This window comes from Nioella sp., from assembly GCF_964229645.1.
In the GTDB taxonomy this organism is placed as follows: Bacteria; Pseudomonadota; Alphaproteobacteria; order Rhodobacterales; family Rhodobacteraceae; genus Nioella.
On record NZ_CAXREX010000146.1, the window covers coordinates 1 to 42,216 of the forward strand.

Below are 42,216 nucleotides of genomic sequence, written 5' to 3' on the forward strand. Positions count from 1 at the left end.
TACTGCGGTTTTAGGGGAACGCAATAGGCCGCAGGCGAACGGCTTGGCCGCCAGAATGAAATAAAATAACATTAAAACAATTGGCACACAGGCGCTAGCGAACGTGTCGGGAGTAATGTTATGGGGACTGTCTCTCCGCCATAATTTATTGTATTTCAAGGGCTTGACCTGATACGTGGCGACTGGCCACTAGATGGCCAATCAACTGGCGTGTCTACCACGGAACCTGCGCTCGTCTTTGTTTCTCCACTCGCACGGCTTGCGTGCAATCCAGGTCAGGCTGATTTGGCGCTCATTCGAACATACGCAGCTATCCCCACCCCTCGTTACGCCCCCCTCAGCCTCCCCGAGACCAAGCGGTCTTGTTCATGTTGGGCAGACGCACAAAGCGCGCGTGTACTCAACTTTTTGACAAACCGGTCAAACAGGACTGGCCCGGCGCCGCATCGCGATCTAACAGGAGCGGCCATTCATGCAGACCAAGTCAGTTTGAGCGAACATCGGGTGCCAGTTAGGGACCGGACCCACTCTTTGATGGATTTCCACGCCGATAGGGACTGCGTTAGCATTCACTATTAATCCAGTAGCTCCAAAACCACGCTGCGGAAAGCCGGCGGCAAGGTTGTGGTATGCCAAGCAGCGGAAACGGTCGTGCTCTACCGCCGGTTTATCGCCAAGAAACGACGGACGGGCCCGTAATGCAGAGCGCTGGCATGGCATACTAGGAAATCATCTCCGTGGATCTTGCCGTCTTCTACGCCGACTGTGCATAGGTCGGACGAGCTTGATGCCTCCTGATCGAGCACGGGGCCAAGCCCGAAGCCCCGACGCACCGCTTCGGTAACCGCTTCGCGGGTGGCAACCTCGAAGGCGACACGCGGGGTCAGCCCCTTGGCTTCGAAGGCCTCGATCAGAAGAGCGCGCGTGTAACTGCCCGGTTCGCGCAGCACGATCGGTTCGCGGGCCAGTTCTTCCAGCGAGAGCGAGGGCCGCCCGGCCAGCGGGTGCCCCGCAGGAACCATCGCGACGATGCTCTGGCGTGCGAAAACCTGGCAGTAATATGGCTGCTTCGGCCCCGGCAGGCCGGTCATGATGATATCGAGATCGTAGGAATCGAGCGCGGCGAACAGCTCTGTTGAATTGGCGGCGCGTAGTTCCAGCTGGATGTGAGGATCGGCTTTTCGAAATACTTCGGCGGCGTCGAGAGCGATCTGCGGCGCGGAGAAACCGAAGCGCAGCGGCGCGGCGCGGGATCGGGCAATGTCGCGCACCGCGTTCAGGGTCAGCGACAGTTCGCCGAGCCCTCGGCGCAGTGTACCGGCAATATCTCGGCCCTGGTCGCTGACCGCAAGTCGCCGCCCGCTTCGCCGGAAGAGCGAGACGCCCAGGTCCGTTTCCAGCCGCTTGATCTGGGTCGTCACCGCTGGCTGGCTGACCCCGAGGGCGCGGGCCGCCTCACCCACTCCGCCGCTGTCCACGACAGCCAGAAAGACACGCAGGCGGCGCAGGAGGGCATCATCGTCTGGTCGGGTCGGGGGCGTCATGACCCAATCCATAATTTCAATTTATGAAATCTGAGTAACGATAATGCCAGACACATTTGTTTTGCAGCCCGCCGCTATCCCGGTCTGCGGCGCATCCCGAATCGGCGCCGGATCAAGAGAAGCGAGCCGGACACATGAAATACCTCCTTTCCGTTAGCCTGATCGCCCTCGGCGGCGCAGCCTGGGCTGATTGCCCCGTGGCCACCGTGGCCGACATGATGGGCCTCGAACCTGGGGCCTATCCCCAGCAATATGACCTCAGCGATTTCGAAGCCCTGGCAGGCTGCGAAATGAGCTTCCAGGAAAACCCCGAGATCGCCGCGCTCAACGCGCGCATCCAGGGTAACCCGACTGAACTGCCGGGCGTGGAAGACCGCCTGCCCGCCGAACCGCTGGTGGTTCTGCCCTATGAAACCATCGGCCAGTATGGTGGCACGCTCGACGGCATGTCGAACGCGACCGAGGCGGGCACCTCCGACATGCTGTCGCTGCGCCACGTGAACCTCGTGCGCTTTGCGGATGACCTCGTGACCATCGTGCCCAACGTCGCCCGCGCTTACGAGTGGAACGAGGATTTCACCCAGCTGACCTTCCACCTGCGCCCCGGCCACCGCTGGTCGGACGGTGCGCCCTTCACCGCCCATGACATCGCCTTCTGGTACAACCACATGGTGATGGATCCCAACGTCGTGGAAAGCCCGCGGTCGCTGTGGATGGCCGATGGCGAGCCCTTCGAGGTCGAGGCCATGGACGACACCACCGTCGTCTTCCGCCTGCCGAGCCCGCTGCCCGGCCTTCTGGCCAGCTTCGCAGCCGACTTCGCACAGCCTTTCCAGCCGATGCACTTCCTTGGCCAGTTCCATCCCGCAATCGACGAGAACGCGGATGCCAATGCGCAGGCGCTCGGCTTCGAGAACGGCTATGCCGCGATTGCCCATTACTACGGCGGGTCCGACTGGAAGGACGTGCCCTCGCCGCTTCTGCGCGATCCGTCGACGGTCGAAAGCCTGCCCGCCGCAGTGCTGCCGACGCTGGAGGCCTTCATCACCGTGGAAGACACAACCGAGGGCCGTCACTACGTGGCCAACCCCTTCTTCCACATGGTCGACACCGCCGGCAACCAGCTGCCCTACATCTCGGAAATGGACGAGCGCTATGTCTCGGACAACGAGGTGCGCATCCTGCGCATGGTCAACGGCGAGATCGACTACAAGGCCCAGTCCGTGACCCTGCCCGACGCGCCGACGCTGCTGGACGGGGCAGAAGCCGGCAACTACACCATCGACCTGCGCCCGCAGATCGGCCTGCCCGTGTTCGGCTTCAACGTGACCGCCGAGGATGAGGACCGCCGCGCGATCTTCCTCAACCGCGATTTCCGCCTGGCGATGAGCCACGCGATCAACCGCGAGGAAATCAACTCGGTCGCCTTCTTCGACCTGGGCGAGCCGCGTGCCTACATGCATTTCGACCCGGTGCCGCCCTTCGCGACCGAAGACCAGGCAACCTATGCCACCGCCTTCGACCCCGAGATGGCGGCCGAGATGCTGGACGCCGTGGGTCTGGCCGACAGCGACGGCGATGGCGTGCGCGAGTTGAATGGCGAGCCCTTCACGCTGAACCTGCAGTTCTCGACCCAGGGCCTGTCCACTGCCGTGGCCGAACTGGTGGCACAGCACTGGACCGATGCCGGTATCCCGACGACGATCCGCGAAGTGACTTCGGACGAGTATCGCTCGGCCCAGGCCGCCAACGAGCTTGACGTCATCGTCTGGACCAAGGGCCAGCCGATCCCGATCGTTCTGGGCTCGGCCGAACAGCTGGTCCCGCCGTTCGGCGGCTTCTTCGACGCCCGCGTCGGCATGCTGTGGAGCCGCTACATCGAGACCAACGGCGCCGAAGGCATCGAGCCGCCGGCCTGGACCGGTGAACTGGCCGAGACCGTGGCCGCGTGGCAGCAGCTGCAGCCGGGCAGCGCGGAATCCAACGAACTGGGCCAGCAGATTATCCAGCAGATCCAGGACGGGTTCATGTTCATCGGCACCGTTCAGGCGCCGAACCCGGTCTACCACTCGAACGCGCTGCAGAACTTCATGGCGCCGCAGACCTGGAGCTACGAGTACTACCGCATGTACCCGTATCGCCCGCAGCAGTGGTGGCTGGACGAGTGATCGTCTGACCTGACCTTCGGGTGGTCCCCTGGCGGGGGCCGCCCATCCCCTGCCGGAGCCCCCAGAACATGGCCGCCTTCGCCCGTTTCCTTGCCATACGTTTCGCCGCTGCAATGGCAACGATGCTGCTGGTCAGCCTGATCGTCTTCACGCTGATGGAGCTGGTGCCGGGCAATTGCGCGGAGCGCTACATCGCCTACAAGGCCACGCAGGGCTACGTGGTGACCGATGCCGACATTCGCGCCGAGGAAATCCGCATGGGGCTGGACCGTCCCTACCTTGTGCGTTGGCTCGACTGGATTTCCGGTGTCTTCTTCCGCTTCGAACTTGGTGAAAGTTGCCTGTGGCGTGTCGATGTGGGCCAGTTGATCGGAGACAAGCTGCTGATCTCGCTGGCTTTGGCGGGCGGTGCGCTGATCCTGACCTATGCCGTCTCGATTCCCGTGGGCGTCGCTTCGGCCGCGCTTCGGGGCGGGTGGCTCGACGGGTCGCTCCGCGTTCTTTCCTACCTCGGGCTTGCCCTGCCCAATTTCCTGCTGGCGCTGGCCATCATGCTGGCCTCGACCGTCTGGTTCGGGGACACGATGACCGGGCTCTTTTCCGAGGAGTTCCGCGATGCACCCTGGTCGGTCGCGCGGGCGCTCGATTTTCTGTCCAACGCCTGGCTGCCCATCGTGATCCTGGGCTGGTCGGCGATGGCAATCCAGATCCAGACGGTGCGAGCGCTGATGTCCGATGAACAGGGCAAGCTTTATGTCACCGCCGCCCGCGCCCGGGGCCTGTCGGGCTGGCGCCTGCTGATGCGCTATCCGGCGCGCCATGCCCTGGGGCCGGTGGTCAATTCCGTGGGCTTCGACCTCAACCGCATCTTCAACGACCTGCCGATCGTGGCCGCCGTGCTGATCCTGACCGAGGCGGGATCGATGCTGCTGGAGGCGCTGGCGCGCTCGAACGATCAGCAGCTTGCGGGCGCGATCATCCTAAGCATGACCATTACCATCGTGGTGCTGAATTTCCTGACCGATGTCCTCCTGGCGATCATCGATCCACGGGTGCGAAAGGGGTTCATCAAATGAGCCTTTCCGCCTGCCTTTTCTCCCGTCGCACCGCCGCCGTCCCGTCGAAAGAGGCCTATTTCACCGCCTCGCAGGGACAGCTGATCTGGCAGCGCTTCAAGGCCAACCGCACCGCGCGGTTCGCGCTTTATGTTCTGCTGTTCTTCATCCTGTGCGGGATCTTTGCGCCCTTCCTGTCGCCCTACAACCCGACGGCCGAGGGACGGAACGCCGACTACACCAACGGCGCGCCGCAGATCCCGCAATTCTGCGACGACAACGGCTGCAGCTGGCGGCCCTTCATCCACGGGGTGGAACGCTATCGCGGCGTGGACACGAATTTCCGGTGGGTGACGCGCCAGACAGACGAGAGGAACTATGTCACGTTGCTGCCCGAAGGATCGGACTATCGCCTGCTCGGGCTCATCCCGATGAATCGCCACCTCTTCGGCGTCGAGGAGGGCTTCGTCCACCTCTTCGGCACCGACGCGCAGGGCAAGGACATCTTCAGCCGCACGCTGCATGCGATCGGGGTCAGCCTGGCCGTGGGTTCGGCCGGTGTGCTGATCTCTTTCGTGCTCGCGCTCATCATAGGCGGTGTGGCGGGCTATTTCGGGGGCTGGGTCGACACCGTTCTGCAGGCCCTGATGGACACGGTCAAGACAGTGCCCACCATCCCGCTCTTCATGGCCGTCGCCGCCTTCATCCCCGACAGCTGGACGGCCGAGGAACGCTTCTTCTTCATTTCGCTCGTGCTTGGCTTCCTGGGCTGGGGCACGCTGGCGCGTCGCATCCGCACCCATGTGCTGGCGGAACGCAGCGCCGACTATGTGCTGGCCGCGCAGATGGCGGGTGCGGGCCCCGGCCACGTCATCCGCCGCCACCTGCTGCCCAGTTTCACCAGCTACATCATCGTCGATCTGGTGATTTCCTTTCCCTACATGGTGCTGGCGGAAACCTCGCTCAGCTTCATCGGGCTGGGATTGAACGACCCGGTCAACTCGCTCGGCGTGATGTTGCGCAACGTGACGCGTGTCGACGTTCTGCTGAACTACCACTGGTATTTCATCCCGGTGCCCATCTTCGTCGCCATCGTGCTGGCCTTCGTCCTTGTGGGCGACGGGCTGCGAGACGCGGCCGATCCCTACGCGGAGAAGCGCTGATGTCCGGGCTGCTGAGCGTGCGCGATCTGACGCTGACCTTCACCACCGACGAAGGCCCGGTGACGGCCGTTGACTCGATCAGCTTCGACCTGGCGCCCGGCGAGGTGCTGGGGCTGGTGGGCGAAAGCGGGTCGGGCAAGTCGGTGACGGCCAAGGCGCTAATGCGGCTTAATGCCGGCAACGCACGCTATGGCGAGGGCAGCCGGATGCTGCTGAACGCAGACGGGCAGGAAATCGACATCCTGCGCCTGAAGGGCGCGAAAGAACTGCGCCAGGTACGCGGCGACAAGATCTCGATGATCTTCCAGGAACCGATGGCGAGCTTCGCGCCCGCGATCACCATTGGCCGGCAGATGGCTGAACAATTGATGCTGCACCGGGGACTCTCGCGTGCCGAGGCAAGAATGCTGTCGATCGAGATGCTGGATCGCGTCGGTATTTCAGAACCTGCCCGACGCTTCGACCAGTATGCCTTCGAGTTGTCGGGCGGTATGCGCCAGCGGGCGATGATCGCGATGGCCCTGTCCACCAAGCCCCGGCTTCTGATCGCGGACGAGCCCACCACCGCGCTCGACGTCACGATCCAGGCGCAGGTGATCGAGCTTATGAAGGAACTGGTGGGCGAATTCGGGATGGGCATCATCTTCATCACCCACGACCTCGGCGTGATCGCACAGACCGCCGACCGCGTGGCTGTGATGCATCTGGGCCGCATCGTCGAGGAAGGACCGGTGCGCGACGTCATCCGGCGGCCCGCCCATCCCTACACGCGCGGGCTGATCAACGCCCTGCCCCGGCTCGACGATCTTGACGCGGCCCTGACTCCGGTGCCGGGCGACATCCCCTCGCCGCTCGAACGGCCCGCGGGCTGTGTCTTTCACACCCGCTGCCCCGTGGCCGAGGACCGCTGCCGCGCGGAGGTGCCCCGGATGCGCGCCACGCGACCCGGACACCGCGCCGCCTGTCTCTTGATGGAAGGCGCCCCCGCATGACAGAAACCGCCATCCGCATCCGCGACCTTGAAGTGCACTACCCGCTCGGGCGGAGGATCTTCGGCAAGCCCGATGTGCTCAAGGCCGTGGCCGGGATCACGCTCGACATTCCGCGCGGGTCCTTCTTCGGTCTGGTAGGTGAAAGCGGGTCGGGCAAGACGACGCTCGGACGCGCGACGCTGGCCGCCGCACCGATATCGACCGGGTCGGTCGAGGTGATCGACAGCCAGGGCGAGACCTTCGACATGGCGAGGCTGGACCGCGACGCAGAGCGTCGCTTTCGCCGCCGCGCGCAGCTGATCTTCCAGGACCCCTACGCCGCGCTCAGCCCGCGCATGACGGTGCGCGACATCATCGCCGAGCCCCTGGAGGTCATGAAGCTTTGCAAGTCCCGCGACGAGGTGAACGACCGCGTGCGCGAGATCGCCGCGAAATGCCGCCTGAACGTGGAACACCTGCGCCGCTTCCCGCATGCCTTTTCGGGCGGTCAACGGCAGCGCATCTCGATCGCGCGGGCGCTGGTCACGAACCCCGACTACATCGTCGCCGATGAAAGCGTCGCGGCGCTCGATGTCTCGATCCAGGCCGATATCCTGAACCTTCTCAAGCAGTTGCAGCGTGATCTTGGACTGACCTTCATGTTCATCAGCCATGATCTTTCGGTCGTGGCCCACACCTGCGACCACGTCGCGGTGATGTATCTGGGCCGGATCGTGGAAACCGCCCCGCCGCGTCGGCTCTTCGCTGCCCCCCGCCACCCCTACACGCGGGCGCTGATCTCGGCCATTCCCTCGCTCGACCCTGATGACCGTGGCCGCGCCGAGCGGCTGGAGGGCGAGATTCCCAGCCCTGCCAACCCGCCTTCGGGCTGCACCTTCCACACCCGCTGCCCGATGGCGCGCGACCGCTGCAGGGCCGAGGTGCCGCAGTTACGCCAGATGGCCGACGGCCACCACAGCGCCTGCCATTTCGCAGAGGACCTGGCCGCGCCTGCCACGGTCGTTCCTACCAGCGAAAAGGTGCCCGGGTGATTCTGCGTCCCGCCCTGCCGGAGGAGGCCGAGCCGCTGGCCCGCCTGCTGGCCGCCGCCTTTCTCGAATACGTGCGCGGTCTGGGCCGCGAGGCGTCCGGCCCTTACGACTGGCTGCCGGAACGCATCGCGGCAGGCGAGGTTCATGTCGCGGCCGATCCCGGCGGCAGGGTGCTGGGAATGCTGGCCCTGACCTGGGACGCCGGGGAGCAGAACCTTGTCGTGGACCTTCTGGCCGTCGATCCAGCCTGCCAAGGCCAGGGCACGGGCCGCGCGATGCTGGCCCATGCCGAGACCCTCGCATGCGCCCGCGACGCCCGCGCCCTGCGCCTGCACACGGTCGCGCGGTATGAGCATCTTGTCCGGCTCTATACCGGGGCGGGCTATGCCGTGACCCATCTCGGACCCCGCCCCAAGGGCGAGGACGATGGCCATCCGAGAGCCTTCCTGATGAAACCCCTAAGAACGGAGATTGGCGCTGCATGAGTTTCGATATTGCCATCGTTGGGGCCGGAATCGTCGGCCTTGCCCATGCCCTGGCCGCAGCGCGCCGGGGCAAGCGCGTGGTTGTGATCGACCGCGATGCACAGGCTAACGGCGCCTCCGTCCGCAACTTCGGCTTCGTGACCGTGACCGGCCAGCAAGCCGGGCAATGCTGGTCGCGCGCCATGCGCAGCCGCGAGATCTGGGCCGACATCGCGCCGCGGGCCGGGATCGAGGTGGTGCAGCGTGGCCTGACCGTTCTGGCCGAGCGCCCCGAGGCCGTGGCGGTGCTGGAGGCGTTCCTTGCCACCGACATGGGCCGGGCCTGCCGCATGCTGACCCGCACCGAGGCCGCCGAGGGCCTGCCCCTCACCGACAGCGTGCAGGCCGCGCTATACAGCCCGCACGAGTTGCGCGTGGAAAGCCGCGACGCGATCGGGCAACTGGCCGCGTGGCTCGAGGCGCAGATGGGCGTTGCCTTCCTGTGGTCACGCAGGGTGACGGCCATCGACCTGCCCCGGATCGAGACCTCGCGCGGGGTGATCCATGCCGAGGCCGCCGTGATCTGCCCCGGCGACGATTTCAGCGGGCTTCACGCCGACCGGATCGCGGCAGAAGGTTTCACCCGCTGTCTTCTGCACATGATGCGCGTGGCCCCTGACCGGTCCGCCCCGCTGTCGAGCGCGGTGATGTCGGACCTCGGGCTGCAACGTTACCTTGGCTATGCCGAACTGCCCGAGGCCGGGGCGCTGAAGGCGCGGCTGGCAGATGAGAAGGCCGAGGCGCTGGCCGAGGGCATTCACCTGATCGCGGTGCAATCGGCGGACGGATCGCTGGTGGTGGGGGACAGCCACCGCTATGCCCCAACGCCCGTGCCCTTCGCGGATTCGCGCGTCGACGACCTGATCCTTGCGGAACTGGACGCCGTTCTGCACCTGCCGGGCCGCCGCGTCACCGAGCGCTGGACCGGCACCTATGCATCGGCGTCCGACAGGCTGGCCTGGACCGGTCACCTTTCGGATGCCGAAAAACTCGTTATCGTCACCTCGGGAACAGGCGCCTCGACCGCCTTCGCGATCGCCGAGGAAACCCTCGACAGCCTCTACGGGAGATCCCACACATGACCAGTTTCAAAGCCGTCATCTTCGATTGGGCCGGAACCATGATCGACTATGGTTCTTTCGCGCCGATGGGCGTCTTCGTAGAGGCCTTTCGCAGCTTCGGCATCGAGGCCACCATCGCCGAGGCACGTGCCCCGATGGGTGCTCCGAAGTGGGACCACATCAAGACGATGATCACCGCGCCTCGGCTGGCCGCCGAATGGGAACGCGTGCACGGCGCGGCCCCAAAGGCGGCCGATGTCGACAGGATCTACGAAGTCTTCGTGCCCATGAATGAAAAGGTGGTTGCCGATTACGCCACGCTGGTGCCCGGCGCGAAAGAGATGCTGGATGACCTCGCCGCGCGCGGGATCAAGGTAGGCTCTACCACCGGCTACACCCGCTCGATCATGGAGCGCGTTTTCCCGGTCGCCGCCGCGCAGGGTTACAGCCCGCTCAACTGCGTCTGCGCCGATGACCTGCCCGAAGGCCGCCCCGGCCCGCTTGGCATGTACAAGTGTTTCATCGACCTGCAGGTCTACCCGCCCGAGTCGGTGATCAAGGTCGACGACACCGTGCCCGGCATTGCAGAAGGCGTGGCAGCAGGCTGCGTGACGGTCGGTGTGACCCTGTCGGGCAACATCGCGGGCCGCACACCCGAAGAGATCGCCGCCCTGACCGAGGCCGAGCGCGACGCGATCCGTGCAGAGGCCGGGGCGATCCTGCGCGCGGCGGGGGCCGATCACGTCATCGACACGGTGGCCGACCTGCCCGACCTGCTCGACCGTCTCTCTGCCTGAAAGGCTGCACCATGACCCGCCGCCCGAACATCTTGCTGATCACCGCCGACCAATGGCGTGGCGATTGTCTTGGCGTAGCGGGCCATCCCGCTGTCAGGACGCCCAATCTCGACGCGCTTGCGCGGGAGTCGACGGTTTTTTGCAACCACCACGCTGCCTGTGCGCCCTGTTCGCCTGCGCGGGCCTCGCTCTATACCGGGCTTTACCAGATGAACCACCGGGTGACGCATAACGGCGCGCCGCTCGATACCCGGTTCGACAACATGGCGCTGGCCGCGCGCCGGGCGGGCTACCTGCCCACCCTGTTCGGCTACACGGATACCGCGCTGGACCCGCGCGGGCGCGATCCGCAGGACCCCGCGCTGCGCAGCTACGAGGAGGTTTTGCCCGGCTTCACCTGCCGCCAGCCCCTGCGCGAGGATGACCGGACCTGGATCACATGGCTTGGTCGGCGCGGGCATGACGCAGGGCTGCTGGCCGATCCGCACCGGGTCGAGCCCGCCGATGATGGCGGGGTGTCGCTTGCTCCGCCGGGCTATGGCGCCGATGAAACCCAGACCGCATTCCTGACCGAAGCCTTCCTCGACTGGCACGCAGAGCAGACGGGCGAAGCGTGGTTCGCGCATGTGTCCTTCTTGCGCCCGCATCCGCCCTTCGTGGTGCCTGAGCCTTATGCGTCCATGATTTCGCCCGACGACGTGCCCGCGCCGATACCGCTGGCCGAGCCGCCTCATCCGCTGGTGCAGATCATCCGCCAAATTGCCCCCGCCGCCGATTTCCAGCCTGGGCTGGAGGGCTGTATCGAAAGCCTGTCGGAGACGGATTTCCGCCGGATACGCGCGCTCTACTACGGCATGATCGCCGAGGTGGACGCCCAGATCGGCCACCTTTTCGACACGCTGCGGGCGCGTGGCGACTGGGAAGATACGATGGTGATCTTCACCTCGGACCACGGTGAGATGCTGGGCGATCACGGTCTGCTTGGCAAAGGTGGTTTCTACCGGGAAAGCCAGCACATCCCACTGATGATCCGGTTGCCGGGCGGCGTTGCAAACGAGGTTGCCGCGTACACTTCTGCCGTAGATGTCTTTCCGACGCTACTCGAGCTGTGGGGCTTGGAGGGACGGCATGCGCCGGATGGAGACTCGCTCTTACCCGCACTGACCGGAGCCGCGCCGGTCGGGCGTCCCTGGGCAATCTGGGAGTTCGATTTCCGTCACACGCTTGGCGCGGAGAGGCGCACAAGTCTTGGCCTCGATAGCCGTGCATGCCACCTTCTGGTGCTGCGAAACGAGGGGGCGCAATATGTTCACTCGCCGGCCTTTGGGCCGTTGCTCTTCGATCTGGGGGACGATCCAGCCTGCCTCACCTGCATCGCTCAGGATCATCCGGAGGCCCGGCTTGCACTGGCCGAAGAGCTATTGCATCGGGTCACGCAGTTGCGTGACGAAACCCTGGCGCCCCACGCGCAGACGTAAGTGAAGAAGAAAGCGCAACGAGGTAATGACCTGCTTCCCTTTTGTCTTCAGACTGGCGTGCCCCTAGCAGGTGGTCCGGTGTAATTTTTTTGCATTGTGGGCGCCTGATCCATTGGAACGATGAATTCCGGCGCGGGTGGGAGTTACCCCAACGCGCTGTGCGGCCTGACGGTGTTGTAGTGGATCCGCCATTGCTCGATCAGGATTTGGGCCTCTCTCAAACTGTAGAAGAACTCGTCATTGAACAACTCACCCCGGAACCGGGCATTGAAGCTTTCGCAGTATCCGTTTTCCCAGGGTGAACCTGGCTCGATGGACGCCGTTTTCGCATCAATGGCGGCGATCCAGTCCTGCACCTGGCAACTGTATCTGTCGGGTCGTATGCCCCTTGGTGGTCTTGACGTCCACTTACCGGAATGGAGTATGCCCAAATATCTTGACGGGTTGTGCCGGCATGTGGCCTCTTTTGCCAGGCAGAAGGGTGGATATACATATGGACAAACTGCTGTACATTGCTGAAACCAATGCTCGCGGCGAGGTCGAATGTGTTTGGATCAAGCCTCGCGGTCAGCGTACTGCGCGGAACTTCGAAGCAGGCACAGACCGCTTTGACCCGACGGTTCCTGCGGAGTTTCACGGTGCCAGTCCCTCCGCTATCGGGGCTTGGCTGAAATCTCGTCAATTGGGTCGCACGCACCCCAAAAGGTGATACGCCGTTTGGGGTGCTATGGAGCGGCAGGGTCTCTTGCACCCGTGCCATTGCAGCGCACTGATCGGTAGAACGTTGACGTGGCGCGAAGTCAAACCTGGCCCTTGGCACCGCCACAGACCCTGGCAAGGGCCGATGGCGGTGCCTGATCCTTAGAGGATCCGTGCAGACGTGTCAGTCCTTCGCCTCTGCACCGATAACCCACAGGCGCACACGCTTTGATAGCCAATCTATGAGGAAGATCAGGACAAGCACATTCAATACCACGAAGGCAACCTGATCATATAGGCTCGCGCGGAAACGCTCGATGATGATCATCCCGATACCGCCGGCACCGACGATTCCAAGGATGGTCGCCGATCTCGTGTTCGACTCCAGGAAGTAGAGCGACTGCGAGATGAAGACGGGCAGGACCTGCGGAATGTAGCCGTATCGGATCACGGCCAGAGGCCCCGCCCCGGTGGACTTGATACCTTCGACCTGCTTGCGATCGATGTTCTCAATCGCTTCCGAGTAGAGCTTTGACAATGTCCCTAGGTCGCTCACGAAGATTGCCAGCACCCCGGCCAGAGGCCCAAGCCCGACGGACCGAACGAAGACGAGGCCCCAGACAAGCTGATCCACGCCGCGCATCACATCCAGAATCCTTCGAATAACCTGGCGAACGACCCAGAAGGGCATCACGTTGCGGGCAGCCAGGAAGCCTACGACCAGCGCCCCGAGTGAGCCAAGGAACGTCCCCAGGAACGCCATGGCAAGGGTCTGGGCAATCCCGACATAGATATTGCCGTATAGCCAAGTCTCCATATCGTGCCAGACAACGAAGTTGCGTAGCAGGTCCCAAACCCTTTCGGACGCATCGAGGAAGCGCGCGATTTCAAAGAACCACAACGACCAGACGAGGTATATAAGCGCGATGATCCAGGGAGCCCATTTCTTGACGGACTTCCACGGTGTGCTGAAGGCGCCGGGGTGGGCCATGCGAATGGCGGAAACCTGCTCGGCGGACATTACGGCGGTGGTCATGCGAAATTCTCCCGTCCGATGAAACCGAGGCGCAGGCGCTCGGAGATGATGTCGATGATCGTCACCGTCAGAACCACGAGGATCAGAACTGCCAGCACCCGGTCATCCGAGTAGAACGAGATCACCCTGTTCAGCTCCTGCCCGATACCGCCAGCCCCTACGAAGCCGATGATCGAGGAGGCGCGCACGTTGATTTCGAAACGCAGCAGCGCGTAGCTGGTGAAGTTGGGTGTCACTTGCGGCACGACGCCATAGAGCATCTGTTGGACCCAGGTGCCACCGACGGACGCGATCCCTTCCACGGGACGGGACGACGCGTTTTCATTTACCTCTGCGAAGAGCTTGCCAAGAGCGCCGGTCGTATGGATCGCGATGGCGATGACCCCGGCCAGGGGGCCGATTCCGATCATGAAGACGAAGACCAGCGCCAGCAGGATCTCGGGGATGCCACGGCAGACTTCCATGAAGCGGCGGGCGATCCAGTGCAGCCAACGCGTCGGAGCAAAGTTGTGCGCCGCAGGAAAGCTTAGGATGAATGCCCCGATGGTCCCAAGTAGCGTCGCGGTGATCGCCATCAGAATGGTTTCACCGATCAGTTGAAGATACGTCCAGAAATCAGCGTACCAATAGGCCAGCGAACCCGGTGTCGCCCGGCCCGCCGCGTTGCGGCCCTCAAAGAGCACATCCCATTGAAGGCTTGGCAGAATGGTCTGGAAGTACTCGAAGATGCGCGGCACACCGTTAACGAGGCGCTCTGGTGTGAAGCGGCTGATCCAGATGGACAAAGCCAGGCAGCCGACAAAGACGGTCAGCGCCAGGATGCTCATCGCGCGCTTGGAAGCCAGCAACTCAGCTCGGTGGCGTTCGAAGGTGCTGACGGCGTCGGTGGGAGTATTCATGGGCTCGATCCTCAGGCCAGTTCACGGACCGGGCTCATGGCGCCGGTCGTCAAAGAGGTCGAGGTCGCGGCTTCGTTGAACGCCTCATCAGCTTCCGCGCCGTAAATTTCCCGGGCCATGCCGACGGTCAGTTGCGCCGGTGTCCCGTCAAAGACGATGCGCCCATTCTGCATCCCGATGATCCGGTCACAATATTGGCGCGCGGTGTCCAGCGTGTGAAGGTTGCAGATCACCGTGATCCCATCTTCACGGTTAATCGCGCGCAGGCTGTCCATCACGATCTTGGCATTGAGCGGGTCGAGCGAGGCAATCGGCTCATCCGCCAACAGAATACGCGGAGTCTGCGCCAGGGCCCGGGCGATCGCGACGCGCTGTTGTTGGCCGCCGGACAGGGTTTCGGCCCGTTGAAGCGCGGTATGCGCCATTCCCAATCGGTCCAGGGCCTGGATTGCCATTGCCCGTTCCTCGGCGGTGAAAACCTGCGCCATCGCGCGCAGTGACGGCATGTCGAACAGCCGGCCGGTCATCACGTTGGTCAGAACGTCCAGCCGCCCGACCAGGTTGAACTGCTGAAAGATCATGGCACAGTTCGAGCGCCATTCGCGCAATTCTCGACCCTTGAGCCGGGCGATATCAGTGTCGCCGAACAGGATCTGCCCTTCGGACGGGTCAATCAGGCGGTTCAGGAGGCGCAGCAGGGTCGATTTGCCCGCCCCGGAGCGGCCGATGATCCCGACCATCTGTCCATCTGGGATTTCGAGATTGGCGTTGGACACGGCAACGGTGTCCTTGAAACGGCGGGTGAGTTTGTCGAGCTTGAGCATGTTGTCGGCCCCGAGATCAGGTCGGACCTCAAAGGCCCGCGAAAAAGGAAAGCCGAGGAGCCGGCGATCCCGGCTCCTCGGCGGCATGCATAGGCGTCAGCGCTGGCTCATCAGCTCGCGGCGCATGTTGATGATCGGCTCGTAGAACTCGTGGTTGATCGGCCAATAACCCATCGACTCGCCGTCGTTGATGGCGTCGAAGCAATCCCGGTCGACGACCTGAAGCTGCATCATGGCTCCCATCACGAGGTCGATCAGCTCCTGCGGAAGGTCGGCGCGGATCACGCGGGGCCCGTTGGTGATCAGGTTCGACTGCCAGATGATCTGGATCTCATCCATGTCCAGCATGCCGCGATCCACCATGGAGCGGAGGTTCCCCTGGCTGTAGCCTTCATCGTAGTTACCCACGCCCGAGGTCCAGGTCACGCCACCGTCGTACTGGCCCTGAAGCACGGCGACCACGGCCTGCTCGTGACCGCCACCAAAGCCGGTCTGCGAGAAGTAGGTGTCCATGTTCAGGCCTTCCTCGTTGGCCAGTTCGTAGTTGGGAACGAGGTAGCCAGAGGTGGAGTTGGGGTCGGCGAATGCCAGGCTGTGACCTTCCATCTCCTCCAGCGAGGTAATGCCGCTGTCGGCACGGGTGTACATGACCGAGTAATAACCGAGAGACCCGTCAACCTGCATCACAGTGTAGAGCGGGATCACGGCCTCGGGGTCCTGCAGGTAGAGACCGGCGTAGCCCGAAGAGCCCAGGCCTGCGAATTCAAGCTGACCGGCCAGGAGACCCTGAAGCACGCCAGCGTAGTCGGAAGCCGGGTAGAGTTCGACATCAACACCAAGGTGCTCTTCCAGGTAAGCTTCCTGGCAGGCGTGATCGCGCAGGCGGTCGGCTTCGTTTTCGCCGCCGAGCAGGCCGATGCGGAAGACCGGAACTTCGTCACGCCAGTCGGCAAACGCGGCGGTGGAGGAAAGTGCGGTCGCACCCATGATGAGGGCAGCCAGAGATTTCTTGAACATGGTAATCGTCCCGTCCTGAGATCATTTGCGTCATCAGGGGGCCGCTCGCCTCATGCGATCGGTCCGTCCCCGAACACGTCGACCGCATAGGCGTCCAATGTGAAGTCTTCGCGAAATCCGTATGAAGCCTTTGTTACGCTTGAAATTTGTTTAAAAACCAAGGGTGAGTAGAAACTGTTTTCCTGAATAGATTTTCGGGCATGCCCACGCTAAGCGTCCGAATATTTGTCTATAAATGCATCCACCGACAGCGACCGAAAATCGTCCAATGCCGCGCCGAATCGAGCATGATTCCAATCCCACCAGGCGATCTTTTGCAGCGCCGCGGCCTGGTCTTCGGTAAACCTGCGGCGAATCTCGCGCGCCGGCACGCCACCGACAATCGTGTAAGGCGCGACATCCTTCGTGACCACCGCGCCAGCACCGATAACCGCCCCATCCCCGATCGTGACACCTGCCGTGATCGTGACGCCATGGCCGATCCACACGTCGTGGCCGATCGTCACCCAATGGTCCCGGCGCCAGCCGAAGAACTCTTCTTCGTCTTCCCCGAAGCCATAGGCTGCCGCGCGATAGAGCGCGTGATGCTGGCAGGCCCGCCATGTTGGATGGTTGCCCGGGTTGATCCGGGCCCCGTTAGCGATATTCGTGAACTTGCCGATCGTGGTCCAGATCACGTGACCCCACTCGCAGATGTAAGAATAGTCGCCCATTTCGCTGGCGCTTATCTGGGTGCCACGACCAACCTCTGTCCACATCCCGAGTTTCACGTCCGGTGCAACCTGTGCCTCGGGATGGATGGTGGGCGCTTCGCTGAGGCGTTTCATGTCTGGGCTCCGCTATCGAAGAAACATGCCGGCAGCTAATCGGCCCAGTCCCTCTCAGGGAAGGCCTATTGGGCCCGGATCATTCAAACTTCATCGAGATGACATGAAACCGTTACGCGGCAGGGTGTTTTGGGACCTGATCCCAGAGCAGGAGTGCTGACATGTTCGATTCATTCCAGCCCGGACCTACGACCCTGTCCGGCGCCACGATCATCACGCCAGAGGGCCCGATCGAGGCAGCGCTCCGCCTGGAGAACGGCTGTATAGCTGGTCTGGCCTCGTCCCGCGGTGAAGGGCTGGACCTGACAGGCCACTACCTCGTTCCGGGCGTTGTCGACCTTCACACTGACCATGTCGAGGCCCATATCTACCCACGCAATACGGTCCAGTGGCCGTTTCTGCCTGCGCTGATGGCCCATGATGCCGTCGTAATCGCTGGCGGCACCACCACCGTTTTCGACAGTCTTTCGGTCGGTGCATCCATGAAGAGGCCGGAACGACGGGAAATTCTCGAACCGCTCGTCGCATCGCTCGAACACGGCGTTGAAAACGGCATGTTCCGTGCCGATCACCTGCTGCACTTGCGTTGCGAAATCTCTGATCCGGCGACGATCGGGCTTGTCGATGCCACCATCTCACACCCATTGACCCGGCTTGTTTCGGTCATGGATCACACGCCCGGAGACCGCCAGAGCGTCGATATCGACAAGTGGTTCAACCACATGATCCACGAGATGGAGATCGACGAGACCGAGGGGCGGGAACGGATGCAGGAGCTGTTTGATCGCTCGGCCCGTGTCGGCGCCGAGGTGCGCGCGCATGTGGTCGCTGCGGCGCATGCCAAGCGCGTCCCACTGATGAGCCACGATGACCGCACCGAGGCCCATGCCGACCAGGCCAGGTCCGAGGGTGTCGCAATATCGGAATTCCCGACCACCCTTGACGCGGCGCGACGGTCTCGCACCCATGGACAGGCCATAGTCGCGGGCGCTCCGAATTTCCTGCGCGGCGGCTCTCAATCCGGAAATGTTGCGGTAAGGGCGCTTCTGGAAGAGGGGCTCGTCGACATCCTGGCGTCTGACTACATCCCGCGCAGCCCTTTGGAGGCCGCCTTTGCGATCGCTGCCGACAACAGCCTGCCCTACCGGCTTCAGGACAGTATCGCCATGGTCAGCGATCGCCCCGCGCGCGCCACGGGCCTGACTGATCGGGGTCGGATCGAAGAAGGTTTGCGGGCAGATGTCGTCGCCGTTCGGCTGGTTCGGCGTCAACCGGTTGTCAGTGCCGTCTGGCGTGCCGGCAAACAGGTTTTCTAAGGGGACCCCGAACCCATGCTCAGGATCGGCGCCGCCCTTACTCTTGCAGACCTTCCCCTCTACCGCGACTGGCTGATCGCTGGTCAGCGCGACCTGGAGATACAGGATTTCATTCGAACCGACCTTCTCCTGGGGGACTGGCGGTCCCATGTTCAGGCGATCCGGGCTGAGCTTGACGGCTACGAGGGCCGATTGGGCCTTCACGGACCCTTCATCGGCGTCCCGATCGACAACAACGATCCCGAAATCGCCCCGATCATCACGCGCCGCTTCCTAACTGCCCTGGACATCTGTGCGGAAATGCGCGCGGTCCAGATGGTGATCCATTCGCCCTACTCCACCTGGGACTACCACAATCTCGGCAATGACGCTGCCACGGCGCCAGGGAAATCGGCACGGGAGCTCAAGATTGCAGCCGTGCACGAGGTCATGGCCTCCGTCGTCCGCAAGGCAGAGGACCTAGGCGTCACCTTGGTCCTGGAAAACATCGAGGATATCGACCCGCGTGACCGGCTTCTCCTTGCGCAAAGCTTCAGCAGTGAAAACGTGAAGCTCTCCATCGACACCGGACACGCCCACTACGCCCATGGTGCGACCGGGGCGCCACCGGTGGATTACTTCGTGACCGCTGCCGGGGCCGATCTGGCGCATGTCCATATCCAGGATGCCGATGGATATGCGGATCGTCATTGGGCCCCGGGACGCGGAAGCATCAACTGGCACGCGGTCTGCGCGGCGATCGCGGCCTTGCCGGTGCAACCGCACCTGGTGCTGGAGTTGCGCCACGCGGCAGATATCCCGGCCGCGATGGCATTCTTTGCTCGAGAAGGCCTGGCCGGATAACTCAGGCCACTCTGACCCCATGAGACCACACTCCACGCAGCAAAGGCACGTCACCAGCCAGACCGAAACGGATCACGTCAGCTCGCAACCCCGGCGCGAGGCTGCCCCTGTCAAGCAGGCCTGCTGCCCTCGCAGGACTACGCGTGACCGTGGCAATCGCGTCGGGCATCGACGCCCACAGGACACCAAGCTTCACCGCGGCATAGAGCAAGGCAGAGGGGACGTAATCCGAGGACAGGATGTCGAGCAGCCCCATTTCGGCGAGGTCTCCGGCAGCGACATTTCCCGAATGCGATCCTCCCCGCACGAGGTTCGGTGCCCCCATCATGACCGCGATGCCTTCGGCCCGGCAGGCCATTGCCGCTTCGACAGTGGTCGGGAACTCGGCCAACGCAACGCCAAACCCGGCAGAACGCGTGACATGCTCGACCGTCGTATCATCATGGCTGGCCAGCGCGGCTCCAAATCGCTGTGCCGCGTTCACCGCGGCCGCTTCATGCGCCTCACGAACACGCGCGCCCAGGGCTACACGGGTTGCAACATGCTCCTCGAAGACCTCCGCCGACAGCCCGTGCTTGCCGCGCATGTAGGTTTCATACTGGCTCAGGTCGGCAAACTGGCGTTGTCCGGGCGTGTGATCCATCAGGCTGAGAATACCCACGCGATCTTCGGCGCCGAAGCCCTCCAGCTCTTCGATGAGGGTGTCGGAACAGATTTCGGCCCTGAGATGCAGGTGATGGCTGATCTTCAATGCTCCCGATGCGCGCATCGCCAACACCTCGTCGGCCAGTCCACGCGCGTAACGGCGCCACCCAACCCCGCCCTTGCCCTCGATCGACCCCACGCGGATAGCGTCGAATACCGTCGTGATCCCGGTCGCGGCGAGCTCCGCGTCATGGGCGACGATGGCAGCCGCATGAGGCCAATCGGCACTCGGTCGCGGTCGGATATGGCGCTCGAGGTTGTCGGTATGCAGTTCGATCAGCCCCGGGGCGACATAGTCTCCGCAACAGTCGATCGCGCCAGCGGGGACAGAGCTTCCCTCGGCGATATCGTCAATCTCGCCCCGTTTGATCCGCAGGCAACCCGTGACCTCTCCTTCAGGAAGGATCAGCCGGGCATTGGCAAGGATCGTTTCGTCAATCATCTGAAAATGACCTCTTCGAGGTTGGAAAGGTAAGTAACATGACCGCTTATCGCCGCTATGGGCTCTACGTCGTGCCTGAGGGTGCCTTCTACCGGTCTGGCGCGGCTTGGCTTGGATGGGACAGCGTGCAGGGCAGCCGGGTGGTCCATCCCGATATCGACGGGCTGCCGCGCCCGGTCTCCGAGATCACGGCGACGCCGCGCAAATACGGGTTTCACGGCACCATCAAGCCGCCGTTTCGGCTGGCTGACGGAATGACGGAACGCGCTTTGCGTGATGCCGTCGCCGCGTTGTGCACGACCCTCGCACCGGTTGAAATTCCGGCACTCCAGCTGCGCAGACTGGGTGGGTTCGTCGCGATCGTGCCGGTCGAAGCGTCGGACGCGCTGTCCCATCTCGCTGCCGAGGCGGTCAAGGGGATCGACATCTTTCGCGGCCAACCCGACCAGGCCGAGCTTACCCGCCGAAGAAAAGCCGGTCTGACCGAACGACAGGAGGCGCTGCTGGACAAGTGGGGCTATCCATACGTGATGGACGAGTTCCGCTTTCATCTGACCCTGACCGGAAAGCTCGGGTCGGAGGCCGGGACCGTGGCCGAAACGCTGCGCCCGTATTTCACCCCGCTTTTGCCAAACCCGTTTCGCATCGACAGCCTGTGCCTGGTGGGCGAGGACGAAACGGGCATGTTCCACATGCTCCACCGCTACACCCTTTCCGGGTAGAGGGCGCACAAAGCTTCCTCGACACTGGTCGAAAGCGGCCCGCTATTGTCGATCTCGGTCACGCGCAGTCCAGCGGGCAGCGCGACCTCTCGCGCGAGCCGGGTCCGGATCTGGTCGGGTGTTTCGCGCCCCCGCGAGGCCAATCTCCGGGCGAGCACCTCAGGCGTGGCAGTCACATGCAGAACATGCATGGATGGAAAGATCCGGGCGGCAGAGTCCAGCTGCGCGCGCGAGAGGTTCGCCAGCACATCGACCCCGAGGGCCAGGGTGCGATGGACAGTTGCCGGAATACCATAAAGCAATCCGTGGGCGGTCCACCAAAGAGCGAACTCCCCGGCATCACGCCGGACCGCGAACACCTCTCGCGTAACGCCTTCGAAAACCTCACCGCCAGATTCGGACGGTCGCGTAATCACTCGTTTGACGCGGTGGAAATCGGGCTCTGCCGCGATCAGGGCCTCCATCAGGCTGTCCTTGCCGACGCCCGAAGGGCCCACTACCGCGATGAACCGTCCCTGTCTCATGCGGCAACCGGGGAAAAGCGGCTGACATCAATCTCTCGATCAGCCACGCGAGACCGGGCTTCGACATCGTGGAAGATGCCCACGATGGCCGCGCCACCTGCCTTGGCCTCTTCGATCAGTTGCAGCACCGTTTCTCGGTTCGTGGCATCCAGGCTCGCCGTCGGTTCATCGAGCAGCAATGCGGGGTATCCATGGGCAAAGCCTCGCGCAATGTTCACGCGCTGCTGCTCGCCGCCCGAGAATGTGGTCGGCGAAAGCCCCCACAAGCGATCTGGAATCCGCAGACGGGTCAATAGTTCACGAGCCCGGGAAAACGCCGTCATTTCATCGACTCCAAGCGCCAAGAGCGGCTCTGCGACCACTTCCAGAGTCGGAACCCGCGGGACGACCCTCAAGAACTGGCTGACATAGCCCAGTGTCTCTCTGCGCAGTTGGAGAACCTCTCGCGGCTCCGCGCCGATCAGATCGACGCCGCCAATCTTTACCTGTCCGCCCTGGGCCAGGTAATTGCCGTAAAGAATTCGCATGACAGTGGACTTGCCCGCGCCGCTTTCGCCGATCAGGGCAACACATTCCCCCGGTGCCACGGAAAACGACGCCCCGGCCAGCACCGGGATGGTGGCACTTCCCTGATTGTGCAAGGTGAAGGACTTGGCAAGGTTTTGAACCTCGATCATTGGAGCTACCTCAAACTTGCAGGACGGAACTGACGAGCAGCTGCGTGTAGGCGTGTTGCGGATCGTCGAGCACCTGGTCGGTCAGACCCGTTTCCACGACATGCCCCCCTTTCATGACCATCAGTCGGTCGGCCAGAAGACGCACCACGGCGAGATCATGGGTGACGATGATGGCTGACAGTCCAAGCCGCCGGACAAGCCCGCGCAGCAGGTCGAGGAGGCGGGCCTGCACGCTGACATCAAGCCCGCCGGTGGGCTCGTCCATGAAGACCAGTCGGGGACCGGTCACCAGGTTGCGGGCGATTTGCAGGCGCTGCTGCATGCCTCCCGAGAAGGCAGAGGGCCGATCATCCATCCGGGCGGTGTCGATTTCGACCCGAGCGAGCCAATCCCCGGCGGCTTCACGGATGTCTCCGTAATGGCGCGCACCAACGGCCATCAGCCGTTCGCCGACATTCCCACCGGCGCTGATCCGCATCCGCAGCCCGTCGCGCGGGTTCTGATGCACGAAGGCCCAATCCGTGCGCCCCAGCATACGTCGCTCGGGTTCGCTCATGGTCACGGTGTCCCGGGGACCGTTGACCCTTGTATCGAAGATTACCTCGCCGGCATCGGGCGGCTGGTGACCCGCAAGGCAATTGAGCAGCGTCGATTTGCCAGACCCGGATTCCCCGACGATACCCAGAACTTCACCTGGGTAGAGATTGAACGAAACGTCTGCGCAGCCAATGCGACCACCGTAGAACTTGGAGAGGTTGCGCACCTCCAGAAGCGGTGTCATGCGGCCTCTCCTTCTTCTCGCCGATCGGCGCAATAATCAGTGTCGGAACAGACGAAGATCCGTCCGCCCTCGTCATCGGTGATGACCTCATCAAGATAGCTTTCCGTTGAGCCACAAAGCGCACAGGTCTGATCCGCGCGCATGGGTTCGAACGGGTAATCCTCGAAGTCCAGGCTGACGGCCTTGGTGTAAGGCGGAAGCGCGTAGATGCGTTGCTCTCGCCCGGCTCCGAATAGCTGCAAGGCGGCGCTTTCCAGCTTGGGGTTGTCGAACTTCGGAATCGGCGAAGGGTCCATCACGTAGCGATCCTCGACCTTGACCGGGTAGGCATAGGCGGTCGCGATCTCGCCATGTCTGGCAATATCCTCGTAGAGCTTGACATGCATGAGCCCGTATTCTTCCAGCGCATGCATCTTGCGGGTTTCGGTCTCGCGCGGTTCCAGGAACCTCAGTGGCTCGGGGATGGGCACCTGGTAGACAAGGATCTGGTCCTCTGTCAGGGGAACCTCGGGGATGCGGTGGCGGGTCTGGATGACAGTCGCCTCAGTCGTCTTTTCGGTCACCGCGACACCGGCCGTGCGTTCGAAGAACTTGCGGATCGACACGGCGTTCGTCGTGTCATCGGCCCCCTGGTCGATAACCTTGAACCTGTCTTCGGGCGTCAGGCATGCGGCGCTGACCTGCACCCCGCCCGTGCCCCAGCCATAAGGCATGGGCATTTCGCGACTGGCGAAAGGGACCTGATAGCCCGGAATGGCCACACCCTTGAGGATCGCACGGCGGATCATCCGCTTGGTCTGCTCGTCGAGATAGGCGAAGTTATAAGCTTGATCGGTCATTCTGCCGCCTCCTGCGTGCGGGCAGCCATGGCTTCTGCCCGGATCTTGCGGATCAGTTCCAGCTCCGACTGGAAGTCGACGTAATGGGGTAGCTTGATATGCTCGAGGAAGCCCGTCGCCTGCACGTTGTCGGAATGGTAGAGCACGAATTCGGCGTCCTGCGCGGGGGCGCCCATGTCGTCCTCGCCCAGTTCCTCCCAACGCAAGGCGCGATCCACCAGCGCCATTGAAATCGCCTTGCGCTCGGTATGGCCGAAGACGAGACCATAGCCTCGGGTGAATTGCGGCGGTTCGGATTTACTGCCAAGGAACTGGTTGACCGTTTCGCATTCAGTCACCTTCACCTCACCGATCTCGATGGCGAACCCGAGCTCGGGAATGTCCATCTCGACCTGGACATTACCAACACGCAATTCCCCCACGAAAGGATGATTGCGCCCGTATCCCCGTTGGGTGGAATAGGCCATGGACAGAACGAAGCCCTCGTCGCCCCGCGTCAGGGCCTGCAAACGCAGGGGTCGATCCGCGGGAAAATCGAGCGGTTCGCGGGTCAGATCACGTGGGGTCTCTGCCCCCTCCGCCTCGCGCTGAATCAGGTCTTCTTTCGCCAGGAACCCAGTCACATGGGGCATGTCGCCCTGGGTTGGTGTGCCCAACTCCGGGCAGGGCACTTCCGCGCCCTCGGCTGCCAGCGCGAAATCCAGCAAACGGTGTGTGTAGTCGAAGGTTGGGCCAAGCACCTGCCCGCCGGGAAGGTCCTTGAACGTCGCCGAGATGCGACGGTCGCAGGACATGCTGGCGGTATCGACGGGATGAGACGCGCCAAAGCGCGGCAAAGTGGTTCGATAGGCCCGGATCAGGAACACGGCCTCGATCAGGTCGCCCCGCGCCTGCTTGATCGCAAGCGCCGCGAGGTCGGGATCGTAGAGCGAGCCTTCAGCCATCACCCGGTTGACGGCAAGGGCCAGCTGCTCGCGGATCTGGTCAAGTCCCAACTCCGCCACATCGGTATCGCCCCGGCGCTCTTCGGCCAGCCAGGCATGGGCATTGTCAATCGCCCGTTCACCACCTTTTACGGCCACATACATCAGAGAGCCTCCGTCACATTTGTGCTGCGCGGCAAGGCTGCAAGGCGGTCGCCGCAGGTGAAATAGCAATCGAACCCCAGGGGGAATCGTGCACGGTTTGCCTGGAAGGCCTGCAACTCCGGAAGGCTCAGCGCCGCTTCGCGGGCAATCCCTGGGCCCGAAAGGATTGCCCCGGACGGCTCAAGGGCATCCATCTCGACAATCAGGGTCGCAGAGCGGTCAGGGTATTCCGACGATCCGATGCGATAACGCCCCACCGGGCTGAGCGCCTCCCAACTTCCCAGTGCGAAATCGGCATGGCTCGGTCCAACCAATGGCGAACCGCAATGAAAGGTAATCCACTCGCGCAGAGCGGACGTGTCATGATCGCCGGCAAGGTAGATTCCCGTCTCGGGATCACACAGGGTTAGCAGCAGCACACCTGCCGCAACCGAAGCCGGTGCCGGCGGAAGTCCCCCACTTACGGTCTCGATACGGCCCGGACGGGCCATTGCCTGAAGGGCAGACCGGAATGCATGGGCTGCTTCGCGCGGCGCATCGACAAATCCACCTTCCACAGCGGTTGCGTCCATTGCCATTGCTACTCTCCCCGAACCATTGTGAAGAACTCGACTTTCGTCGCAGCGGCCCGTGCCGCGCGTTTCGCCGTGGCTTCTGCGGCCTCTGCCCGTAGCGGGGCCAAAATCTGCGCGTCGAGCGCTTGGGCCTGTCCATCCTGCGCCATTGCGTCGATCAAGGCGGCCGTGCGCGCTGCTTCGAAGCTGCGCCCCTGAACGTAGCCATGCCCAACCGCCCCTGACGCGACCCTGACCGAACAGCGCGTGACGGTGATTTCACCAAGGTTGAATGGAGCGCCCACGGCACCCGCCCGGCCCCGCACCATGACGGTTCCAATTTCCGGCGCGCGCAGCACAAAATGCTCCGGCACTACTCCATGAGACTCCCAGAGACTCAGCAAACGGTCGTGCGGTGCTTTGGCCAGGGTTGAAAGCCTGGCCTTTCGTTCCGCGATCTCGGCGTGATCAGACATCTTGCGAAGTTGTCCATTTATTTATACAACTATACAAATCAATACCGCCTGCACTACGCACGGGCAAGCGACACAACATGAATTTTTGGTGACACTATGGGCAGAGCTCCGCTTTGGACTGCGATACGAGATCGACTGACCGATGAGATCGCGGCAGGCCATTACCTGCCCGGTGATCGGCTGCCCACCGAGGCACAATTGTCGACACGCTTCGGCGTGAACCGCCACACAGTGCGGCGCGCACTATCAGCGCTTTCGACTTCTGGAACCGTCCACTCAAGGCGAGGCTCAGGCGTGTTCGTGGCGCATCGACCAACGGATTACCCGCTTGGAAAACGAGTGCGCTTTCACCAGAACCTGTCAGCTTCCGGGCACATGCCTGGAAAGACGGTCCTGCATCTCGCTGAGCGTCCCGCCGACCAGAGAGAAGCCTCCGCCCTTGGCCTGAGATCCGATGCGATGGTGGCCGTCTATGAGGGCCTGTCCTTTTCGGATGGACAGCCCATCGCCCTGTTCAGATCGGTCTTTTGCCTGACCCGCTTTCCGCGAATACTGGACGAGCTTCGAAAGAACCCCTCCGTCACGGCAGCCTTCAAGGCACATGGACTGAATGATTACACCCGCGCCTCCACTCGGATCACCGCGAAGCTTGCCACGACAACTCAGGCCAATCACCTGCAGATCCAACCAGGCGCGCCTATCATGAGGGCCGTCAGCATCAACGTGGACTCCAACAAGGCCCCGGTCGAATACGGCAGAACCTGGTTTGCTGGCGACAGAGCGACCTTGTTGGTGCAAGAGGATGGCTAGCAGGTGCCCACCTTTCTACACTCAAGGATGTTGAACTGTCCTGTTGAGGAACGACTGATCAACGCTCGCTGCGACGACGTTTTTTTGCGCAGTGATTGCAATCGCAGGCCATTGACGTCCCGTTTTCAGTAGCTTCTGCCCTGTTTTGCCTGCCTGAACAGCGGTCATGGCGCTTTCGGACTGCCTCGTTTTCATGTCATCAGCTTTCGTCAGACCAGGAACAAGTCGCCGAGCGCGAACAGTGTGAACATATGTGCTTGGCTCTTGGCCAGCCTCCACGAAATCAAATTACCTTGACGGTCGTGACCAACGTGAGTTCTCGCAAAGGTTTCCTGACTAATCAGCTTTGGATACTGCCTGCCCACGACTAATTGTGATAATATAACATTAAGCCATGTGGGGTGCGAGCGAGGTGTTAAGGATGCTGGGGAGCAGGCGGCGATATGGGATTGAGGGGCGCGACGAAGCCTTTCAGGTTGGGCGCCTGATTGCCGCTCGCGGAAGCCCTGGGGCGCCCATATGCGGCGCGCGCACGCGCACCGGAACGCTCTGCCAGCAACTCCCCATTCCAGAGGGCAAGGGGCGCTGCCTGGGCCACGCAGGGCCGCACGCAGCGCGCCTTCACCGCGAGGCGCAGCGCAAAGCTTTCTTGTCGGGCAAGATCAGCGCGGAGGACTGGGAGAGGGCAGAGGCGCGCAGGGCAGCAAACCGGCTGGGCTGGGACTGGAAGAAAAACCCTTGGCTGCCTGGACGAACAATCGATCTGGGACCGGCAGAGGGCGCCCTGAGGGCCGACATGACGGCCAGGGGTTTGGATGTGGAGGCCTTGCCGCCTGCCGTGGCAGATTGGCTCCGCTGGCGTTGGAGGCGCACGCAGATCGACCGGAAGTCGGACCGGGCATGGCATCGAGTTGTAACGGAAGCCTTGCCGGGACGGATCGCCAAGGCCGGGACACGTCCGTCCGGCATTGCAGAGGTGTTCCACACCGACCTCGGTCGGGGAGATCGGTCAACCAACGCATCAACACCGCCTGCGACCCACCGTGCATAAGCAGCGATCTGACGGCTGCCGAAGAACGGGTATTTGATGAACACCCGGTCGATCTCTTTCATCAGCGCCAACGTGTCCGCGGCGATGCCAACCGGCGTGTAGTAGAAAGCCGACCGGCTGAGCCGTACCAGCTTGCATTGCTGGCTGATGCTCAGCTCGGGGTGATCACGTTTGATCATCGCGCGTTTCTTCTCGGGGCTCATCGCTTCAGCCCTTCCGACAAAAAATCGTTCTCCACCGCCAGCCTCCCGATCTTGGCATGCAGCTCTTTTACCTCGGCCTCGGTCGGACCGCTCTGCTTTCCGCCCGAGAAAACATCGGCCATCCCGTCGATAGCCTGCCGCTTCCATGTGCTGACCTGGTTCGGGTGCAACTGATGCTTCGCTGCAATCTCCTGCACGGTCTTGTCACCGCGCAGAGCTTCCAACGCGACCTTGGCCTTAAACTGATCTGTAAAGTTCCGGCGCTTCGCCATTCTCGTATCCCTTCAAAGGTTTGGGATACACCTTAGCCAACTGTCCAGTTTTCCGGGACCACTTCAGACCGACCTCTTCCAAGCCTCGTACTGCGCGAATAGTCCGAATGCAGTCTTAGCGCGAGACCGATCTACGCTAAGCGAAACCGCTGCGTCGATCAGGGCCTTCTGTCCGTCAAACCAGACCTTCGCGGCGACTGCAAATCCGGGGTGCTGGCGATGGCGACAGATCTATCGAGCAGGGTTCCTCCGGGTTGGTCTCCATATCCTCGATCGTCGCGCACTTGCACCACTTCGTAACTGTCTAGGGATTGACGCCGAGATCCCGGCTCATCTGTGCGAGAGAAGTCAGCGATCACTTCATCGCACTTCTGAAGGCGTGCGTGGTCGTTGCGCAGCCATGACGAACGTGACCTATGGTGCCTTTTTTTTACAGTTTAACGAAAGGATCAAGCCATCGAACCCCGGGATCAAACACCTAGGTTCTCAGTAGAAGAAGTAAAGTTGAGCAAAACTGGATACTTGCCAACCGCCATCGACCATGGGAGCCTCATTCATCGGATCGGTGGGTGGGAGAGCAGCGATGCAGAATTCAAACGTTATCTGGGAGAATGTAGATCAGCACAAGGAGGATCTGATCGCGCTGTCGGATCGCGTCTTTGACATGCCGGAAACTCTTTATAATGAGTACCGGTCCGTCGCTGAACACAAGGCGATGCTTGAGCAAAAGGGCTTTCGAATAACCGAAAACGCTGCTGGTATTCCGACGGCTGTTGTGGGCGAGGCCGGTGAAGAAGGACCGGTCATTGCGATACTCGGCGAGTTCGATGCGCTGCCTTATCTCAGCCAGGAGCCCGGTGTTGCAGAACCACGCCCTCAGGAAGCCGGCGGAAACGGCCATGGCTGTGGACATAACCTGTTGGGCGCTGCCGCCCTGCTTGCCGCGACTGCCGTCAAGGACTGGATCGAGGATAACGGCATCAAGGCACGGGTTCGTTATTATGGATGCCCGGCGGAAGAGGGCGGTGCGGCCAAGGCCTTCATGGTGCGTGAAGGGTTGTTCGACGATGTCGATGTGGCGATCTCCTGGCACCCTGCCACGTTTACGGCCGTAAACAGGGCAAACTCGCTGGCCAATACTCGGATCGACTTCACGTTCCACGGAAAGGCAGCACATGCCGCAGGCGCACCCGAACTGGGCCGCAGCGCGCTGGACGCCGTGGAACTGATGAATGTCGGCATCAATTACATGCGCGAACACATGCCCGATGACGCGCGCGTCCACTACGCCTATCTCGACGCAGGTGGGGTTGCCCCAAACGTGGTGCAGCACCGGGCAACCGTTCGGCAACTGGTCCGCGCCTCGGACCTGCCCGGGCTTCGCTCGCTGATCGAGCGGGTGAAGAAGATCGCCGAAGGCGCCGCCCTAATGACCGAGACTCGCGTCGAATCCCGCGTCTTCACTGGGGTATCGAACCTGATCGGCAACCGGCCTCTGGAGGAGGCCATGCAGGTGGAGATGGAGAGTCTCGGCCCTGTCGCCTTTGACGAGGCGGACGCGGCTTTTGCCCGCGAGATCCAAAAGAGCCTGACGGCAGACGATATCGCGGTGTCTTTCCGGCGCGTCGGCATGCCACCACCGGAGGAGAGCCTTGCTCTTTGCGATTTCGTGGCGCCGCTGGACCTCAAAGGTGAAGGTGGCGAGGGATCGACAGATGTCGGGGATGTCAGCTGGACCGTTCCCACGGTTCAGGCCCGCGTAGCAACCTGCGCGGTTGGAACGCCGTTTCACACCTGGCAAACGGTTGCGCAGGGCAAGGCTCCGGCCGCGCACAAGGGTATGGTCTATGCCGCCAAGGTGATGGCTGCCACGGCCAAACGGGTGATCGAGGATCCTGCCCTGCTTGCAAGGGCAAAGGACCTGCACGCAGCACATCTGAAGAAGACGCCCTATGTTTGCCCGCTTCCCGAAGGGGTCGAACCTCCGATCGTGCCAAGGCCCGCCTCATGAGCGCGACCGACCCTGGCAAATATCCGATCGAGCTGCCCTTCCCCGATATCTCACCCTACCGGGTCGGCAGCACAGGCGTGGATTACTACACCAGCTTCGACAGCGGCGTGGCAGGCCCCCATGTTCTGATCAACGCGCTTGTGCATGGCAACGAGGTCTGCGGGGTCATCGCGCTTGATCATTTGTTCCGGTCTGGCATCCGGCCCATGAAGGGTACACTGACGCTCGGATTTTCTAATGTCGCTGCCTATGAGGCCTTTGACAAGGACGATCCGATGGCAAGCCGGTTTCTGGACGAGGACATGAACAGGGTCTGGGATACGGAAACGCTCGACGGGGATCGCAGGTCGTGCGAACTTGATCGCGCCCGCCAGATCCGCCCGCTGATCGACACGGTGGATATCCTGTTTGACGTGCATTCGATGCAGCACAAGACGGCACCGATGATCGTCGCCGGTCCGCTGGAAAAAAGCACGGCGATGTCAAGGCAACTCGGAACGCCGGAGATTATCGTGGCCGATACCGGCCATGCTGCGGGGCGACGGTTACGCGACTATAATGGCTTCGGTGACCCCGGCAGCCCCAAAACCGCAGTGCTGATCGAGTGCGGACAACACTGGGAAGCGGCGGCGGGGCCGGTCGCGATCGACAGCGTATATCGCTGGCTGCTACTGCACGGGATGATCACGCCCGAGACCGCAGAACCCAATCTCTTGCCCTTACCCGCAGAGCAGCGCGTGGTGAAGGTCGAGATGCCGGTCACGGTTGAGACCGACAGCTTCGAATTCGCACAGCCCTTCACGGGTCTGGAGACGCTCTCCAAAGGGGATCTGATCGGCATGGACGGAAACAAGGAAATCCGCGCGCCGCATGATGGCTGTGTGCTGATCATGCCAAGCCGCCGCCTGACCCCGGGGGCGACGGCGGTGCGCTTGGGCGGTTGGGTCGAGTGAGCGGCAAGGGATGTGATGTGGCTGGATCTTCAGCCCGATGTTTCAAACGGCGTAAGGCTGCGAGTGTCAGCTATGAAGGACAAGCGCACCTTTCTTCTACTGGCAACACCTAGCTCCATTTCGGGCCGCTTTGGTTCGGGTGCACCGTTTTTGGGCCGCCCGAAACGCGCACCACCGGTCCGCCGAACGCGTTCCACCTGAACAGCACAAGGTGCCACCCACCGGGGATATGACGCGACACGTCGATGAGTCCGTCGGCGTCCAGCTCTCTGATCTGGTCCGAAATCTGCCACGAGTCCGGCTCTTTCCCTTCATTCAACGCGGGACGCCACGGTCGGTTGGACAAGTCCCGATCAACGCCAATATCTCGACACGACATCAGGTTGCGCTGGTCAAAGACACGAGCGCCGATGACGTCCAGTGTGAAGACATATCTCGGCTTCATATCCTCCCGCATGTAGCCGGAAACCGCCCTGCGCGCCCAATCGAGGTTTGGGCTCATGTACAACGCGCGTTGCCCATGGCGATGATAGCGGCCCGCGCTCTGCGGGGTGGGAGGCGCCAGAACCCGATCAATCTGGTTCACAGATATGGTGCGGTAAAATTTGCCGCTCAGTTCAGTCAGAGGTACTGGCATTGCTCGAAGGCTCATCTAGCGTCATTGCTTGTGGTGACCACCGAACTAGCACCAAGCATCTCCGCCGTTGTTCTTCGTATGGTCGGGTCCGGGAATGGCAGGAATACGCCCCCGCCATCCGAAACCTAACCGTCGTTCAGGTGGCAGGCGCTGGTGCGGCCGGGTGAGATTTCCTTCAACTCGGGCACCTCGATCCGACAGCGTTCGGTGGCATGGGGGCAGCGCGGATGGAAATGGCATCCTTTCGGCGGGTCAAGCGGGGACGGGATTTCCCCCATGATCGGTGCGTAGATCCGCCGATCCGTTTCGAGGCGTGGCGCCTCTATCAGCAGGGCCTGTGTGTAGGGATGGTTCGGCGCAGCGAACAGCTCTTCCGTCGGTGCCGTTTCGACGACCCGTCCCAGATACATGATCACCACGCGGTCGCTGAGATGCTCGACTACGCCAAGATCATGGCTGATGAACAGATATGTCAGCCCCAGATCCTCGCGCAGATCCATGAACAGGTTCAGAACCTGCGCCTGGATCGACACGTCAAGCGCGGCGACGGCCTCGTCGCAGACGATGAAATCTGGCTGAACAGCCAAGGCACGCGCGATGCCGATACGCTGGCGCTGACCGCCGGAAAACTGGTGTGGGTATCGATGACGATAGGACGGATCGAGGCCCACCCTCTGCATGGTCATCGTAACGTAATCCTCTATCTCGCCACGTCTGATCAAGCCGTGGAATAGGGGCGCCTCGCTGATGATATCGGACACTTTTAGCCGTGGATTGAGGCTGCTCATGGGGTCTTGGAATATCATCTGGACCTTCAACCGGCTTTCCAGCAAGTCCTTGCCCCGAAGCGTTTGGACATCCTGGCCGAGAAACCGGATAATCCCTTCCGTGGGCATATGGACCCCCGCCACGCAGCGGCCAAGCGTACTCTTGCCGCAGCCGCTTTCCCCGACCAGACCAACCACTTCCCCGGGCATGATCGACAGGTTTACGTTATCCACTGCGTGCACCGTGTGTTCCTCGACCTTGGCCCCAAGACGGCGAGCGAATTTTTCGGCAATGTCGAGCTTCTTCACAAACCGCTTGGACACGGCTTCCAGTTCAATGATCGGAGTGGTCATGCAGCCGTCCCCCGGTCCTGTCCGACGCCAAGGGGATGGTGACACCGGACAAGGTGATCGCCCTCGGGTGTCGTGGCGTCGGGTGACGTTGCACAGGCCTCGCTGGCGCGGTCGCATCTTGGCCGGAACGCGCAACCGGCCGGAAGGTTCATCGGCAAGGGCGCCATCCCCCGGATCTGGGTCAGCCGCGTACCACGCGCATTCCGGGACGGGGCAGAGCCGATCAGGCCGGAAGTGTAGGGATGGAAGGGCCGGTTCACGACCTCTTCGGTGGTGCCCATCTCCACGATCCGCCCCGCATACATCACCGCCACCCGGTTCGCGAGGCCAGCCACCACCGCAAGGTCATGGGTGACCCAGATCATCGCCGTGTTGTGTTCGGCCACGAGTTTCTGAACTTCGTAGAGGATCTGTGCCTGGATGGTGACATCAAGCGCCGTCGTCGGCTCGTCCGCGATGATCAGGTCCGGCTGATGCAGAAGGGCAATCGCAATGGCCACACGCTGACGCATACCGCCCGAAAACTGGTGCGGATAGCTTTTCAGGCGCTCATCCGGGCTGGGAATGCCGACCTGCCCCAACACGTCCCGACATCTTTGCCGCGCATCCTCATCCGTCCATTTTCCGTGCGCCCTCAGTGCTTCGATCATCTGGGTATCGACCCTGAGGACGGGATTGAGCGTCATCATAGGGTCCTGAAAGATCATCGCGATCCGGCGTCCGCGCAGGTCGCGCATCTTCGGTTCCGGCAATGCCACGAGATCCTGACCATCGAAGCGAATGGACCCTTCCACGATCCGGCCGGGCTGATCGACGAGGCCCATGATCGAAAATCCGGTCACAGATTTCCCCGATCCGCTCTCTCCCACAATGCCAAGGATCTCTCCCCGATCGAGCTCGAACGAGACACCATCGACGGACTTCACCACGCCCGCCTTGGTGAAGAAATGGGTCTTCAGATTGTCGATGCTCAACAGGCTCATCGGTTCAGCCTCGGGTTCAGGATATCTCTCAAACGGTCCCCCACAAGGTTGATGGCGATAATCGTGATGAGCAGGGCGACACCGGGATAGACACTGATCCAGTAGCGACCGGACAGCATGTATTCAAAGCCGTTGGAGATCAGCAGGCCAAGGCTCGGTTCCGTCACCGGAAGGCCGATCCCCAGGAAGGACAGGGTTGCTTCAAGGGCAATCGCATTTGCTACCTGCACGGTCGCGACGACGATGATCGGTGGCAGGCAGTTCGGCAGCAGATGCCGGAAAATAACGCGGGTCTTGGACAGTGCGAGGCATTGTGCGGCCTCCACATATTCCTTGCTGCGTTCAACCAGGGCCACCGATCTGGCGGTTCGCGCAAAGTAAGCCCATTGAACGATTACAAGTGCCAGCATGACCTTCTCGACACCTGAGCCAAGGATTGCGAGCAGCATCAGGGCCACAAGGATCGTCGGGAAACTGAGCTGAAGATCTACGATGCGCATGATCACGGTTTCGATCTTGCCACCGAAAAAGGCGGCTATCATGCCCAGGCTAAGGCCAATGATCATGGCGAAGAAGCAGGAGACGACGCCAACCGCAAGGCTGGTGCGCAGGCCATACATGATCGCCGACAGCATGTCGCGCCCCTGACCATCCGTCCCCAGCCAATAGGTCATGATCGTCTCGCCTTCTGTCCCATGGACGGCCAGCTCCAGCTCGAAGGGCTGATCCAGGGCACGGCTGGAGGAGATCGTGAATTCCTCAAGATCCGCAGGCTCGACAGTCCAGAACGACCGGAAACTATGCTTCTCTCCGACATTGAGATCCGCACCACGCGGCAATTCGTCTAGCCGCAGGGGCTCTAGCGGAACACTGTCCAGTGCCGGGTCGAAGACAAGGCGAACCGCCACGGCGTTTTCGCCATCAACCCGGGTCCAGGATAGCACCGCGCCATCGAAGGGCGCCTCATCCGGGAAGGTGATCTCGGTTCGACCTTCGGCCGTCGGGTCAATGGCGAGGATCAGATCGGTTTCCCACGGGTCGGTCATCCTAAGGGAACCAGGTGGCTGACGGCTGTCCTCCAGACGGATTTCAGACAGATCGTAAGGGTTCTGGGGAGCGATGACTGTAGCAAGGATCGCTATTGATATGACGCACAGCAAGATCACCAGCCCGAGCACAGCAAGCGGGCTTTCAACGAAATCCCGTGCGATACGCACCGCAGGGGGCACCGGTTTGACCGGTTTCTGGTCGGGGGCCGACGCGGTGCCGGGATCGAGTTCGATGCTGCTCATGCCTTTTGGTCCGAAAGCCGGACGCGCGGGTCCAGGATGGCGTAGAGGATGTCCACGATGAGGTTGATGGTGATGAACAGGCACACAATCACGATGAGGTAGGCGACGATCACCGGCCGGTCGAGCTGGAAAATGCTGTCGATGATGAGTTTTCCCATACCGGGCCAGGCGAACACAGTCTCGGTCACGACCGCGAAGGCGATGACCGAGCCGAACTCGAGGCCGATGATGGTGACAAGCGGGATCATGATGTTCTTGAGGACATGCAGGCCAATGACGCGGCGGGGCCGAAGACCCTTTGCTCGGGCGAACTTCACATAATCCAGATTGATCGTCTCACGCACCGAGGCGCGGGTCAGGCGGATGACGAGGCTCGTCTTAAACAGGGCCAGATTGATCGCCGGCAGGATCAGATGACTTATGCCATCCCAGGAAAAGAAACTGCTCTCTACTCCCAGGAACTCACCGCGTTCCCCGCGGCCACCGGCGGGCAACCACTGAAGGATCACGGCGAAGAGCATGATCAACATCAGACCTTGCCAGAAATTCGGCAGTGAGAACCCGAAAATTGATCCGGTCATGATGGTGCGCCCGCCGATGCTCTCTGGTTTCAGGCCAGCGTAGAGGCCCAATGGAACGCCGATGAAAATCGCAATCACCATGGCACAAAGGGCAAGTTCCATGGTTGCCGGAAACCGTTGCAGCACCAGTTGCAGGGCGGGTTCGCCAAAGACGAAGCTAGTGCCGAGGTCACCCCTGAGCAGGTTGCCCAGAAAGGCGAGATATTGTTCAGGAAGGCTCCGGTCGAGACCGAGACGGGCGATGGCGGCAGCCCGCTCAGCCTCAGTGGCGTCCTGACTGATGAGGATTTCAACCGGATTGCCGATCGCATAGACCCCCGCGAACACGAGAACTGTCATGACTAGGATGACGAGGATGCTCTGCATCAATCGGCGGATGATGAAAACCGTCATGGTCGCGGATCTGTCCCTAACGTGGCCCCCTCCAAAAACCGAGGAGACAAAGCAGTCCTTTGGTAGCGGACGGGCGGAGAGCCGAAACCCTCCGCCCGCATCAGGTCACTTATTCGATCACCACATTGGTCGGACGCGTGTATTCGTCCGTCCGCGGGATGTACCGAAGTCCCGCGCGCGTGGCCCAGGTGTTCACCTGGAAATGCGTCGGGATCAGCCCGACTTCACGCATGGCAATCTCAGTGGCCCGCGCGAGCAGTTCCTGGCGAAGATCGTCATCAACGGTGTTCAGCGCAAGTTGCAGGGTTGCGTCAAACGGAGCGCTCGAATAGCGGCCACGGTTGGTCCGGCCAAGGCCGGTATCATCGTCACGCGTGTGCAAAAGGGCGCGCAGCGGCGACGAGGCTTCACCGGTGCCAGATCCCCAACCGACAAGCATCAAGGAGAACTCGGATCCGTTTTCGTCCCCTGTTGCGCGGCCGAAATAGACGGACCGGGGCATGGTCTCGACTTCGGTTTGAATACCGACGCGGGTCAGCATCTGTGCAATTGCCTGGGCAATCTGTTCATCGTTGATGTAGCGGTCGTTTGGGCCGTGGATCGTCAGGCGGAAGCCATCCGGGTACCCGGCCTCGGCCAACAGTTCGCGCGCGCCTTCCGGATCGTAGTCCGGCACCTCGATCAGGTCCGAAACACCGAAGAATCCTTCCGGCAGCAACTGCCCCGCGGGGATCGCGATACCTTCCATCACCTCTTCCACGATCGTTTCGCGGTCGATCGCCATGGAGATGGCTTGCCGCACCCTCACATCCTGGAAGGGATTGAAGATCTCGTTGCCATCATTGTCGGTCACGAAGGGTGAATAGGGCCGACGGCTGTCGATATGCAGGTAGATCACCCGATTTGACACGCCCTGGCTGAGAACGATGTCGGGATTGCCTTCGAGCGTTGCGATATCGGATGTCGGAACCCCCGAGATCACATCGACATCACCTGCCAAAAGCGCCGCAACGCGCGCCGCGTCAGAGCTGATGGGGCGATAGGTAACGGTATCAAACTGCGGAGGGCCGTCCCAATAATCCGGGTTGGCTTCCAGCACGATGCTCTCGCCGGGGGTGTAGCTCACGAACCTGTACGGACCAGTTCCGATGCTGGCGGTGCCGGCATTGAACTCTTCTGTTGTCGCCTCCGGGTTTTCCGAACTGATGATCTGAATGGTGGACAGGTCGATCGGAAGCAGCGGGTACGGGCCATTGGTGCGGAACTGAATGGTATGGTCATCGACAACGATGATCTCGGCGATGCCGGAGGTATAAGTCGCAAAGGAAGACGGGCTGTTGGGCACGTTCGGTACACGCTCGTAGCTGAACACCACGTCTTCGGCCGTGAAGGCAGAGCCGTCATGGAAGGTCACGCCCTCGCGCAGCCGGAATTCCCAGACGTCATCGGCAATCGGTCCCCACTCGACGGCAAGGCCCGGCCCAAGCTGCTGGCTGCTGTCCTGATGCAGCAGGCGATCGTAGATCAGTCCCACGATTTGGTTGTTGTTGCCGGTGTTGTGGTAGTGCGGGTCCATGGCCGTAACCTCGGACGCCACCGCAATCGTAATATCTTCGGCATGGGCGACTGTGCCCAATACCATCCCCGCCGCAAGCGTTGCGGCAGACAATGACTTCCACATTGCATTAACTCCCTGTTTTCAACGGTTCCATGCCCTCTTTAAAGGGTGCTCTTGGGGGCACCTTTTTTCAGGCATGGTTCACGTTAGACGCAATTTTCCGGATACGGGTAGCATTTTTTCCCCTCCCGCTGGTGCAAGGCAGCAGGCAACCGGATCAATAGAAGGACTTGAAGGGGCCTGACGGGCTATGGGCGTGCGTGTTTATAGGGAAGTGTCGAGATATCGGCTGGTCCGTAATCCTCTGTGTCGATAATGACGATTGCGGCGACGAAGCTGTCCCAGGCGGCCCGAAAATGCGTTTTCGAGCGCAACAAGACGATGTCGAAATCCGCCGGATTGAGGCCGAATTGCAGAAAGGGATCAAAGTCGATCGCACTCTGTGACAGGCTTGTGACACTGATCTTTATGCCACCTACATCCAGTAGAACGCTGTCCCCCAAGCGGACTTCGCTGCCCGCTCGCATCTCCCCAGTGCCGCGATATCTGAAATCCCGTTTCACGGCATCCACCCGCGCCGTCACCTGGACCGGACCTCCGGCTTTCGGAGCGGAATGCCCCCCAAGGCACAGCTCAACCTCCGCGCCTTGACCTGCCGCGATGGCCTCTGCCGCCGACCCCGGATCCCAGAGGAAGGGCACCGCAATCCGCATCTGGTCGGAAAGGGCCAGCAAATGGCGCAACCCATGGGTGCTGTCATTTGCGCGGTCGGCATGTTCCAGGATGACAACCGGACGATCTGACCTGCCCGCAATGGCGCACGCTTTTTCAACACCCTCTTCCAGCCCGTAGACCGGAACAGGCGCGGCAAGGGCCTGCCTGTGTCGATCGACCTCTTTCGAAAGGTCGTCTGCCAGGGCCTGCGCCTCTTCCACCGCTCCATCGACGACCGCCACGACAGACACCCCGCAATTGGGAACATCCGCATAGGCAAACCCGGCAAAGAGCGACACGTCTCGATATCCGGCGTCGTCATCAGAGGCACGTTTCGCCCTCTCGACAAGGCCCTTGAGGGGGACAAGATCCGTTGCGGAGAAGATTGAGGGCAGGATCAGCCCTGGCCTGGCCAATGCCATGGCGGGGCGGATTTCGCCCTTGAGTGACTTCAACAGGCATTGCGCCGCACGTTCGCCGGTTGCCCCCATGTCGATATGAGGAGAGTACCGATAGCCGAAGGCCGCTGTCGCCCCCGCGATGGAACCCGCATCCAGATTGGCATGGTAATCCAGCGCAACCATGATCGGCATATCCGGCCCGGCAGCCTGTCGGATCGCCTCGAGCGTGCGCGCGTCCGGGTCCAGTTCGTCCTGTGTGACCATCGCCCCGTGCAGATGCAGCAGAACCCCGTCAACACCGTCCCGCACTTCCGCAATGATGTCCACGATTTCCTGACGATAGGCCGCGACCGCCGCCTGATCGGCAAGCCCTGCGGCCCCACCATCGGCATGAAGGATCGGGACAGCCTCCGCCCCGGCCGCATCAAGGATCCTCAGGAAGCCTCCCATGACGGTGTTGGAATTGCGGAAGGTCGCCATGAGATCCTGGCCACGTACCGCTCCCGCCTCGAAAACCTCCTGATCGGTGACATGCGGCAAGAAGGTCGCGCATTCCATATGCAGCCCGGCTAGGGCGATACGATAACTCATCGCAACAGGCCCATTGCTTCGAGATACGGGATGGCCCAGTCAGGAGGTGACCAGACGGCATCCGTATCAAGCGGATAGACGGGGCGCGGCAAGCCGCTGAAAACGAAATTGCTCAGCACCGGGCTGGTAAGACCCTTCGTGTCCACTTCAAGCACCTGTTCCGGCGTGAAGAACTCGTCGAACCCCGCGCGGAAATGGCCGCGGCTCTTGACAACCAGGGCCCGAAAATCTCTCGGATCAAGCCCGAGATGTTCAAAATAGACCGGGTCGGCGCATTGCTTGCGGTTGCTGGCGACAACCACTGTCATGCCTTCGATTCTTAAGGCAGCTGTCGGCCCCAGATCCACGCGTCGGCCAGCGACGAGCCCGCGTCGTCCGACAACGCATCCGTCACTCAGGGCAACAACCTCCGCTTCGGCGGCAAACGGCACTCCGAATCCGTCGGACCCGCTGCGCAGGAACCGCGCAGTGAACCTCGCGCCTATCCCGGCAGAGGTAGCTTCAGCCGCAAGATCCGCGTCGATATAAAGCCCATAAAGCACATCATCGGCCTTCGCATCGATCAAGGCCTGCATAAGATCACTGGATGTCCCGAGGCCACCACCGCCGGGATTGTCGCCAGCATCCGACAGGATCCATCTCGCGCCGTCCTGAGCGGTGACCGCTTGAATGGCCTCCGCGATTGATGTCAGTTTCCGCGTAAACCGGTGTCTTTCGGCCCAAAGCTGTCCGGCCAGCCGTGCGGTTTCGCGCTCGGCAACCGTTCGGTCCGTCGCCGTGACAAGAACAGCCACACCATTGTCGGGCGTATCGCTATAGACAAACCCGCCGAGCACGGTGGCATTCGCGACAATCCCATGAGCATCCGTAAGGCGGTCCGCTTCCCGGACCTGATCGGCATAGGCCCCCGAACCATCTGTCAGCAAGGTCACGCTGGCCGGTGTCAATGGCAGACGCAGGTGGCGCATGTGGAACTTGGTTCCCTTGATCATGCGGGAAAGGATGATCGCGGCTTCTCTTGCGACCTGTGCCTGATCGACATGGGGATTGGTGCGGTAGCCGATCAGACAATTGGCTGCGCGGGCCATCCTGTCGGAAAGGTTTGCATGAAGGTCAAGCGTCGCGACGACAGGCACATGCGGCCCGACGGCCTCGCGAACGGCCTCTAGAAAAGCGCCATCGGGGTCGAGAGTCTCCACGCCAACCATCGCGCCATGGCTGGCGACATAAACCCCGTCAATCGGTCCCAGTTCAGCCAATCGACCACGTACAATGCCCAGGACAGTACGCAGCACGTCTTCGCCCAAGGGGCCACCTGGTTCTGCACCAGCCACAAGAACGGGCAACACCTCCGCATGCAGATGGCTCCAAACCTCCTCCAGAAACGCCGGAATCTCAGCCCCCTGCCGCGGCGCATCGCTGGCGGCATCCGACAGGATCTCCTGACCTACAAGCCATGTTCGACGGTCAAAATCAGCGCGATGCGTCCTCGGCGCGAACCGGTTGCTTTCGAGTAGAAAACCCAAAACGGCGATCCTGGCCATGGTGGCACCAGCATTTGCGAGACTGAAACCAAACTTTATGCGCACAAAACGCATCAGTCGAGCTTTTCGGGTCCGCCTGGTGATGGACGTGTCGCGGGCCCTGCTCTTCTTCTAGTCGATCGTGGTAATTCTGCGCCGACAATTGAGATGACCAAACTATCTGCACGATACTGTCACGCACCTACCCGTGATCAGAAATCTGTAAAGCGGGATAAACCTGACCTTGGATTTTCGGCCTTCGCTGACGCAGCATCCGGTCGCAGGCGCTGCACTCCTTTCGCCTCAATGTATTTTGGTGAGCTTCTCAAGGTTTGACATCTTTCTAGTGATCTTCATCGCTCTGGTCGCCGTCATCCTGCGCTGACTCGAATATCCGATGGCGCCCGCTGGTGCCGGCCTTCGTCGTAGGGCGTTTGTCAGAGGAGAACCTACGTCGCTCACTGCTGCTGATCGACGGCTCTCTCTCGTTTCTATTGGAGCGGCCTTTGACCCTCGCGATCATGTTGGCGATAATGGCGCTTATAATTGCGCCCCCACTTCGTACACAGCTGCGAAGCGGATCGACGATTTCCTCCGAATAATGAACATCGCCGCGTCACCAGCAGCGTCGCGGCGATGTTCATTATTGTCTTCCCGGTAGTTGCTCAGTGACCGAATGGTCCACGGCCTGCTCGGAGGTCCGCTATTCCAGCTAAATCACAGCCTGAGATTTGACGTCTACGTGGCGCGCTGGTTGCTGTTTACACATTCGTCAACCTCTCGGCACCTCCAAAGTGGGCTCGCAACTGCCTCGCGGAGTTGTAGTAGGCACCACCAAAACTGAGGTGCCCCTAGATTTGTAGACGCTTTGCCCCCTAACTTTGAGGCGAGGAGGCCGACATGGGGACAAGCAACTACAGCGACGAGTTCAAGCGGGATGCGGTGCATCAGATCACGGTGCGAGGGTACCCGGTTCGGGA

The 42,216-nt window shown here is 61.8% G+C and carries 39 protein-coding genes and 1 pseudogene; 15 read left to right on the top strand and 25 right to left on the bottom strand.

All coding sequences use genetic code 11. The features are described from left to right. Window positions 1-656: 656 nt before the first annotated feature. Window positions 657-1,544 (bottom strand): LysR substrate-binding domain-containing protein, encoded by an 888-nt coding sequence (locus tag ACEQXV_RS09555; protein WP_370255434.1) that lies wholly within the window; start codon window positions 1,542-1,544, stop codon window positions 657-659. A gap of 134 nt (window positions 1,545-1,678) precedes the next feature. Between ACEQXV_RS09555 and ACEQXV_RS09560 the strand changes: the two genes are divergently transcribed. From ACEQXV_RS09560 to ACEQXV_RS09600, 9 genes are all read left to right on the top strand, one after another. Continuing rightward, window positions 1,679-3,712, top strand: coding sequence for an ABC transporter substrate-binding protein (locus ACEQXV_RS09560; protein ID WP_370268935.1), 2,034 nt, complete (start codon window positions 1,679-1,681; stop codon window positions 3,710-3,712). 68 nt (window positions 3,713-3,780) lie between these two features. After that, complete coding sequence (locus tag ACEQXV_RS09565; protein WP_370268937.1) at window positions 3,781-4,788, top strand: ABC transporter permease; 1,008 nt, start codon at window positions 3,781-3,783, stop codon at window positions 4,786-4,788. Further along, on the top strand, window positions 4,785-5,930 hold the full coding sequence (locus ACEQXV_RS09570) for an ABC transporter permease (RefSeq protein WP_370255430.1): 1,146 nt from the start codon (window positions 4,785-4,787) through the stop codon (window positions 5,928-5,930). Before ACEQXV_RS09565 ends, ACEQXV_RS09570 begins: the two co-directional genes overlap by 4 nt. After that, on the top strand, window positions 5,930-6,922 hold the full coding sequence (locus tag ACEQXV_RS09575) for an ABC transporter ATP-binding protein (RefSeq protein ID WP_370268938.1): 993 nt from the start codon (window positions 5,930-5,932) through the stop codon (window positions 6,920-6,922). The genes ACEQXV_RS09570 and ACEQXV_RS09575 overlap by 1 nt, the downstream gene beginning before the upstream one ends. Then, a complete protein-coding gene (locus ACEQXV_RS09580; protein WP_370255426.1) occupies window positions 6,919-7,953 on the top strand; it encodes an ABC transporter ATP-binding protein in 1,035 nt (344 codons plus the stop codon). Before ACEQXV_RS09575 ends, ACEQXV_RS09580 begins: the two co-directional genes overlap by 4 nt. Further along, entirely contained in the window at window positions 7,950-8,438 is a 489-nt protein-coding gene (locus ACEQXV_RS09585) for a GNAT family N-acetyltransferase (RefSeq protein WP_370268939.1), read from the top strand. The genes ACEQXV_RS09580 and ACEQXV_RS09585 overlap by 4 nt, the downstream gene beginning before the upstream one ends. Further along, window positions 8,435-9,559 (top strand): TIGR03364 family FAD-dependent oxidoreductase, encoded by a 1,125-nt coding sequence (locus ACEQXV_RS09590; protein WP_370255424.1) that lies wholly within the window; start codon window positions 8,435-8,437, stop codon window positions 9,557-9,559. Before ACEQXV_RS09585 ends, ACEQXV_RS09590 begins: the two co-directional genes overlap by 4 nt. Continuing rightward, a complete protein-coding gene (gene phnX, locus ACEQXV_RS09595; RefSeq protein WP_370255423.1) occupies window positions 9,556-10,335 on the top strand; it encodes a phosphonoacetaldehyde hydrolase in 780 nt (259 codons plus the stop codon). Before ACEQXV_RS09590 ends, phnX begins: the two co-directional genes overlap by 4 nt. 11 nt (window positions 10,336-10,346) lie before the next feature. Beyond that, complete coding sequence (locus tag ACEQXV_RS09600) at window positions 10,347-11,813, top strand: sulfatase-like hydrolase/transferase (RefSeq protein ID WP_370255421.1); 1,467 nt, start codon at window positions 10,347-10,349, stop codon at window positions 11,811-11,813. A 143-nt stretch (window positions 11,814-11,956) separates the two neighbouring features. On the opposite strand, the pseudogene ACEQXV_RS09605 reads toward ACEQXV_RS09600, so the two are convergent. The 6 genes and pseudogenes from ACEQXV_RS09605 to ACEQXV_RS09630 form a co-directional block, all read right to left on the bottom strand. Continuing rightward, window positions 11,957-12,169 (bottom strand): annotated as a pseudogene (locus ACEQXV_RS09605) (transposase); the annotation flags it as partial. 527 nt (window positions 12,170-12,696) lie between these two features. Beyond that, the gene (phnE, locus tag ACEQXV_RS09610; protein ID WP_370268940.1) at window positions 12,697-13,548 is read right to left on the bottom strand and encodes a phosphonate ABC transporter, permease protein PhnE; all 852 of its coding nucleotides are present in this window, start codon (window positions 13,546-13,548) and stop codon (window positions 12,697-12,699) included. Continuing rightward, complete coding sequence (gene phnE, locus ACEQXV_RS09615; protein WP_370255419.1) at window positions 13,545-14,447, bottom strand: phosphonate ABC transporter, permease protein PhnE; 903 nt, start codon at window positions 14,445-14,447, stop codon at window positions 13,545-13,547. The genes phnE (ACEQXV_RS09610) and phnE (ACEQXV_RS09615) overlap by 4 nt, the downstream gene beginning before the upstream one ends. Window positions 14,448-14,458: 11 nt before the next feature. After that, window positions 14,459-15,271, bottom strand: coding sequence for a phosphonate ABC transporter ATP-binding protein (phnC, locus tag ACEQXV_RS09620; protein WP_370255417.1), 813 nt, complete (start codon window positions 15,269-15,271; stop codon window positions 14,459-14,461). Window positions 15,272-15,367: 96 nt separating this feature from the next. Continuing rightward, window positions 15,368-16,288 carry a phosphonate ABC transporter substrate-binding protein gene (gene phnD / locus ACEQXV_RS09625; RefSeq protein WP_370255416.1) on the bottom strand — a complete coding sequence of 307 codons (921 nt, stop codon included), beginning with the start codon at window positions 16,286-16,288 and terminating at the stop codon, window positions 15,368-15,370. Window positions 16,289-16,497: 209 nt separating this feature from the next. Continuing rightward, window positions 16,498-17,115 carry a DapH/DapD/GlmU-related protein gene (locus tag ACEQXV_RS09630; protein WP_370255414.1) on the bottom strand — a complete coding sequence of 206 codons (618 nt, stop codon included), beginning with the start codon at window positions 17,113-17,115 and terminating at the stop codon, window positions 16,498-16,500. A 161-nt stretch (window positions 17,116-17,276) separates the two neighbouring features. Here ACEQXV_RS09630 and ACEQXV_RS09635 point away from each other — a divergent pair, with 161 nt between their 5' ends. Then, on the top strand, window positions 17,277-18,431 hold the full coding sequence (locus tag ACEQXV_RS09635) for an alpha-D-ribose 1-methylphosphonate 5-triphosphate diphosphatase (RefSeq protein ID WP_370255412.1): 1,155 nt from the start codon (window positions 17,277-17,279) through the stop codon (window positions 18,429-18,431). Window positions 18,432-18,446: 15 nt separating this feature from the next. Next, a complete protein-coding gene (locus ACEQXV_RS09640; protein WP_370268942.1) occupies window positions 18,447-19,274 on the top strand; it encodes a sugar phosphate isomerase/epimerase family protein in 828 nt (275 codons plus the stop codon). 1 nt (window position 19,275) lies between these two features. Here ACEQXV_RS09640 and ACEQXV_RS09645 read toward each other — a convergent pair whose 3' ends face one another. Then, entirely contained in the window at window positions 19,276-20,421 is a 1,146-nt protein-coding gene (locus ACEQXV_RS09645; protein ID WP_370255409.1) for an alpha-D-ribose 1-methylphosphonate 5-triphosphate diphosphatase, read from the bottom strand. Between the two features lie 38 nt (window positions 20,422-20,459). Between ACEQXV_RS09645 and ACEQXV_RS09650 the strand changes: the two genes are divergently transcribed. Next, window positions 20,460-21,143 (top strand): DUF1045 domain-containing protein, encoded by a 684-nt coding sequence (locus tag ACEQXV_RS09650; RefSeq protein WP_370255408.1) that lies wholly within the window; start codon window positions 20,460-20,462, stop codon window positions 21,141-21,143. Here the strand turns inward: ACEQXV_RS09650 and phnN are convergent. From phnN to phnG, 7 genes are read right to left on the bottom strand one after another with little or no spacing between them, the layout of a single operon-like run. Next, entirely contained in the window at window positions 21,125-21,667 is a 543-nt protein-coding gene (gene phnN / locus ACEQXV_RS09655) for a phosphonate metabolism protein/1,5-bisphosphokinase (PRPP-forming) PhnN (RefSeq protein WP_370255406.1), read from the bottom strand. The genes ACEQXV_RS09650 and phnN overlap by 19 nt on opposite strands. After that, a complete protein-coding gene (gene phnL, locus ACEQXV_RS09660) occupies window positions 21,664-22,344 on the bottom strand; it encodes a phosphonate C-P lyase system protein PhnL (RefSeq protein WP_370255405.1) in 681 nt (226 codons plus the stop codon). The genes phnN and phnL overlap by 4 nt, the downstream gene beginning before the upstream one ends. Window positions 22,345-22,354: 10 nt before the next feature. Next, the gene (gene phnK, locus ACEQXV_RS09665; RefSeq protein WP_370268943.1) at window positions 22,355-23,125 is read right to left on the bottom strand and encodes a phosphonate C-P lyase system protein PhnK; all 771 of its coding nucleotides are present in this window, start codon (window positions 23,123-23,125) and stop codon (window positions 22,355-22,357) included. Next, complete coding sequence (locus ACEQXV_RS09670) at window positions 23,122-23,964, bottom strand: alpha-D-ribose 1-methylphosphonate 5-phosphate C-P-lyase PhnJ (protein ID WP_370255402.1); 843 nt, start codon at window positions 23,962-23,964, stop codon at window positions 23,122-23,124. The genes phnK and ACEQXV_RS09670 overlap by 4 nt, the downstream gene beginning before the upstream one ends. Then, window positions 23,961-25,052: a carbon-phosphorus lyase complex subunit PhnI gene (locus ACEQXV_RS09675; protein ID WP_370255401.1), complete on the bottom strand. Its 1,092-nt coding sequence runs from the start codon at window positions 25,050-25,052 to the stop codon at window positions 23,961-23,963. The genes ACEQXV_RS09670 and ACEQXV_RS09675 overlap by 4 nt, the downstream gene beginning before the upstream one ends. Next, window positions 25,052-25,624 carry a phosphonate C-P lyase system protein PhnH gene (phnH, locus tag ACEQXV_RS09680; RefSeq protein ID WP_370255437.1) on the bottom strand — a complete coding sequence of 191 codons (573 nt, stop codon included), beginning with the start codon at window positions 25,622-25,624 and terminating at the stop codon, window positions 25,052-25,054. The genes ACEQXV_RS09675 and phnH overlap by 1 nt, the downstream gene beginning before the upstream one ends. Before the next feature lie 8 nt (window positions 25,625-25,632). Further along, on the bottom strand, window positions 25,633-26,082 hold the full coding sequence (gene phnG / locus ACEQXV_RS09685) for a phosphonate C-P lyase system protein PhnG (RefSeq protein ID WP_370255400.1): 450 nt from the start codon (window positions 26,080-26,082) through the stop codon (window positions 25,633-25,635). Window positions 26,083-26,178: 96 nt separating this feature from the next. On the opposite strand from phnG, the gene phnF reads away from it, so the two are divergent. Next, window positions 26,179-26,892: a phosphonate metabolism transcriptional regulator PhnF gene (gene phnF / locus ACEQXV_RS09690; RefSeq protein WP_370255399.1), complete on the top strand. Its 714-nt coding sequence runs from the start codon at window positions 26,179-26,181 to the stop codon at window positions 26,890-26,892. Between the two features lie 621 nt (window positions 26,893-27,513). On the opposite strand, the gene ACEQXV_RS09695 is transcribed toward phnF, so the two are convergent. Both ACEQXV_RS09695 and ACEQXV_RS09700 read right to left on the bottom strand, forming a co-directional pair. After that, the gene (locus tag ACEQXV_RS09695; RefSeq protein ID WP_370268944.1) at window positions 27,514-28,146 is read right to left on the bottom strand and encodes a hypothetical protein; all 633 of its coding nucleotides are present in this window, start codon (window positions 28,144-28,146) and stop codon (window positions 27,514-27,516) included. Then, entirely contained in the window at window positions 28,143-28,418 is a 276-nt protein-coding gene (locus ACEQXV_RS09700) for a transposase (protein WP_370268946.1), read from the bottom strand. The genes ACEQXV_RS09695 and ACEQXV_RS09700 overlap by 4 nt, the downstream gene beginning before the upstream one ends. Window positions 28,419-29,001: 583 nt before the next feature. Between ACEQXV_RS09700 and ACEQXV_RS09705 the strand changes: the two genes are divergently transcribed. Beyond that, entirely contained in the window at window positions 29,002-30,429 is a 1,428-nt protein-coding gene (locus ACEQXV_RS09705; RefSeq protein WP_372525587.1) for an amidohydrolase, read from the top strand. Continuing rightward, window positions 30,426-31,382, top strand: coding sequence for a M14 family metallopeptidase (locus tag ACEQXV_RS09710; protein ID WP_370268948.1), 957 nt, complete (start codon window positions 30,426-30,428; stop codon window positions 31,380-31,382). The genes ACEQXV_RS09705 and ACEQXV_RS09710 overlap by 4 nt, the downstream gene beginning before the upstream one ends. A gap of 109 nt (window positions 31,383-31,491) precedes the next feature. Here the strand turns inward: ACEQXV_RS09710 and ACEQXV_RS09715 are convergent, their stop codons facing one another. The 8 genes from ACEQXV_RS09715 to ACEQXV_RS09750 all read right to left on the bottom strand — a co-directional run bounded on the left by ACEQXV_RS09715 (window position 31,492) and on the right by ACEQXV_RS09750 (window position 41,311). Next, the gene (locus tag ACEQXV_RS09715; RefSeq protein ID WP_372525589.1) at window positions 31,492-32,034 is read right to left on the bottom strand and encodes an RES family NAD+ phosphorylase; all 543 of its coding nucleotides are present in this window, start codon (window positions 32,032-32,034) and stop codon (window positions 31,492-31,494) included. Between the two features lie 110 nt (window positions 32,035-32,144). Beyond that, complete coding sequence (locus ACEQXV_RS09720; RefSeq protein ID WP_370268951.1) at window positions 32,145-33,140, bottom strand: ABC transporter ATP-binding protein; 996 nt, start codon at window positions 33,138-33,140, stop codon at window positions 32,145-32,147. Next, window positions 33,137-34,123 carry an ABC transporter ATP-binding protein gene (locus ACEQXV_RS09725; protein ID WP_370268952.1) on the bottom strand — a complete coding sequence of 329 codons (987 nt, stop codon included), beginning with the start codon at window positions 34,121-34,123 and terminating at the stop codon, window positions 33,137-33,139. Before ACEQXV_RS09725 ends, ACEQXV_RS09720 begins: the two co-directional genes overlap by 4 nt. Beyond that, window positions 34,120-35,415, bottom strand: a complete 1,296-nt coding sequence (locus ACEQXV_RS09730) for an ABC transporter permease (RefSeq protein WP_370268953.1) — start codon at window positions 35,413-35,415, stop codon at window positions 34,120-34,122. Before ACEQXV_RS09730 ends, ACEQXV_RS09725 begins: the two co-directional genes overlap by 4 nt. Further along, entirely contained in the window at window positions 35,412-36,389 is a 978-nt protein-coding gene (locus ACEQXV_RS09735) for an ABC transporter permease (RefSeq protein ID WP_370268954.1), read from the bottom strand. The genes ACEQXV_RS09730 and ACEQXV_RS09735 overlap by 4 nt, the downstream gene beginning before the upstream one ends. A 109-nt stretch (window positions 36,390-36,498) precedes the next feature. Then, a complete protein-coding gene (locus ACEQXV_RS09740; protein ID WP_370268956.1) occupies window positions 36,499-38,070 on the bottom strand; it encodes an ABC transporter substrate-binding protein in 1,572 nt (523 codons plus the stop codon). Between the two features lie 185 nt (window positions 38,071-38,255). After that, window positions 38,256-39,713: a M81 family metallopeptidase gene (locus ACEQXV_RS09745; protein ID WP_370268957.1), complete on the bottom strand. Its 1,458-nt coding sequence runs from the start codon at window positions 39,711-39,713 to the stop codon at window positions 38,256-38,258. Next, window positions 39,710-41,311, bottom strand: coding sequence for a M81 family metallopeptidase (locus ACEQXV_RS09750; protein ID WP_370268958.1), 1,602 nt, complete (start codon window positions 41,309-41,311; stop codon window positions 39,710-39,712). Before ACEQXV_RS09750 ends, ACEQXV_RS09745 begins: the two co-directional genes overlap by 4 nt. Window positions 41,312-42,216: the final 905 nt, after the last annotated feature.

Coding starts and splice junctions, on each gene's coding strand:
- ACEQXV_RS09555 (WP_370255434.1), bottom strand. CDS start 1,544: ATGACGCCCCCGACCCGACCAGACGATGATGCCCTCCTGCGCCGCCTG.
- ACEQXV_RS09560 (WP_370268935.1), top strand. CDS start 1,679: ATGAAATACCTCCTTTCCGTTAGCCTGATCGCCCTCGGCGGCGCAGCC.
- ACEQXV_RS09565 (WP_370268937.1), top strand. CDS start 3,781: ATGGCCGCCTTCGCCCGTTTCCTTGCCATACGTTTCGCCGCTGCAATG.
- ACEQXV_RS09570 (WP_370255430.1), top strand. CDS start 4,785: ATGAGCCTTTCCGCCTGCCTTTTCTCCCGTCGCACCGCCGCCGTCCCG.
- ACEQXV_RS09575 (WP_370268938.1), top strand. CDS start 5,930: ATGTCCGGGCTGCTGAGCGTGCGCGATCTGACGCTGACCTTCACCACC.
- ACEQXV_RS09580 (WP_370255426.1), top strand. CDS start 6,919: ATGACAGAAACCGCCATCCGCATCCGCGACCTTGAAGTGCACTACCCG.
- ACEQXV_RS09590 (WP_370255424.1), top strand. CDS start 8,435: ATGAGTTTCGATATTGCCATCGTTGGGGCCGGAATCGTCGGCCTTGCC.
- phnX (WP_370255423.1), top strand. CDS start 9,556: ATGACCAGTTTCAAAGCCGTCATCTTCGATTGGGCCGGAACCATGATC.
- ACEQXV_RS09600 (WP_370255421.1), top strand. CDS start 10,347: ATGACCCGCCGCCCGAACATCTTGCTGATCACCGCCGACCAATGGCGT.
- phnE (WP_370268940.1), bottom strand. CDS start 13,548: ATGACCACCGCCGTAATGTCCGCCGAGCAGGTTTCCGCCATTCGCATG.
- phnE (WP_370255419.1), bottom strand. CDS start 14,447: ATGAATACTCCCACCGACGCCGTCAGCACCTTCGAACGCCACCGAGCT.
- phnC (WP_370255417.1), bottom strand. CDS start 15,271: ATGCTCAAGCTCGACAAACTCACCCGCCGTTTCAAGGACACCGTTGCC.
- phnD (WP_370255416.1), bottom strand. CDS start 16,288: ATGTTCAAGAAATCTCTGGCTGCCCTCATCATGGGTGCGACCGCACTT.
- ACEQXV_RS09630 (WP_370255414.1), bottom strand. CDS start 17,115: ATGAAACGCCTCAGCGAAGCGCCCACCATCCATCCCGAGGCACAGGTT.
- ACEQXV_RS09635 (WP_370255412.1), top strand. CDS start 17,277: ATGTTCGATTCATTCCAGCCCGGACCTACGACCCTGTCCGGCGCCACG.
- ACEQXV_RS09640 (WP_370268942.1), top strand. CDS start 18,447: ATGCTCAGGATCGGCGCCGCCCTTACTCTTGCAGACCTTCCCCTCTAC.
- ACEQXV_RS09645 (WP_370255409.1), bottom strand. CDS start 20,421: ATGATTGACGAAACGATCCTTGCCAATGCCCGGCTGATCCTTCCTGAA.
- ACEQXV_RS09650 (WP_370255408.1), top strand. CDS start 20,460: ATGACCGCTTATCGCCGCTATGGGCTCTACGTCGTGCCTGAGGGTGCC.
- phnN (WP_370255406.1), bottom strand. CDS start 21,667: ATGAGACAGGGACGGTTCATCGCGGTAGTGGGCCCTTCGGGCGTCGGC.
- phnL (WP_370255405.1), bottom strand. CDS start 22,344: ATGATCGAGGTTCAAAACCTTGCCAAGTCCTTCACCTTGCACAATCAG.
- phnK (WP_370268943.1), bottom strand. CDS start 23,125: ATGACACCGCTTCTGGAGGTGCGCAACCTCTCCAAGTTCTACGGTGGT.
- ACEQXV_RS09670 (WP_370255402.1), bottom strand. CDS start 23,964: ATGACCGATCAAGCTTATAACTTCGCCTATCTCGACGAGCAGACCAAG.
- ACEQXV_RS09675 (WP_370255401.1), bottom strand. CDS start 25,052: ATGTATGTGGCCGTAAAAGGTGGTGAACGGGCGATTGACAATGCCCAT.
- phnH (WP_370255437.1), bottom strand. CDS start 25,624: ATGGACGCAACCGCTGTGGAAGGTGGATTTGTCGATGCGCCGCGCGAA.
- phnG (WP_370255400.1), bottom strand. CDS start 26,082: ATGTCTGATCACGCCGAGATCGCGGAACGAAAGGCCAGGCTTTCAACC.
- phnF (WP_370255399.1), top strand. CDS start 26,179: ATGGGCAGAGCTCCGCTTTGGACTGCGATACGAGATCGACTGACCGAT.
- ACEQXV_RS09695 (WP_370268944.1), bottom strand. CDS start 28,146: ATGAGCCCCGAGAAGAAACGCGCGATGATCAAACGTGATCACCCCGAG.
- ACEQXV_RS09700 (WP_370268946.1), bottom strand. CDS start 28,418: ATGGCGAAGCGCCGGAACTTTACAGATCAGTTTAAGGCCAAGGTCGCG.
- ACEQXV_RS09705 (WP_372525587.1), top strand. CDS start 29,002: ATGCAGAATTCAAACGTTATCTGGGAGAATGTAGATCAGCACAAGGAG.
- ACEQXV_RS09710 (WP_370268948.1), top strand. CDS start 30,426: ATGAGCGCGACCGACCCTGGCAAATATCCGATCGAGCTGCCCTTCCCC.
- ACEQXV_RS09715 (WP_372525589.1), bottom strand. CDS start 32,034: ATGAGCCTTCGAGCAATGCCAGTACCTCTGACTGAACTGAGCGGCAAA.
- ACEQXV_RS09720 (WP_370268951.1), bottom strand. CDS start 33,140: ATGACCACTCCGATCATTGAACTGGAAGCCGTGTCCAAGCGGTTTGTG.
- ACEQXV_RS09725 (WP_370268952.1), bottom strand. CDS start 34,123: ATGAGCCTGTTGAGCATCGACAATCTGAAGACCCATTTCTTCACCAAG.
- ACEQXV_RS09730 (WP_370268953.1), bottom strand. CDS start 35,415: ATGAGCAGCATCGAACTCGATCCCGGCACCGCGTCGGCCCCCGACCAG.
- ACEQXV_RS09735 (WP_370268954.1), bottom strand. CDS start 36,389: ATGACGGTTTTCATCATCCGCCGATTGATGCAGAGCATCCTCGTCATC.
- ACEQXV_RS09740 (WP_370268956.1), bottom strand. CDS start 38,070: ATGTGGAAGTCATTGTCTGCCGCAACGCTTGCGGCGGGGATGGTATTG.
- ACEQXV_RS09745 (WP_370268957.1), bottom strand. CDS start 39,713: ATGAGTTATCGTATCGCCCTAGCCGGGCTGCATATGGAATGCGCGACC.
- ACEQXV_RS09750 (WP_370268958.1), bottom strand. CDS start 41,311: ATGCGTTTTGTGCGCATAAAGTTTGGTTTCAGTCTCGCAAATGCTGGT.